Consider the following 56,929-nt stretch of genomic DNA (forward strand, 5'->3'; position numbering starts at 1 on the left):
ATCTGTTCGCGGAGCACGGCATCGAGGACATCACTCCACAGGAAGGCCAACGTGGCAGCCAGGTCTCGCTGATCGATGGTCAGAACGGTTACGCCACCGTGCAGGCGCTGATCGCGCGGGGCGTGATCGGCGACTACCGCGAGCCGGGGCTGATGCGCTTCGGCTTCACGCCGCTCTACTTGAGCTTCGAGGATGTCTGGCACGCCGCCCGGCATTTTCGCGAGGTGCTGGAAAGCGGCGAGTACCGCGATCCGCGCTTTTCCGTGCGTGGCGCGGTCACCTGATCACCATGAACGCCCTCGACAAGGACCAGGCCTACTCGCCGAGCCACTTCGCCACCAACGTGGAAGCCACCCTCGCTCGCCAGGCAGACGCCGGGCGAGCGCTGGTCGCGCGCCGCGCGCCCCTTGCGGGCCGCGCCACCGCCTCTCCAGCGACGCGCTTCAACCTGTTCGTGCCTGACGGCGACGGGCCGTGGACGCTGATGGTCTTCATCCACGGTGGCTACTGGCAGGAGCTGGACGCGACGGCGACGGACTTTCTCGCCCAGCGCTATCTGGCGCGCGGCATGGCCTTTGCCTCGATTGGCTACGACCTGGCGCCCGACGTCTTGATCGAGACGATGATCGAGCAGTGTGTGCAGGGCCTTGCGGCCGCTTTCCAGACCCTCAACGAGCATGGCGGTGCCTGGTCGATCAAGCTGGGCGGCCATAGCGCCGGTGCCCAGCTCGCCTACTGGGTCGCCCGCCGCACGCGTCTTCCGATCGACCGACTGCTGCTGATCAGCGGCGTGTTCGATCTCGCGCCGCTGGTGGACACCTACGTTAACGCCCCGCTTGACTTGAACGTGGAGCAGGCGCGCGCGCTCAGCCCGCTTCATGACGATCTCGCGGGGCTTCCCCCGTGCCGAGTGGTGATCGCCGAGAACGACCCGCCCGCCTTTCACCGCCAGGCCGACGCTTTTCTCGCCGCACTCGCAAAAGCGGATGTACATGCCGAACGCATCGAGCTGCCTGACTGCGACCATTTCGATGTGCTGGAGCGCTTCTAGGCCGCATCTATGCTGCGGCGTGATCATTCCGGTATCCAGCTCTGCCACCTCGATGCCCACCCGCGCCATTGGAAATGGCGCCGATGGTCGACAGGCCCGTTGAATGTTGAGAAGCTCATCAACGCTGCGAAGTCCCGGGTAGATTATCTACTCGACGATGCAAGCGTTAATGACTAGATTCACTTAAGTTACCTGAATGCCTTAACTTATCCTGAATAAAAGACTCAAGGTTCAGTTTAGATTGCCGATAACTCTTTGTTATCATTGAGGGGAGGCTACCGATGTTCCAACTGCCAATTAAAATAAAAACTGCAGGTCGATCTTACGGACGGGGCGTGCTGACTCAACTGAGCGATCAGATGGAGCGCGGCATGCTCTCCATCACGCTGGATGCCGATCTGCGTATTTCATCCGTCAACCAGGGCTTTGCGGACGCACTCGGCTACCGGCGCGAGCAGTTGCTGGGTAGGCCGATGTCGGAGATCGTGCCGGACTACGTCAAGGAGCTACCCTGCTTTCAAGACTTCCAACGAGCCATCACGACCTTCGAGCCGGTCAGCGACAACTACCGTTACCTGCGTGAAGATGGCGCCATGGTCTGGCTCAACCTCGTCTGGCTACCGATACGCAGTGCGGGTCGGCGGCTTTCCCATGTACAGGGCTATGGTCGCGAGGTGACCGAGATCGTAGAAGGCACCAAGGAGAGCGAGTCGTTCATTGCCGCACTCATACGCTCCACCGCCGTCATCCAGTTCAACCTCGATGGCACTATCATCACCGCCAACGAGCAGTTCCTCAAAGGGATGGGATACCGCCTCGACCAGATCATCGGCCGACACCATCGGATGTTCTGCACGCCGCAAGAGGCCGGCTCGCCGAACTATGTGGCGTTCTGGCAGACCTTGAACAACGGCGAGTTCGTGGCGGACCGCTTCAAACGCATCGATAGCCGCGGGGCCGAGGTGTGGCTCGAGGCCACCTACAACCCCGTCTACAATGCCGATGGTCACCTTTGGAAGGTGGTGAAATTCGCCAGCGTCATTACCGATCAGGTGGCGCGGGAGCGTCAGGTACGCGAAGGCGCTCACCTGGCCTTCGATGTATCACGTCAAACGGATGTCAGCGCCGAGAAAGGCGCGGCGGTGGTCAAGCAGACCGTCGAGACGATGCGCCAGATCGCCGCCCAGATGCAGGCTGCGACCGAAAGCGTCGAAGCGCTGGGCAGGCAGTCCCTCGAGATCAACGCCATCGTCGAGACCATCGGCAGCATCGCCGAGCAGACCAACCTGCTGGCGATCAACGCCGCCATCGAGGCAGCCCGAGCCGGTGAACAGGGACGCGGCTTTGCGGTAGTCGCCGATGCGGTCAGAAAGCTCGCGGCCAGCACCAGCGCCGCCACCGAGAAGATCACCAGCGTCGTCACGCAGAACCAGGCGCTCTCGCACGAGGTCAAGCGCCAGATGTTCGAGACCCGCGAAGAAGCCCAGCAGGGCCTTGAGGTAGCAGGCCAGGCGGGCAGCGTGATCGTGGAGATCCAGGACGGCGCCAAGCGCGTGGTCGACGCCGTCCAGCGCTTTTCGAGCGACCTGACCTAGCGCGCTCTAGCTGACCGGAATCATCACCACTTTCTGAAACGCCGGGCGCTCGGTCAACGTCTGGTACCAGCGCTCCAGATGGGTGCGCGGGTTCCAGGTAAGCCCGCAGTTCCACAGGTTGTAGATCAGCGGCGCCACGGCGATGTCGGCAAGGCCGAACGCCTCGCCGGAGAGCCAGGGTGTGGCACTCAGCGCGTCGTCGAGCATGGCGAAAAGCGCTTCGCAGTCCGCAGTACCGGCTTCGAGCTTGGCCTGGTCACGGGCGTGGGGCGGCGTGCGAACAAACCCCATCAGCATGACGCGGTGAGCGGGCGACAGGTGCGAGCTGCCCCAGTCCATCCACTTCTCGGCCTGGGCACGCTCGGCAGGGTCGTCGATCCAGAGACGGCTCTCGCCGTACTGGGCGGCCAGGTAGCGGACAATGGTATTGGACTCCCACAGCACACTCGCGGTGGCGTCGTCCTTCAAGACCGGCACCAGGCCGTTGGGGTTCATCGCCTTGAACTCGGGCGTATCGTTGACGCCGTGTTCAAGCCCGGCCTGAATCTGCTGGTAGGGAAGATCAAGCTCTTCGAGCACCCAGCGCACTTTCTTGAGATTGGTGGAGTTGTCGCGGCCCCAAAGCGTAATCATGGTGATCCTTGTGACGGGTTGATCGAGGCTAGCCAGTGTGGCGCGGCGGCCGTGGCGTGACAAGTCGTGCAGGCCTTGCCACGCCGGGCGCCTGCGTAATCACTTGTCCTGGTAGAAGGTCATCAGGCTCGAGAAATCGAGCCGGCCATGGCCGTTTGCCTTGTGCAGCGCGTAGAGCGCCCGCGCCGCGGAGCCCATCGGCACCGGCGCGGCGCTTTGCTGGCTGATATCCATGGCAAGATTCAGATCCTTGAGCATCAGTTCGGTCAGAAAGCCGCCCTGGTAGCCTTTCAAGGCCGGGGCGTTCTCCATGACCCCCGGGTAGGGGTTGTAGACATTCAGCGCCCAGTTGCCGCCGGAGCTCTGCTTCATGATCTCGGAAAGCACGGCGGGGTCGAGACCGTTTTTCACCCCCATGTTGATCGCCTCGCAGGTGCCGGCCATCAGAATCGCCAGCAGCATGTTGTTGCACGCCTTGGCCACCTGCCCCGCGCCACTTTCGCCGGCATGGAAGATGTTCTTGCCCATCACCTCGAGTACCGGTCTGGCCTTTTCGAACTGGGCTGACGTTCCGCCGACGATGAAGGTCAGCGTGCCCGCCTGGGCGCCCCCCACGCCGCCGGAGACCGGCGCGTCGATGAAGTCGATACCCTTCTCCTCGGCGGCGGCCGCCACCTTGCGCGCGGTCTCGGCATCGATGGTGGAGGAGTCGATGACCAGCGCGCCGGGGGCGATGACATCGAAAAGCGGCGCCTCGCCGTCCACGAAAAGTGCGCGTACGTGCTGGCCGGCGGGCAGCATGGAAATCACGACCCGAGCGTCTTTTGCGGCGTCCTGAGCCGAGGCGGCGACTTCGCAGCCGTGCTCCTTCGCGGTGGCGAGCGCCTGAACGCTTAGATCGAAAGCGCGCACATCGAAGCCCGCTTTCGAAAGGTTCGCCGCCATGGGGCCGCCCATGTTGCCAAGGCCGATGAATGCGATGGTGGTCATGATCGTTATCCTTGTTATGGGTGATGGGCTAATGGGGCCGCGCTAGCCGAGCGAGGCCAGCGGGCTCTGCTCCCAGGGGGAGGCCAGCAGCTCGTCGATGAAGTACTGCTCGACGGAGGCGACGTCCGGGTAGGTCCAGGCCGGGCTGCCGTCCTTGTCGACCAGCAGCGCGCGCACGCCTTCGGGAAACTCGCGGTGGCGACAGCACTGCACCGAAAGCGCAAGCTCCGAGCGAAACACCTCGGCCAGCGACATGTAGCGGGCCCGCTTGAGCTGCTCGTCGATCAGCGCGATCGACACCGGGCTTCCGTGGGCCAGGGTTTTCTGGGCGCGGCTGAACCAGGCGTCATCGCTTTCGACCGCCAGAATGGCGGCGACGGTCTGCTCGGTGGTGTCGTGATCCATCAGCTCGCGAATCAGCGCCATGGCGCCCCGTACCGGGGCTTCCTGCTCGGCGAAGTGCGCGCGGGCCGCTTGCTCGAGCTCTCTGAGCGCCCGGCTGACCACGCCGTGGGCGTCGATACTGCCCTGCTGGTTCCAGCGCGCCCCGGTAAGCGCGTTCACCAGCGCTTCGAACTGATCGCTTTTCAGGCAGCGATCGGCCAGGCCCAGATGCACGGCGTCCGTCGCGTTGACCGGGCTTCCGGTCATGGCCAGAAAGCGCCCGGTGCCGACCGGCAGGCGGTTGAGAAACCAGCTCGCGCCCACGTCCGGGTAGAGGCCGATGGTGACCTCGGGCATGGCGAGTCTCGAGATCTCGGTGACCACGCGGTGGCTCGAGGCGCTGAGCAGCCCCATGCCGCCGCCCATGACGATACCACTGCCCCAGCAGATCACCGGCTTGGGATAGGTGTGAAGGGTGAAATCGAGCCGGTACTCGTGGGTGAAGAAGCGCTCGGGAAAGTCGGAGCCGCCGTCCTCGGTAATCGAGCGGTAGAGGCTGACCACGTCGCCCCCGGCGCAGAACGCCTTCTCGCCGGTGCCCCGCAACAGCACCGCGACCACCTCGGGCTCTTCCTTCCAGCGCTCGAGCTGTGGCTGCATCGCCTCGATCATCTCGAGGGTGAGGGCGTTGAGCGAACGCTCGGCGTCGAGCCTGATCTCGCCGACGAGGTGGCCATCGCGTGTGGCGTGCTCGGTAAACACTACGCTACTCATTAGAGCATCCTTGTACCATTGAACGTTCCCTCACTATAGCTCGCCGGCGCCGTCGGCCAACACCCGCCGGGCGATGATCAGGCGCATGATCTCGTTGGTGCCTTCCAGGATGCGGTGTACCCGGGTATCGCGCACGAAGCGCTCCATCGGGTACTCCTTGATATAGCCGTTGCCGCCAAAAAGCTGCAGCGCCTCGTCGCACACCTTGAAGCCGATATCGGTGGCGAAACGCTTGGCCATGGCGCAGTAGGTCGGGGCATCCGGGTGTCCGGCGTCGAGTTTGGTCGCGGCTAGGCGCACCAATTGGCGCGCGGCGACGAGCTCGGTGGCCATGTCGGCCAGGCGAAACTGCAGCGCCTGGAATTCCGCCAGCGCCCGACCAAACTGCTTGCGCTCGCGCAGGTAGTCGCGTGCCTCGTCAAGTGCCCGCTGGGCGGTGCCGATCGAGCAGGTGGCGATATTGATGCGCCCGCCGTCGAGCCCCTTCATGGCGATCCTGAAGCCCTCACCTTCGCGACCCAGTAGATGATCGGCCGGCACGCGTACGTTCTCGAAGGTCACCATGCGCGTGGGCTGGCTGTTCCAGCCCATCTTCTCCTCCTTGCGCCCGTAGCTGATGCCGGCGGTGGCGGCGTCCACGGCAAAGGCGGAGACGCCGCCGGCGCCTTCGCCGCCGGTGCGCGCCATCACCACCAGAATATCGGTGCTGCCGGCGCCGGAGATGAACATCTTGCTGCCGCTCAACACGTAATCGGCGCCGTCGCGCCTGGCGGTGGTCTTGAGCGAGGCGGCGTCCGATCCGGCGCCGGGTTCGGTCAGGCAGTACGATCCCAGAAGCTCGCCGGTCGCAAGCGCCGCACCCCAGCGCTCGATCACCTCGGGCCGGGCGTGGCTTGCCAGCATCCAGGTGACCATGTTGTGAATGGTGAGATACGCCGTGGTCGAGGTGCAGCCCATGGAGAGCTGCTCGAAGATGAGGCTGGCATCAAGCCGTGAAAGGCCGAGTCCGCCGACACTCTCCGGCGCATAGAGCGAACAAAACCCGAGCTCGCCAGCCTTCTTGATCACATCGACCGGAAAGTGGGCGTCGCGATCCCACTCGGCGGCGTGAGGGGCCAGCTCCTTCTGGGCGAAGCTTCTGGCCATGTCGATGAAAGCGATCTGGTCATCGTTGGGCTCGAAATTCATGGCGGTTCTCCGTCCGAGCGGTGGTTGTTGTCGTCATGAAGAGCGCTTGAAAGCTTCATTGACGTTAACGTCAACTTATAATCTAAGCACGCCCGGCGCACCACGACCTTCGGCGTAGGTGCGCAAGCCAAAAGGGGGCTGTCGGAACGCCCTATTTGAAGTTCTTGCGATAAAGCGCTGTCAGCTCCCCCACAATGCCACTACGAAAGCTCAACACGCACACCACGAAAATCGCGCCCAGAATCACGCTCACCCAATTTCCCATGGGCGATTGGGCGAGCAGGTGCTGGAGGCTTACGACGAGCCCGGCCCCCGCGATCGGCCCCAGGAGCGTGCCTACCCCACCCAGCAGCGTCATCAGGATCACCTCGCCGGACATGTGCCAGTGGGCATCGGTGAGCGAGGCGAGCTGAAACACGATGGTCTTGGTGGAACCGGCAAGCCCGGCCAGCGCCGCCGAGAGCACGAACGCCACGAGCTTGTAGGCATCGACGTTGTAGCCAAGCGAAATGGCCCGCGGTTCGTTCTCGCGGATCGCCTTGAGCACCTGGCCGAAGGGCGAGTGCACGGTGCGTTGAATGAGCGCAAAACCGAGCACGAAGATCGCGAAGACGACGTAGTACATCGACAGGTGATTTCTCAAACTGATGATGCCGAACAGCTCGCCGCGCGGCACGCCGTGCAGGCCATCCTCGCCGCCGGTGAACGGCGCCTGTATAAAGAAAAAGAACATCAGCTGGGCCAGCGCCAGGGTCACCATGGCGAAATAGATCCCCTGGCGGCGAATCGACAGCACCCCGAACAGAGCACCCAAGAGCGTCGCGCAGAGCGTACCTGCCAGAATGCCGAGCTCCGGGGTAAGACCCGGGTAGCTTGCCAGCAAATATCCGGTCACGTAGCCGCCGGTGGCCAGAAACGCCGCGTGGCCAAAGGACAAGAGCCCGGCGTAGCCCAGCAGCAGGTTGAAGGCACAGGCGAACAGCGCAAAACAGAGAATCTTCATCAGAAAGACCGGGTAGGCCAGAAACGGCGCCACCAACCCAAGTGCCAAAAGCGCTGCGTACAAAAGCGCTCGACGCTGGCCGGCCCGGCGTTTTCTTTTTGCGACCACCCTTGGCGCGCTTAGCGTTGTGGAGTCCGACATGGCTATGCCTCCTTTCCAAAAAGCCCGGCCGGGCGCAGCATGAGCACCAGGATCATCACCAGAAAGATCACGGTATTGGCGGCCTCCGGGTAGTACACCTTGGTCAGCCCTTCGATGACGCCCATGCCGAGCCCGGTGAGAATGGCGCCCAGAATCGAACCCATACCGCCGATCACCACCACCGCGAAGACCACGATCAGAAGGCTCGACCCCATGGTCGGCGACACCGGATACAGCGGTGCTGCGAGCACCCCGGCAAAGGCAGCAAGCCCTACGCCGAAGCCGTAGGTGAGCGTGATCAGTAGCGGCACGTTGACGCCGAAGGCCTGCATCAGCTGGGAGTTCTCGGTGCCCGCGCGCAGGTAGGCGCCAAGGCGCGTACGCTCGATCATGAACCAGGTAAAAAGGCACATGGCGAGCGCTGCCACCAGCACCCAGGCACGGTAGGTGGGCAGGAACATGAAGCCCAGGTTCAAGCCGCCCTGAAGAATTTCCGGTGTAGCGTAGCGCGCCCCGGAAACGCCGAAGAAGTTGATCAGCGTGCCCTCGAAGATCAGCGCCAAGCCAAAGGTCAGCAAAAGCCCGTACAGGTGATCCAGATGCGCGATGCGGCGCAGCAGAAAGCGCTCGATGAGCATGCTGAGCCCGCCCACCGTGAGCGGCACCAGCACGAGCGCCAGCCAGTAGTTGATGCCGAGATAGTTGAACGCCAGAAGTGCCGCGAAGGCGCCGAGCATGTACTGGGCGCCGTGGGCGAAGTTGACGATTTTCAACAGTCCGAAGATCACCGCCAGCCCCAGACTCAAGAGCGCGTAGAAAGCGCCGTTGACCAGCCCCAGCGTCAGCTGACCCATGAACACCGCCATGGGCACGCCGAATATCATCGTCATTGCGATCTCTCCTTCCCCCGGGGCGACGCGGTCGCCGCCCCGTGCCTGATCAGTTTTGCACCAGCTTGCACTGGCTTTCGGAGAGCGGGCGGTAGGCCTGTTCTGCGGGAATGGTGCTGAGGATCTCGTACAGGTCCCACTCGCCGGTGGACTCCTCGGGCGTTTTCACCTGGGCCAGGTACATGTCGTGCACCATGCGGCCGTCTTCGCGAATGCGCCCGTTGCGGGCGAAGAAGTCGTTGATCGGCTGTGACGCCATCTGCGCGCGAACCGCTTGGGCGTCATCGGTACCGGCGGCCTGAACGGCCTCGAGATAGTGCATGGTGCTCGAGTAGATGCCCGCTTGCACCATGGTCGGCATGCTGCCTACTTCATCGAAGTAGCGCTGGGCCCACTCGCGGGCCTGATCGTCCATGTCCCAGTACCAGCCGGTGGTGAGCAGCAGGTTCTGGGTAGCCTCGAGCCCCAGGGCGTGCACGTCGTTCAAGAAGATCAGAAGCCCCGCCAGCTGCTGGCCGGACTGGGTGAGGCCGAACTGGCTGGCGGTGGTGATGGCGTTGACCGTGTCCGCACCGGCGTTGGCCAGCCCCACGATCTTCGCCCCGGAGCCTTGGGCCTGAAGAATGTAGGAAGAGAAGTCGCTGGTCGGGAACGGGTGGCGCACGCTACCGACGACCTCGCCGCCGCTCTCCTCGACCACGCGGGTCACGTCGGCTTCCAGCGCATGGCCGAAAGCGTAGTCCGCGGTAAGCAGGAACCAGCTGTCGCCGCCCTGCTCGACCACCGCCCGGGCGGTGCCGTTGGCCAGCGGGTAGGTGTCGTAGACCCAGTGGATATGGTTGGGTGTGCAGTGCTCGTTGGTCACGCTCGAGGCCGCCGACCCGGAGACGATGCCCAGCCGGTCGTTCTCCTCGAGCACCTTGGTCACGGCGATGGTGACCGACGAGGCGACCAGCCCCGCGACCATGTCGACGTTACGCTGGTCGATCCACTCGCGCACGGTGTTGGCACCGACATCGGCGCTGTTGCGATCGTCGGCACTAAACAGCACGATCGGCGCGCCGTTGACGCTGCCGCCGAAGTCCGCTACCGCCATTTCAAGTGCAGTCAACCCGCCCGGCCCCGCCAGATCGCGGTAGGTGCCGGACATGTCGGCCAGATAGCCGATACGCACCTCGCCATCGCTGATCTCGGCCTGGGCCGATGTCGTGGCGGCGGCCGCCGCGAATGCGATACTCGTTACCAGCGCTTTTCTGGGCATTGTCATCTTCTGCGTCATCATCCACTCCCGGCCATGGGCCTTTGTTGTTGTCGTATTGAGGGTATTGCGGCCTTACCTGTCGTTGTTCTCGGTCGCCAAGCGTTACACGCCGAGCAGCGAATGGAGGTGCTGGCGCCTGCCGGCCAGCTCCAACGCACTGATTTCCTCGATGATCTCGCCGTGCTCCATGACGAAGTGACGATCCGCTAGCGGTGCGGCGAAGCGAAAGTTCTGCTCGACCAGCACGATGGTCATGCCGCTTGCCTTGAGCTTGACCAGCACCTCGCCGAGCTTCTGGACGATGACCGGCGCCAGCCCCTCGGTGATCTCGTCGAGCAGCAGGATGCGCGCACCGGTGCGCAGAATGCGCGCCATGGCCAGCATCTGCTGCTCGCCGCCGGACAGCCGGGTGCCCTGGCTCTTACGCCGCTCATGAAGATTGGGAAACATCGCGTAGATGGCATCCAGGCTCATGCCGCCGGAGCTGACCGTGGGCGGCAGCAGCAGGTTTTCGTGAACGTCGAGGCTTGCAAAGATCCCCCGCTCCTCCGGACAGTAGCCCACGCCCAGCCGCGGCACGTGGTGCGGCTTCATGCCGAGTGTCTCTTTACCGCCGATGACGATCGACCCGCTGCGCCGGCCCACCATGTTCATGATCGCCTTGAGCGTGGTGCTGCGCCCGGCGCCGTTGCGACCCAGGAGCGTAACGAGTTCGCCCTCCTTGACGTTCATGTTCACGCCGTGAAGGATGTGCGACTCACCGTAGAAGGCGTGGAGATCGGTAATCTTGAGAATGTCCCGCGCGCGAGTCGCGCTCGAGGCCTCGCTTGTTTGACGAGTGGCCTCGCCGCTTTCGCTGATCATGCGCTCGCCCTCTCGCTGGGGGCTTCGTCATCGCCGATTTCGCTGCCCATGTACGCCTCGCGCACCCGCGGGTCCTGCGACACGCTTTTATAGTCGCCTTCTGCCAGCACCGCGCCGCGCGCCAGCACCGTGATGCGATCGCAGAGCCGGCTGACCACACTCAGGTTGTGCTCCACCATCAGCACCGTACGCCCTTTCGCTACGCGCTTGATCAGCGCCACGATTCGGTCGACGTCCTCGGCACCCATACCCTGGGTGGGCTCGTCGAGCAGCATCACGTCCGGGTCCAGCGCCAAGGTGGTGGCAAGCTCCAGCGCCCGTTTGCGCCCGTAGGGCATCTCGACGGTTAGCGTATCGGCGTACTCGGCAAGCCCCACTTCCTCGAGCAGCTCGAGCGCACGCGCGTTGAGCGGCGAAAGCGTTCTTTCCGACTTCCAGAAGTGAAACGAGGTGCCCAAGGGGCGTTGCAGCGCCACCCGCACGTTCTCGAGCGCACTCATGTGGGCGAACACCGCCGAAATCTGAAACGAGCGCACCAGCCCCAGCCGGGCGATCTGGTTCGCCTTGAGTGGGGTGATCGGCTTGCCGCGATAGAGAATCTCGCCCCGGGTGGGCGGCAGGAATTTGGTGAGCAGGTTGAATACGGTGGTCTTGCCGGCGCCGTTGGGACCGATCAGCGCGTGGATATGGCCCTCCTGCACTTGCAGATCGACCCCATCCACCGCCGTGAAACCGCGAAAGGTCTTGGTAAGGTTCCGGGTTTCCAGTACGGGTGGCGAGGCACTTGCGTCAACGCTCATGAGGACAGTCCTTGATGATCGAGAATTATTGTTATTCGGTATCGAGCCTGCCCATCGCGATAGGCGGGGCTTTCGTGGGAAAAGGTGGCAAGCCCTGTTGTCGATATTCTGGGCCGCACCTTTACCTTCACGTAAGGTACAGATGCAACCTAGCAACACGCCACCGCCACTGACAATTACAACTTTGGTCCAAGCAAGTATCGATAATCCGCTAACGAAATTATAAGCTTAGCTTTTACAATTGGTTAACCCATAACCCTCTCATCAAGACTCAGAAAGACTTTCTTTACGTTAACGTAAACTTGTTTTAGCCTCAGGTCAGATGACCGTAACACCGCCACGAGACATGTCCCATGAGCAAGACCTACTCGATCAGCGAGCTGGCCACCGAATTCGACGTCACCACGCGCAGCATCCGTTTCTACGAGGACCAGGAGCTTCTGCGGCCCGCGCGTCGTGGCCAGACCCGCATCTACAGCAGCAAGGATCGCGTGCGCTTGAAGCTCACCCTGCGCGGCAAGCGTCTGGGCCTTTCGCTTGCCGAGATTCGCGAGCTGTTCGAGCTGTGGGACGAAACCCGCAGCGGCAGCGAGAAGCAGCTCCAGCTCATGCTGGCCAAGATCGGCGAGCGCCGGGCGGCGCTGGAGCAGCAGATGAAGGACATCACCATGGTGCAGCTCGAGCTCGAAAGCGCCGAGATCCGCTGCCGCCAGGCGCTCGAGGAGCTCAACCAAAAGCGAAGTGACGAACAGCGCCCCCGAGCGTCGGGCTGACCATCCCGCCCTCGGCAGCGTGGCACCTTCACGAACCAACAATTCCACAAGATTCAGGTGATCGACGATGCACTCTCTCTACACGGAACTCGATTTCGGCCTCGATGAGGACATGAACATGCTGCGTCGGGAGGTGAACGCCTTCGCCACCCGCGAGATCGCCCCCCGCGCCGCCGAAATCGACCGGCAGAACGAATTCCCCGCTGATCTGTGGCAGAAGTTCGGCGAATTGGGGCTTCTGGGCATCACGGTTTCCGAGGAGGACGGCGGCAGCGGCATGGGCTATCTCGCCCACTGCATCGCCATGGAGGAGATTTCGCGTGCCAGCGCCTCGGTGGCGCTCTCCTATGGAGCGCACTCCAATCTTTGCGTGAACCAGATCAAGCGTAACGCTTCGCCCGAGCAGAAAGCGAGGTACCTGCCGAAACTGATCAGCGGCGAGCACGTGGGGGCGCTGGCCATGTCCGAGCCCGGCGCGGGGTCGGACGTCGTTTCGATGAAGCTTCGCGCCGAGAAGCGCGGCGACAGGTACGTGCTCAACGGCAACAAGATGTGGATCACCAACGGTCCGGACGCCGACGTACTGGTGGTCTACGCCAAGACCGACCCAGCGGCGGGCTCCAAGGGCATCACTACCTTCTTGATCGAAAAGGGCATGCCGGGCTTCTCGACCGCGCAGAAGCTCGACAAGCTGGGCATGCGCGGCTCGAACACCTGCGAGCTGGTGTTTCAGGAGTGCGAAGTGCCCGAAGAGAACGTGCTTGGCGAGGTCGGCAAGGGCGTGCGCGTGCTGATGAGCGGGCTCGATTACGAACGCACGGTGCTCGCCGCCGGGCCGATCGGCATCATGCAGGCGGCAATGGACGTAGTGGTGCCCTACATCCACGAGCGCCAGCAGTTCGGCCAATCCATCGGCGAGTTCCAGCTCGTTCAGGGCAAGGTGGCGGACATGTACACCACGCTCAACGCCTGCCGGGCGTACCTCTACACCGTGGCCCGCGCTTGCGACCGCGACCAGACCTCACGCAAGGACGCCGCCGGGGTGATTCTCTACTGCGCCGAAAAGGCAACGCAGATGGCGCTCGACGCCATTCAGCTGCTCGGCGGCAATGGCTACATCAACGAGTACCCTACCGGGCGGCTTCTGCGCGATGCCAAGCTCTACGAGATCGGCGCCGGTACCAGCGAGATTCGCCGCATGCTGATCGGCCGCGAATTGTTCAACGAAAGCCGCTGAGGAGGCGCGATGAGCACACTGACCAGCCAGATCAACCCGCGCAGCGAACAGTTTCAAGCCAACGACGCCGCGCTCAGAGCCGAGGTCGCCGCACTCCATGAGCTGACTGACGCCGTCTCGCAAGGCGGAGGAGCGAGTGCCCGCGAGCGCCACGAAAACCGCGGCAAGTTGTTTGTGCGCGACCGTATCGATCACCTGATCGACGAGGGCGCGCCCTTTCTCGAGTTCTCGGCGCTAGCCGCCCACGGGGTGTACGAAAGCGACGTGCCTGCCGCCGGCGTGGTAACCGGCATCGGCCGGGTCAAGGGCGTGGAGTGCGTGATCGTCGCCAACGACGCCACGGTTAAGGGCGGCACCTACTTCCCGGTGACGGTGAAAAAACACCTGCGCGCTCAGGAGATCGCCCGCAAGCATCGCCTGCCGTGCCTCTATCTGGTCGACTCCGGCGGCGCCTTTCTGCCCCACCAGGACGAGGTCTTCCCGGATCGCGACCACTTCGGGCGCATTTTCTACAACCAGGCCACGATGTCCGCCGAGGGTATCCCGCAGATCGCCGTGGTGATGGGCTCCTGTACCGCCGGCGGCGCCTACGTGCCGGCCATGGCGGACGAGTCGATTATCGTGCGTGAACAGGGCACCATCTTTCTGGGCGGCCCGCCTTTGGTAAAGGCGGCCACCGGCGAGAGCATCAGCGCCGAAGCGCTGGGCGGCGCCGATGTACACGCCAAGGTGAGCGGCGTGGCGGATCACTACGCCGAAAACGACATGCACGCGCTCCAGCTAGCGCGTCATTGTGTGGCGCGGCTCAACTGGCAAAAGCGCGGCAAGCTTGCCATGCAGCCCCCCGCCCCGCCAACACTCGACCCCGCGGAGCTTTACGGCATCGTCGGCACGGATTTGAAAAAGCCGTTCGACGTGCGCGAGGTGATCGGGCGTATCGTCGATGGCTCCGAGTTCGATGAGTTCAAGCGCTACTACGGCGATACGCTCGTCACCGGTTTTGCCCATATTCACGGTCACCCGGTAGGGATCGTCGCCAACAACGGGGTGCTGTTCTCAGAAAGCGCGGTGAAAGGCGCGCACTTCATCGAGCTGTGTACGAAGCGTGGGGTGCCGCTGGTGTTTCTGCAGAACATCACCGGCTTCATGGTCGGTTCGAAATACGAGCATGAGGGCATCGCCAAGCACGGCGCCAAGCTCGTCACCGCCGTCGCCTGCGCCAAGGTGCCCAAGTTCACCGTGCTGATCGGCGGAAGCTTCGGCGCCGGCAACTACGGTATGTGCGGGCGCGCTTATGACCCGAATCTTCTGTTCATGTGGCCCAACGCGCGCATCTCGGTGATGGGCGGCGAGCAGGCCGCCGGCGTGCTTGCTCAGGTCAAGCGCGAGCAGAACGAACGCGAAGGCCGGCGGTGGTCGGCGGAAGACGAAGAGGCGTTCAAGAAGCCCACTCGCGAGCAGTACGAGCGCCAGGGCCACCCTTTTTATGCCAGCGCCAGGCTCTGGGACGACGGCGTGATCGACCCGCTGCAGACCCGCGACGTACTGGGGCTTTCTCTGGCCGCCGCCATGAACGCCGAGATCGAAGAGACGCGCTTCGGCGTGTTCAGGATGTGATGCCATGAGTCATTTTACGAGCCAGTCGATACTGACGATCAACAATGGGGTGGCACGTTTAAGCCTGAACCGCCCGGCAGTGCACAACGCCTTCGACGATCACCTGATCGCCGAGCTGACCGAGCACTTGCGGGGGCTGATCGAGCCCATCGAGCGCCAGGAGGTGCGGGTACTGGTGTTCGCCTCCGAGGGCAAAAGTTTCTCGGCGGGGGCGGATCTCAACTGGATGAAGCGCATGGTCGACTACGGCCATGAGGAGAACCTTGCGGATTCGCGCAAGCTTTCTGATCTGATGCACCGTCTCGATACCCTGCCCTGCCCCACGCTTTGTCGCGTTCAGGGCGCGGCCTTCGGCGGCGCGGTGGGTCTGGCCGCCTGCTGTGATGTGGTCGTGGCCTCGAGTAGCGCGAAATTCTGCCTATCGGAAGTCAGGATCGGACTGTCTCCAGCGGTCATCAGTCCTTACGTGCAGCGCGCCATCGGCACCCGGCAGATGCGCCGCTATGCGCTGAGCGCAGAGGTGATCGACGCCGACACGGCTCAGGCGCTTGGGCTCGTTCATCAGGTGGTCGAATCCGACGCACTGGACGAGGCGATCAAGGCGATGACTCAGACGCTTTTGAAGGGCTCGCCTCAAGCTCAGCGGGCAACCAAGGAACTGCTCGCCGAAGTGGGCCAATCGCCGGACTCCGACGCCACCCGCGAGCGCACCTGCCAGACCATTGCCACGCTTCGCGCAAGCGACGAGGGCCAGGAGGGACTTGCGAGCTTTTTCGACAAGCGTTTGCCTGTCTGGGCAGTGCAGGATGATACCGATCACGCCGGGGAGCGCTCATGAACGACACCACCCGCAAGTTCGATACGCTATTGATCGCCAACCGCGGCGAAATCGCCTGCCGAGTGATGCGCACCGCCCGACGTCTGGGCATCAAAACCGTCGCGGTCTACTCCGACGCTGACCAGAATGCGCGTCACGTGCGTGAGGCCGACGAAGCCGTGCGTCTGGGCCCGGCGCCGGCCCGCGAGAGCTACCTGAATATCGAGGCGGTGATCGAGGCAGCCAGGCGAAGCGGCAGCGGCGCTGTCCACCCGGGCTACGGCTTTCTCTCCGAGAATGGCCGCTTCGTCGAGGCGCTGGAGGCCGCGGGCATTACCTTCATCGGCCCACCGGCCTCGGCGATCGCCGCCATGGGCGACAAGGCCGCGGCCAAGTCGCGCATGGCAGAAGCGGGCGTGCCGCTGGTGCCGGGCTACCACGGCGACGATCAGAGCGACGGCGTGCTGCGCGAGCAGGCCAACCGCATCGGTTACCCGGTGATGCTCAAGGCCAGTGCCGGCGGCGGCGGCAAGGGCATGCGCATCGTCGAGCGCGAGGCGGATTTCCAGGCCGCGCTAGAGAGCTGCCGGCGCGAGTCCCGGGCCTCCTTCGGTGATGACCGCATGCTGATCGAGAAGTATCTGGTCAGGCCCCGCCACGTCGAAGTACAGGTGTTCTGCGACCGCTTTGGCGCAGGCGTCTATCTCTTCGAGCGCGACTGCAGCGTACAGCGCCGCCATCAGAAGGTGCTGGAAGAAGCCCCCGCGCCTCACATGACGGAAGAACTTCGCGCCGCCATGGGTGAGGCCGCCGTGCGTGCCGCGAAGGAGATCGGCTACGTCGGCGCCGGCACCGTCGAGTTCCTGCTAGATACCGACGGCGCCTTCTACTTCATGGAGATGAACACCCGCCTGCAGGTGGAGCACCCGGTCACCGAAATGGTCACCGGACTCGATCTGGTCGAATGGCAGCTCAAGGTGGCCATGAACGAGCCGTTGCCCTGCACGCAGGGCGAGCTCACCCTGAACGGCCACAGCTTCGAGGCGCGCCTCTACGCCGAGGACCCGGCGAACGAATTTCTACCCGCCACCGGCACCCTTACCCGCTTCGCGCTGGATCTCGATGGCGCAGGTCTCGTCGCCGAGAGGGTGCGTCTGGACAGCGGCGTGGAAGCAGGCGATGCGGTGTCGATGCACTACGACCCGATGCTCGCCAAGCTGATCACCCACGGCTCGGATCGTGACGCAGCGCTTGCCACGCTGAACCGGGCGCTGGCCGCGCTCGATGTGCAGGGCGTGGTGACTAACCGCGCCTTTCTTCAGCGTCTGGCCGGTCACCCGGCGTTCAAGGCCGCAAAGCTCGATACCGGCTTCATAGAGCGCCATCATGAGACGCTCTTTGCCGAGCCGGCGCCGCCTCTTGATGCCTACGCCCGCGCGGCGCTGGTGGCGCTCGAGACGCTGTCGAAAAATGTTGCCCAGGCAGCATCGCCCTGGGCGCGCGCCGACGGTTTTCGCCTCAACGCCCCGCACAGGGTGCGCATTGCGCTGGCTGATGAACGCGAGGGCAGCGAGGCGGTGGTGGTCGACGCCACCCGCCGCCTCGCTCAAACCGGCTGGACGCTGCGCGTTCACAACGCGTGCTTCGAAGGCTCGCTCGCCTCGCTCACCGGCGACGCGGTGGCCATCACCCTGGACGGCCACCGCCGCCGCTACCAGGCCCAGCTCGACGGCGATACCCTGGTGCTGGCCGAGCCCAAAGGCGAAACACGCCTTCGCTGGCAGCGTCTGGACGCGCTGAATCACGCCGGGCGCGAGGCCGAGGCGAGCTTTACCGCGCCCATGCACGGCACCGTGGTAGCGCTTCTGGTCGAGCCCGGCGCGCCGGTGGAAAAAGGCACGCCCCTGATGGTGATGGAGGCGATGAAGATGGAACACACGCTCAGCGCGCCCGTCGACGGCATCGTCGAGCAGTTTCGCTTCGCCGCCGGCGACAGCGTCGTCCAGGGCGACGTGCTGCTGGCGTTCACCCCCGCTGAACAGGAGGCTGCACCATGACACTGCCCCAACGCGTACGTCTGGTCGAAATGGCCCCGCGGGACGGGCTGCAGAACGAGCCCGGTGAGGTGGTGGCTACGGACATCAAGATCGAGCTGATCGAGCGCTTGGCCCGGGCGGGACTCACCCACATCGAGGCGACAAGCTTCGTCTCGCCCAAGTGGGTGCCGCAAATGGGTGACGCCCGAGAGGTGATGGCGGGCCTTCAGCGCGCGCCGAACGTGACCTACTCGGCGCTGACCCCGAACCTGAAAGGGCTCGAGAACGCGCTGGAAGCCCGGGTGAGCCAGGTCGCGGTGTTCGCCGCCGCTTCTGAAGCGTTCTCGAAAAAGAACATCAACTGCTCGATCGACGAGTCGCTTGCGCGCTTCGAGCCGATGATGGCCCGCGCCTTTGATGCCAAGGTGCGCGTGCGCGGCTACGTCTCCTGTGTGCTGGGCTGTCCTTACGAGGGCGAGATCACCCCGCGCCAGGTCGCCCGGGTGGCAAAAGCGTTATATGAGATGGGCTGTTTCGAGGTGTCGCTTGGCGACACCATCGGCGTGGGCACGCCACTGGCGGCCCGGCGGATGATCGACGAGGTTGCGCGCGTGGTGCCCGTCGAGCACCTGGCAGCGCACTTTCACGACACCTACGGCATGGCGATCGCCAACCTTTTTGCCGTGCTCGAACAGGGCGTGGCGGTAATCGATGCTTCGACCGGGGGTCTCGGCGGCTGCCCTTATGCCAAGGGGGCCTCCGGCAATGTGGCAATGGAGGACGTGCTCTACCTGCTCGAGGGACTGGGTATCGAGACCGGCGTGGACCTGGCCGCGGTGGTCGAGACCGGCGAGTGGATCAGTGGGAAACTTGGCCGCGAAAGCGCCTCCCGCGTCGCCAGGGCGATGAGCGCGCGCTGAATTATCAATACATCAACCTGTGAATCCGACAACAACAATCAGGAGAGACACCATGGTGCCGAAGATGCCCACGCTTCCCAGTTACACCAGCAGCGTCGCCGACAAGCCGCTGCTGGGCATGACCATCGGCGACAAGTTCGACCAGATCGCCGCCCAGTACCCGGATAACGATGCGCTGATCGTGCTGCATCAGAACGTGCACTGGAGCTATCGCCAGTTTCACGAGGAGGTCAATCGCTGCGCCCGGGCGCTACTGGCTTTGGGGGTTCAGCGCGGCGACCGAGTCGGCATCTGGGCACCCAACTGCAGCGAGTGGGCGCTGACCCAGTTTGCCACCGCCAAGATCGGCGCGATTCTGGTCAACATCAACCCGGCCTACCGCACCAGCGAGCTGGACTACGCGCTGAATCAGTCCGGCGCGCGCTTTCTGATCTGTGCCGACCGCTTCAAGAGCGCCGATTACCGCGCCATGCTCAATGAACTCGCCCCGGAGCTTCAACGCTGCGAGCCGGGCGAGCTTCGCTCGCAGCGTCTTTCAAAGCTCGAGTGCGTGGTGAATCTGAGCGATGAGCGCCACCCGGGCATGTGGCGCTGGCAGGACATGCTCGGTGAGGCGGACCGGGTCGAACAGAGCACGCTCGATACGCTTCAGGCCACACTTCAATTCGACGACCCGATCAACATCCAGTACACCTCCGGCACCACCGGCTTTCCCAAGGGCGCGACGCTTTCGCATCACAACATTCTCAACAACGGCTTCTTCGTCGCCGAGAGCATGGGGTTCACCTCAAGAGACCGGCTGGTGATTCCGGTGCCGCTTTACCACTGCTTCGGTATGGTGATGGGCAACCTGGGCTGCATGACCCATGGTGCTGCGATGATCTACCCCAGCGAAGGTTTCGATGCCGGTCAGGTGCTCAAGGCGGTGCACGAACAGCGCGCCACGGCGCTTTATGGCGTGCCCACCATGTTTCTCGCCGAGCTCGAACACGCGGAGTTCGCTGCAACTGACTTTTCAATGCTTCGCACCGGCATCATGGCGGGCTCGATCTGCCCGGCGGCGGTGATGAAGCAGGTGATCGAGAAGATGAACATGAAAGGCGTGCAGATCGCCTACGGCATGACCGAAACGAGCCCCGTCTCCGCCCAGACCGGCGCCGATGACAGCATCGATAAGCGCGTCTCCACCGTGGGCCGTACCCAGCCGCACCTGGAGAGCAAGATCATCGACCCGGGAAGCGGCGCCGTGCTGCCGCGGGGTGAGATCGGCGAGCTCTGCACCCGCGGCTACAGCGTGATGCTCAAGTACTGGAACAACGAGCAGGCAACGAGTGATGCCATCGACAGCGCCGGCTGGATGCACACCGGCGACCTTGCGACCATGGACGACGAGGGGTATCTGCAAATCGTCGGGCGCATCAAGGATATGGTGATTCGCGGCGGCGAGAACGTCTACCCCAAGGAGGTCGAGGAGTTTCTCTATACCCATCCGGCCGTGGCCGATGTGCAGGTGACCGGCGTGCCGGACGAGAAGTACGGCGAGGAGCTGATTGCCTGGGTGCGGCTCACCGCCGATGCGGGGGAAATCACCGGCGAAGACCTGCGCGCGTTCTGCAAGGACAAGATCACCCACTTCAAGATCCCGCGCTATTTCAAGTTCGTCGACGAATTCCCGATGACGGTGACCGGCAAGATCCAGAAGTTCAGAATGCGCGAGATTTCCACCGAAGAGCTGGGGCTCGATCGAGCAACGCTATCGTGAGCCTCTCGCGCGGGCTCGCCGATCACTACCACCAAGCGCTTCGCGACGAAGAGGTGCTCGCGCAGATCAAGCGCCACTATCCGGGCGGCGCCACCTCCTACCAGCTGGCCCCGCTCGATCAACTGCATATCGGCGGGCTCGCGGCGTCCAACCGGCTGTTCGATCACCTCGACCCTATCGAGCACCCGTATGTGCTGGATATCGGCGCGGGGCTTGGCGGGCTCGTGCGCCTGGGCGCCTCGCGGGGCTTCACGATGACGGGGCTGGATATCACTCATCGTTTCGGTGCACTGAGCGAGGGCATCAAACGCCTCTGTACGCCGCACCATGACTACGCAGTGGTCACCGGCGACGCCCGCCACCTGCCCTTTCGACGCCATAGCTTCGATGCGGTGATCTTCCAGCACAGCCTGATGAACATGCCGGAACCACGGGCCGTGCTCGAACAGGCGTACCGCGTACTGCGCCCCGGCGGCAAGCTGATACTGCACGAGCTGACCCGAGGCGATGGCGTGTCACTGCGCTACCCGGTTCCCTGGGCAACCTGCGCCGAGCACTCGCACCTGCTGTCGCTCGAGACGCTTTTAACACAGCTGAAGGTTTGTGGGTTCGATCAGTTGCAAGTGGAGAACCTGAGCGACGCGGCCCGCGCATGGCGTGCCCGCCAGCGCGATAAGGAGCGCGACGTATCGGCGCCGGTGCTGTCGCCCCACTGGGTATTCGGCGAGCGCTTCAAGGCAATGAGCGAGAACTTGCTCGAAAACTTGACCCGTCGCGCGATTGAAGTGGTCGAAATCCGCGGGCGTTGCTAATCTTGAGGGGGACTTGGCTTTTACAAAGGACATAACAATGCCAACACAGCGCTTGGCAAGCACCCTTCTCTGCGGCGTGCTCGGCAGCACGGTATCGTTTTGCAGCCTGGCCAATGATTCAATCTACCTGAGCACCGAGCTACCCACCTTGGCCTACACGACCCCGGAAAGCGAGATGATGGCGCTCGACAACGGCGTAGTGATCGAGGGCAGCAACCTCAACAGCGTGGATAGCTACACCTCCGGCTTTCGCCTCACCGCCGGCTTCACTCCCTGGCGCACCACTCAGTTCGATATCGGCGCCGAGATCGCCTATCGCGAAAGCGAGGAAGTCTTCACCTCTTCGAGCGTGACCCCGCTCATCCAGGACACCTTGAGCCTCGGTGGCGCGCTGGTCGCCGGACTCCGGATGGGCGCCTTCAGCGTCTATGCGAAGTCCGGCCTTACCGAGTGGCGTGGGCAGAGCGACACCACCGGCAGCGAAGGCGGCACCGCCATGCTGCAAGGTTTCGGCGCCACTGTGACCGTCAAGCGCCTGGTCAGCCGACTGGAGTACGAGCGCATCGACAACCCCATGCTCAGTCATTTGAATCAGCTGAACGCTTCGATTCATATGCCGTTCTAGCCTCTGGTTCCATCGCTTCCAACGGCGCGGTCCATAGCGGTACGTCCTCCTTCTGCGGCTCGCCCTCCTGCTCGTTCATGGCTTTGCTCAGCGCCTCTTCCAGACGCCTAAACAGCTCCCCGTAGCGGCGGCTGAAGCGCTGGCCGCCTTCGATCTCCTTCCAGGCTTCGAACAGCTCGGCGTCATGCAAATCTTCTTTCTGCACGAACGACCAGGCCAACTGCTTGGCGCGCAGCGGATGAGTGCCCAGCGCGGTGAGCGCGTGGCTGCCGAGCTCCAGCGCCGAGTGGTAGGTTTCGCTGACCACATCGTCCGCGCCGGCCTCGCGCAGGCGATAGCCATGGCCGCGATCGAAGGCCCGGGCCAGCACCCAGACGTTGGGGTGAAAGCGCTTGACGTGCTGCACCATCTGCACCGCACGCTCCAGATCGTCGATCGCCACCACCAGCAGCCGCGCCTTGTCGATACCGGCGCGGTCGAGTAGATCCGAGCGGCTGGCATCGCCGAAGAAGCTCTTGATGTTGATGCGCCGGGCGTTCTCGATCTGGCTGAGTTCGAGATCCAGCGCCACCAGCGGCACATCGTTGGCGCGCAGCAGCCGACAGACGATCTGACCGAAGCGCCCGGCACCGGCGACGATCACCGGCGACTGTTCGTCGAACTCGTCCGCCTCGCGGGTCTGCTTGTTCGCCCGGTAGCGCGGCAGTACCACTTTGTCGAAGACGATGAACAGAAGCGGCGTCACGAACATGGAGAAAGCGACCACCAGGCTCAAGAGCTCGCCGAGCTCCGCGCCAATCACGCTGTTCTGGCGGCTGTAGGTCAAGAGCACGAAACCGAACTCGCCAGCCTGCGCCAGACTGAGCGTCAGAAGCCAGCCGTTACTGCCGCGGATGCCAAAGGCGAAGGCGAGCGCGATCAGCACCGCCGCCTTGACGGCAATCACACCGAGTCCCAGCACTACGACTACCCACCACTCGCTGGCCAGCACGTCGAAATTGATGCCGGCTCCCACGGTCATGAAAAAAAGCCCCAGCAAGAGTCCCTTGAAGGGCTCGATATTGGCCTCGAGCTCGTGCTTGAACTCGCTGTTGGCAAGCACCACGCCTGCCAGAAAGGCGCCGAGCGCCGGCGACAGGTTGACCAGGCTCATCAGCGCGGCGATGCCGATCACCAGCATCAGGGCAGCGGCGGTGAACACCTCGCGTAGCCCCGAGCCCACCACGAAGCGAAACAGCCACGGCCCGAGAAAGTAGCCTGCACCGATCACAAGTCCGATGGCGCCGACCACCACCAGTGCGTGAGCCCAACCGGGCATGCTCGAGACCAGATCGACGTCGTGGCCCGATTGGCCCGCCCCCGCATCGATGCCGGAGATCGCCAGCAGCGGAATCAGCGCCAGAATGGGAATCACCGCCATGTCCTGGAACAATAAAATGGAAAAGGCACTGCGCCCGCCCTCGGTGCCGGTCAGGCCTTTCTCGTTCAGGGTCTGCAGCACGATGGCGGTAGACGAAAGCGCAAGAATCAGCCCTACCACGAGCGAGGTCTGCCAGGCCAAACCCAGAATCCAGCCGATCAGCCCGCCAGCGGCGGCACTGAGCGCCACCTGCAGCCCGCCCAGGCCCAGAAGGCGCACCCGCATCGCCCAGAGGCTCCTGGGGTCGAGCTCCATGCCCACCAGAAACAGCATCATCACCACGCCGAACTCGGCGAAGTGCTGGATGGTGTCGGTTTCGTGACCCACCAGCCCGAGGGTGGGACCGATCACCACGCCGGCGACCAGGTAACCCAGCACCGAACCGAGCCCGAAGCGCTTGGCGAGCGGTACGGCGATGACTGCTGCCAGCAGGTAGATGAAGGCCTGAATGAAGTAGTGAGTCATGGACGTCCTCGGGTCGCGTTTCGTCAGTGAGAGCAGGGTGATCGACGCCACTATTGACAGCGAATAGCAATAAATTATGTACTAGTACGCTAGTACAGTCCTGAAGAACAGTCCTGAAGAGGCGCACTGCGCATGGCGACACGAGCCCCCGAACCGACACGGGATGAGGAGTACAGAGAGGCGCTGGTACACTATCTGCTCGCGGTGGACTCGCCCGCCGGCATGGACAGCGCTTTGGATAGCCTGCTAACGCCCTCAGAGTATCAGGAAATCAGTAAACGGCTACAGATTTTCAAGCTTTTGAGCGAAGGCGTGGCGCAGCGCAAGATCGCCGAGACCCTGGGCGTGGGCATCGCCACGGTCTCTCGCGGCGCCCGTGCGTTCAACCCCCACTCGACCCACAAGGATCTCTCATGAGCGCCGGCCCCCAGCCTTTTACCCTGCCGCGCAAGCCTCACTACGTCACGCTTGCCGCCGACTGCGATTTCTTCGCGCTGTTCCAGAAGATCGAGCGCGCCTTCGACAACTGCTACATGCTGGAGTCGCTCGGTGAAGACAGCCACATGGCCCGCCACTCGATCATCGGCTTCGACCCGGAGTACCTGCTCTACGCCAACGGGCAGACCCTCTCCATCGAGCATCGCGATGGTGGCGCCGAGCATCACCAAAGCGCCAATCCCTACGAGCTTCTGCGATCCTTGATGCCCCAGAACATCATCTCGCGCAAGTACGCAGGCGGGCTTTCCGGCTATCTGGGTTACGACGCCATGCAGTACTTCGAGCCGTCGCTGTCGCTCAAGGCGAGCGACGACTTCGACACCTTCCGCTTCGGGCTCTACAAGGATGGGCTGATTCTCGACAAGATGACCGGCGAGGTCACCTATTTCTACTATGACCACAGCCGCTTCGAGTACCTGCAGGGGCTGATCGAATCACCCGAGCTCGCCCCCGGCGCGCTCAAGATCACCGCCCTCGGCGACACCATGACTCGCGAGCAGCACGCCCAGGCCGTGGCCAAGGTGAAACAGGATATCGTCGACGGCAAGGTGTTCCAGTGTGAGGTGGGCTTCAAGAAGCGCTTTCGCATCGAAGGCGATACCCTGGCGCTCTACGGGGAGCTGCGACGCATCAATCCCTCGCCGCAGATGTACTACGTGAAGTTCGGCGGACAGCGCCTGATCGGCGCAAGCCCGGAGCTTCTGTTTCGTCTGCGTCAGGGCGAGATGGAGACCTTTCCGCTCGCCGGCACCACCACCCGGGGCAAGACGCCTCAAGAAGACACCCGGCTTGCTCGGGCGCTTCTGAACGATCCGAAAGAGATCGCCGAACACAACATGATCGTCGATCTGCACCGCAACGACATCGGCCGGGTGGCGCGCTTCGGGACCGTCAAGGTGAGAAGCCTGATGGACATCAAGCGCTTCAGCCACGTGCAGCACATCTCCAGCGAAATCGTTGGCATCATCGACCAGAACGAGGACATGTTCACGGCACTCGCCAGCAACTTCCCCGCCGGCACGCTGACCGGCGCGCCCAAGATCGAGGCAATGAAGATCATCGACGCGCTTGAAACCGATGGGCGTGGGCCCTACGGCGGCGCGGTGGGCCAGTTCTCCTTCAACGGCGACTGCACCTTCGCGATTCCGATTCGTACCGTGTTCGTCAACGGCGAGAACGCCTACGTGCAGACCTGCGGCGGCAACGTGTTCGATTCCAACGCCGAGGACGAGTACGAGGAGATCCGCCGCAAGTTTGCCGGCACGCGCAAGGCGCTGGCCCCCTTCATGGATACGGAGCGCCCTGCATGAAAGTGCTGATCATCGACAACTACGACTCCTTCACCTACAACCTCTACCAGTTCATCGGCGAGATTCTGAGCGCCGAGCAACATCGCGGGGCGCTTTCGAACTTCGAGATTCTGGTCAAGCGCAACGACGAGCTTGCTTTCAACGAGATAGAGGCGCTCGCGGCGGACCGCATCATCATCTCGCCGGGGCCGGGCTCGCCGAGTGACCCGCGCTACTTCGGCGTCTGCGCCGAGGTGATCGAGAAGCTCGGCCCCACCACGCCGCTTCTGGGTGTTTGCCTGGGAATGCAGGGCATCGTTCACGTGTTCGGCGGCCAGGTGATCAAGGCGCCGCTGCCGATGCACGGCAAGATCAGCCCGATCAATCACGGCGGCGAATCAGTATTCAGGAACGTGCCGGACCAGCTCGAAGTGATGCGCTACCACTCACTGATCGCCGATGCGGCTTCACTTCCCGAATGTCTCGAGGTCACTGCCACGGTGGGCGGGCTGGCGGCTGCGAGCTTTGCCGAGCGCGAGCGCTGGCAGGCCGCCGGCGAGTTCGAGCTGATGGGCGTGAAGCACCGCGACTATCCGATCCATGGCATCCAGTTCCACCCGGAGTCCTTCGCCACCGAAGGTGGTCGCGAATTGATCAGTAACTTCCTGCTCGCCTGAGCAAGCCTCCCACCTGCGAAAAAGGCCGGACGCCCTGGGCATCCGGCCTTTCAAGATTGAGCTGAAGCCGCTCTAGCGCTTTGGTTCATCGCTACCTGGCATGAACGAAGGCGGGTCGCTGGCGGGAAAGGTCTCTTCCACCGACTCGTCGACCTGGCTCTCGGTCAAGGAAAGCTCCTCGGCGGAGTAGACCGCGTAGTGCTCGTTGAGCACCCACCCGTCATCGCCGGGGGCCAGGTGGTGGCGCTCGATCCAGACCCGGCTTTCGTCCGGGCGCTGCACCTCGACCTTGGTGGCGGCACTGGCGTCGATCACCCTGCCGAACAGCGTTCCATCCTGCGCGTGAATCAATGCATCCTGAAGTTCGGGCTTCGCCATCGATAGACCCTCCATCCGTTGGTGTCACGTTATGGACACCGCGCCAGGCCCTCGGGTTCAGCCACCACCGTCACCGCCGACTAGCGCTTGCCCCGCACACGGGGCGGCTTGCCGGAAGCGCCGCGCCCCTTGTTGGCGCCCTTGCCAGCAGGTTTACTCGCGCCCTTGCTGGCGGGTTTCCCAGAGCCCTTGCCGCCGGGCTTAGCAGCGCGTTTGCCTGCTGAGGCGGGCTTGCCCGCCCCTTTATCCTTGCCACCCGGGCCGGAAGCCCCGGCCCTGCCGCGCCCGGCCGGTTTGGCCTTGCTCACCGCGCCGCCTCTCCCCTTGGACACTGGCCCGGCGCGGCCGGTTGCACCGCGCGGCTTGGCCTTGGGTTTGGGCTTTTGCGCTGGCGGCGGCGCGCCGTCGGAGGTTTCAGTGAGCCGAACGATGGTGTCGATCTCTTTCGGCGTCAAATCGCGCCAGTCACCCAGCGCCAGCCCCTTGAGCGAGACGTTCATGATCCGCGTGCGCACAAGCTCCACCACCTCGAACCCGAAGTACTCGCACATGCGCCGAATCTGGCGGTTGAGCCCCTGCACCAAGGTGATGTTGAAGGCAAAGCGCGATACCCGCTCCACCTTGCACTTCTTCGTCACCTGACCCAGGATCGGCACCCCATTCTGCATGCCTTCGATGAAGTCGTCGGTCACCGGTTTGTCGACGGTGACGACGTACTCCTTCTCGTGCTGGTTGTTGGCGCGCAGGATCTTGTTGACCAGATCGCCGTTGTTGGTCAGAAAGATCAGCCCCTGGGAGTCCTTGTCCAGACGCCCGATGGGAAAGATGCGCACGCCGTGGCCGACGAAATCGACAATGTTGGCCTTTTCGTTCGACTCGGTGGTGCTGACGATGCCCACGGGCTTGTTGAGCGCGATCAGCACCAGGTCCTCTTCCTCCTGGGGCTCGATCTCCTGGCCGTTGACCTTGACCCGATCGCCGGGCACGACCTGGTCCCCGGTACTCGCGCGGCGCCCGTTGATCCAGACGTTGCCCTGCTCCACGAAGCGGTCCGCCTCGCGACGCGAGCAGAGTCCGCTTTCGCTGATGTACTTGTTGATCCGGGTCGATTTTCCAAAAGACATAGAGCGCTACTGGCCTGGGTGAAGAAGTTGACGTGAAAAAAACGGTTAAAACGAGGAGCCGGGCTCTGCAAGAAAGCGCCGCTCCTCGTCGCTCGAGGCCCGCCCGAGAATGACGTTACGGTGCGGGTAACGCCCGAAGCGGTCGATGATCACCTTGTGCCGGCGCTCGAAACCGAGGTTTCGCTCGAGTCCTGGCTGGTCGAAAAGTCGCTCGGCCTGAGCGTGGATAAGCGCTGATTCGCTGTGCATGTAGGGCATGTAGAGAAAGGCGCGCCGCTCGGGCGACAGCGCTCGATCCGCATTTGCCCGCACCGCTTCTTGCGCGAGCCCAAGGGCCAGCGGGTCCGCGGCGAAAGCCGCGGGCGTGTCACGGTAGATGTTGCGCGAGAATTGATCGAGCACGATGATCTCCGCCAGTCGGCCCTCGGGCGTTTCACGGAAATCGACGCACTCACAGGCGAACGCCCGGGCGTGCAGCGTGCCAAAGCGCTCCTCGATGACGCGGTCGAGCATCGGGTCTTTCTTGAACCACTGGGCGGGTGTGAGTTCGTCGAACCAGAACGCCAGCACCTTTTGCATCTCGTTCATCGCGCTCTCCTCGTCAACCAGTGTTCCTGAGCCCGGTGGCGATTCCCGCCATGGTGACCATCAGCGCCCGCGATAGATCGGCGCTGATCGCGCCGTCGGCGTCGCGGTTACGCTGCAGAAGTTCCGCCTGCAAGCCGTGCAGCGGGTCGATGTAGGGGTTACGAACATCGATCGCCTGACGAATCAGCGGCGTGTTCTCCAGAAGCGCCTGCTGCTCGAGGATGTCCAGCACCGCGACCTCGAGGCGCTCGTAGCGCTCGCGCAGCCTCTTGCCCAGCGCCTTGAGCGAAGGCTCGTCGACCAGCCGGTGCTCGTAGTAGGCGGCGATCGCCACATCCGCCTTGGCCAGCAGCATCTCGAGCATGTCGAGGTAGGTGCCGAAGAACGGCCACTGGCTGCGCATCTCCTGGAGTACCTCGCGCCCACCGGGCTGCTCGAGACGATTGGCGAAAGCCTCGCCGCTGCCGAGCCAGGCCGGCAGCATCAGTCGGATCTGGGTCCAGGCGAAGATCCAGGGAATGGCGCGTAGGGTTTCGACCCCGCCGTCCTGACGCCGTTTGGTCGGCCTCGAGCCGAGCGGTAGCCGACCCAGGGCGCCCTCCGGTGTCACCGCACGGAAGTAGGGTACGAAATCGGGGTTCTCGCGCACCACGCCAACGTAACCTGCGTGGGCGACGCGCGCCAGCGCGTCCATCTCCTCGCGCCACTGCGCCTCCGGTGCCGGCGGCGGCAGCAGCGTCGCCTCGAGCACCGCGCAGGTGTAGATCTCCATGGATCGCAGGGCAATGTCCGGCTGACCGAACTTGAAGCGGATCATCTCGCCCTGCTCGGTCACTCGCAGACTTCCGTTCACCGAGCCCGGCGGCTGGGAGAGAATCGCCGCGTGAGCCGGGCCGCCACCGCGACCGACGGTACCGCCGCGGCCGTGGAACAGGGTCAAGTCGACCCCATGACGCTTGCACACCTCGACCAGCGACTCCTGAGCGCGATACTGGGCCCAGGCGGCGGCGAGCTGGCCGGCATCCTTGGCGGAATCCGAGTAGCCGATCATCACCTCCTGGCGATCCTTGATCAGCGCGCGGTAGCCCGGTAGCTGCAACAGCTTGTCGATGGCGCTCGCAGCGTTATCCAGGTCGTTCAAGGTTTCGAACAGCGGTGCGATGGGCAGCGTCTGGCCGCCGATCTCTTTCATCAGCAGCGCCACGGTCAGAACGTCGGAGGGCTCGGCGGCCATCGAGATGATGTAGGTGCCGAGCGCTTCGGCGTGTTCGCTGGCGACGACCTTGAAGGTGTCGATCACCTCGCGGGACTCCGCCGAACACTCCCAGCGCCGAGGGATCAACGGGCGGTGGGAGGTGAGTTCCTCGAGCAGGAAGTCTTGCCGGGTCGCCTCATCCCACTGATCGTAATGGCCGATCCCGAGGGCACTGGTGAGCTCTTCCATCAGCTGCGTATGGCGGCTGGCTTCCTGGCGCAGGTCGAGCTTGGTGAGCGTGACGCCGAACACCGCCACCCGGCGCAGGGTATCGAGCAGCGCGCCGTTGGCGATGGTATCGAGGCCGACGTCGCACAGCGAACGGTAGCAGGCCAGAAGCGGCGCGAAGAGCTGGTCGCGGGTCTCGATGATCGGCCCGCCATCGAAGTTGCGTCCGTCGAGTTCGGCCTTGGCCCAGTCGCGGGTCGCCTCCACTTTGGCGAGCAAACGCTTCAAGAGCTCGCGGTAGGGTTCGGCCACGTCGCCCACTTCCGCCTTGAGGGCACTGTTCGCCTTCCACATGGAAAGCTCGGTCTTGAGCTGCTCGAGATCGCGAAGGTAAAGATCCGCCGCCATCCAGCGCCCGAGCAGCAGCACCTCGCGAGTCACCCGCGCGGTGACGTTGGGGTTGCCGTCACGATCGCCGCCCATCCAGGAGGCGTAGCGGATCGGTGCGGCGTCCAGCGGCAGGCGCTCGCCGGCGGTATCGAGCAGCAAATTGTCGAGATCGCGATGGAAGTCCGGCACGGCCTGCCACAGCGAGTTCTCGATCACCGCAAATCCCCACTTGGCCTCGTCGACCGGGGTCGGGCGCTCGTGGCGAATCTCGTCGGTATGCCAGGCCTGGCTGATCAGCTCGTTCAGGCGTCCGTGGGCGCGCTCGGCGCGCTCGGGATACTCCTCGGAGCCTTCGATGGCGGTGAGACACTCGTCGATGGCGTCGTACTTCTGGATCAGCGTACGCCGGATGACTTCCGTCGGGTGAGCGGTGAGGACCAGCTCCACGCGCATGGTGGAGAGCGTCTCGACCAGCGAGCGCGGCGAGTTGCCGGCCTGACGGGCGCGCTCGAGCAGCTCGCCGAGGACGGGCTGAGTGCCCGGCTTGTAGTCCTCGACGCGGCGAAAGCGCGCCCGGTAGTGCTGCTCGGCGATATTGGCCAGATTCAGGAACTGGTTAAAGGCGCGGGTGACCGGCAGCAGATCGCTTTCCGGCAGTTTGCGCAGGTATTCGATCAGCTCGCGCTGCTGCAGCGTGTCGCCCTGGCGCCCGCGTTTGGCGTGGGCACGAATGGTTTCGATCTTGTCGACGAACCCCTGGCCAAGGTCGTCGGCAATGGTGCGCCCCAGGCTATCGCCCAGAATACGTACGTTGTCGCGCAGTGACTCGTGTAGATCGTGACTCATTGATCTGGCCTCCTTGCAGACTGTCTGCCTGTCGTGTCGCGTTTTATTACTCTTGTTTCTGGCGCCTTTACCGCAGGGCTCGGCCAGCGTCAGCATGGGTCATCGTTCGTCGGCCTTGGCGGTCTGCCAGTGGCGCTCCATCTCATCGAGACCGGCCTCGCCGAACCTGCGTCCATCGCGGGCAAGCGCCTGTTCCACATGGCGAAAACGGCGCTCGAACTTGGCGTTGGTGTACCGCAGGCTGGCTTCCGGGTCGGCCTCGAGTCGACGGGCAAGATTGGTGACGGCGAAGAGCAGATCACCCACCTCTTCGCGAGCGTGTTCGATGTCGCTGCGACCCAGGGCCTCTTCGACCTCGGCGAGCTCTTCGCGAATCTTGTCGATGACCCCGTTGGTGTCCGGCCAATCGAAGCCGACCCGAGCGGCGCGCTTGGCGAGCTTCTGGGCACGGCTTAGCGCCGGCAGCGCCAGCGGCACGTCGTCGAGCACCGAAGGAGGTGCCGCCGAACGATCCGCACGCTCGTCCTCTTTCAGGCTCTCCCAACGGCTTTTCACCTGATGCTCGCGAACGCTGGTCGCCTCGATGCCGGGCGGGCGACGCGAGGCGAGCGTGCCGTCGGGAAACACGTGCGGGTGGCGGCGCAACATCTTGCGCACCAGCGTATTGACCACGTCATCGAAGTCGAAGCGCCCTTCCTCGGCGCCGAACTGAGCGTAGTACACCACCTGGAAGAGCAGATCGCCCAGCTCTCCGGGAAGCTCATCGAAAGCGCCGCGCTCGATGGCGTCGGCGACCTCGTAGGCCTCCTCGAGGGTGTGGGGCACGATGCTGTGCCAATCCTGCTGGACGTCCCAGGGGCAGCCCTGCTGCGGGTCGCGCAGCACGCGCATCAGCGCGAGCAGGTCGCTTACGTCGTGGCGCATTAGTGGCCTCCCTTGCGCGCGCGCTTTTCCGGGTCGGCGTCGCGCAGCCGGCGCACTTCGGTGACGTTGGGCAACTGCTGGATGCGCGAGAAAAGCCGCCCCAGGGTCTCGAGCCCGTCCACTTCGAGGGTGATGCGAAGCCTTGCGATGCTCTCGTCGGTATCGGTCAACGTATTGACCGCCAATACGTTGACCTTCTCGTTGCCTAGAAGCCCAGTCACGTCGCGCAGAAGCCCGGAGCGATCCCAGGCCTGGATCTCGATGGTCACCGGGTAGCGGGTGTGGGCGCGCTCGCCCCACTCCACCTCGATGATCCGCTGAGGCTCGTCCATGCGCAGTTGGAGCACGTTCGAGCACTCCTGGCGGTGAACCGTGACCCCCCGCCCCTGGGTGATGAAGCCGATGATCGGCTCGCCGGGTACCGGGTTGCAGCAGTTGGCCATGCTGGTCTTCAAGTTGCCAACGCCCAGCACGGTGATGTCGCTCTGGATCGCCTTGCTCGACTGGCGGCGCGGCTTGGCCAGAAGCCGCTCGAGCTGCTCCTGGTCGTCACTCTCGCCGAACAGCTGCTGGGCCTGGTGAAGCACCTGACCGATCCGCAAGTCGCCCGCGCCGAGGGCGGCGTACATGTCCTCGGCATTCTGGTAGTTGACCGTCTCGGCGAGTTTCTGGATATCGAGCCCATCGACGTCGAGGCGTTTCATCTCGCGCTCGAACAGCGCCCGGCCCTCTTCGAGATTCTGATCCCGCGCCTGGTGCTTGAACCAGGCCTGGATCTTGGCTCGGGCGCGAGAGGTACGCACGTACCCCAGGCTCGGATTGAGCCAGTCGCGGCTCGGCCCGCCCTTGGTAGCGGTCAGGATCTCGACCTGCTGGCCGGTCTTGAGCTTGTAGCTCAAGGGGACGATGCGCCCGTCGATCTTGGCACCCCGGCAGCGGTGGCCGATCTCGGTGTGTACCCGGTAGGCGAAGTCGATCGGCGTGGCGACGCGCGGAAGGTCGATCACGTGGCCATCCGGGGTGAAGACGTATATGCGATCCGGGGCGACATCGCTTGCCAATCCCTCGCGCAGATCGCCAAAGCCGCCAACCTCGTCCTGCCACTCGAGCACCTGCCTGAGCCAGGCGATCTTCTCTTCGTAGCTTCTGCTCTTGGCGTTGGTGTCATGGCCCTTGTAGCGCCAGTGGGCGCACACGCCAAGCTCCGCCTCGTCGTGCATGGCGAAGGTGCGAATCTGGATCTCGAGAACCTTGTTCTCGGGGCCAACCACCGCCGTGTGAAGTGACTGGTAGCCATTTTTCTTGGGGTTGGCGATGTAGTCGTCGAACTCGTTGGGCACGTGGTGCCAGCGCGAATGGACGATACCCAGCACCGTGTAGCAGTCGGTCACCGCAGGGACCAGGATGCGCACCGCGCGCACGTCGTGCACCTGGGAGAAATCGATGCGCTTGCGCTTCATCTTGCGCCAGATCGAGTAGATGTGCTTGGCACGGCCCTTGACGTCGAAGCGGTGGATGTTCTGGGCGCGCATCAAGGACTCGAGAGTACCCACCACGTCCTGGATGTAGCGGTCGCGGTCAAGGCGCTTTTCGGCCAGGAGCTTGGCGATGGTCTTGTAGTCGGCTTCGTGCAGATAGCGAAACGACAGATCCTCGAGCTCCCACTTGATCTGGCCGATGCCCAGGCGATGGGCGAGCGGCGCGTAGATGTCGGCGACCTCGCGGGCGACCTGCAGGCACTTGTCCCGCGGGGCGTCCTTGACCTGCCTGAGCGCGCAGGTGCGCTCGGCGATCTTGATCAACGCCACGCGCACGTCGCCCACCATGTTGACCAGCATCTTGCGCAGGTTCTCCTGCTGGTTGTGCTGGTTCATGCCGTGATTGGCGATCAGCGGATAGCTGATGGCGGCCATCTGCAGCACGCCGTCGATGAGCGTGGCGACTTCCGCACCGAAGCGCTTGGTGATGGTCTCGAGGCTGACCAGCTCCTCGCGCACGGCCCGGTAGAGCACCGCCGCCTCGAGCGCGGCCTGGTCGAGCTTAAGGTCGGCGAGGATGTCCGCCATTTCGAGGCCCATGCGAAAGTTGGAGCCCGGTGACAGCCACACGCGATGGGTCTGCGGCGCCTGGCGTTCGAGCACTTCGGCGAGCTCGCAGGCCTCGAGCAGTCGCTCGGGCTCGGGCAAGCGCACGTTTTCCTGAAGGCGCGCCATCCACTGCTGTATATCCACCTTTCCGCCTTGCGTCAGCGGCTGGTCCTCACGCACTTTCACCATGGCAATGACTCATCCTTTCAACTAACGGCGCTTTAGCCCGAATGCTTGAGTGTAGCGCCAACCTCGCTCAGCCGGCATGTTCGAACAGTAACAGCGTCTCGACGTGAGCGGTATGCACGAACATGTCCGCTACCGCCGCGTAGCGCACCCGGTACCCCGCGTTCACCAGAAGGGCTGCATCCCGGGCAAGGGTTGCCGGGTCGCAAGAAATGTAGGCAACCTGCTTCACCGGGCGCTCGCCGAGTGCCCGACAGACCGCTTCGGCGCCGTCGCGCGGCGGATCGAGCACCACGCAACATGGCTCGTCCAGGCCTTCGAAGAGCGCCCTCACCCGCGCCGCGTCGCTCAGATCCGCCTGTTCGGCGGCAAGCGAGACGCCGTTGCGCTCGGCGTTGTCCGCCATGCGCGCCACCATGACGGGGCTGCCCTCCACCGCCTGTACATGCGCGCCTTTGAGCGCCAGCGGCACGCTGAAATTGCCGATGCCGGCGAACAGATCCATCACCTTCGGCGCGGGCGTGGCCGCGAGTGTCGGGGCGAGCCAGCCGAGCACCCGCTCGACCATGCGCTGATTGGCCTCGGCATTGACCTGCAAAAAATCGCCGGGGGCGAAGCCCAGACGAACGCTGGAGTGAGCAAACTCGAGCGGATCCTCGAGCACGGGAGGCTCGACGTACCACTCGAGCGTGCGCTCCTCGCGCCCGACGAAGGCACCGACCCGCACGCCCTGCTCCTTCGCGAATGCTCGCCACGCCGCAGCATCGCCGGCATGTGCCTTGAGCTGGCGCACCAGTACCACCGACGCGCCGTCTGGCTTGATCACTTCCAGATGGCCGACGAGTCTCGGTGCCTCGAGTCGGCCCAGCAGCGCCTTGAGCGGGGTCAAGAGAGCGCTGAGTTCCGGCACCAGCACGTGACACTGCGCGATGTCGATCAGGTGATGGCTGCCTTGAGCACGAAACCCTAACAATACGTTGCCGCCTGCGTCGAGCTTGACGCCCAGGCGGGCGCGGCGGCGATAGTGCGCCGGCGCCCCGGCGATGAGCTCGATATCGCCCAGAGCGACGCCTTGGCGCGCCAGCAGCTCCCTGACCACGGTCTGCTTGTGGGCACGCTGGGCCGCGACGTTCATGTGCTGCAAGTCGCACCCGCCGCAGCGCTCGAAATAGGGGCACGGCGGCATGACGCGCGTCTCGGCATCGGTCAGGCGACGCTTGACGTGCGCTTCGTCGAAGCGCTTGCGCGTGGTGTGCACCGCGACCTCGACACGCTCCCCTGTCAGTGCCTTCTCGACGAAGACGGTCTTGCCTGCGGCATCGTGGGCGATGCCGCGCCCATCGTGGGCGAGCCGCTCGATGGTCAGCAGCGCATCGTCGGCTTGGCGCTTTGGCGTCTCCGGTTTGCGCGTCAGGCCGGACTTTCCCGACGAGGGGCGCGGGGGGCGTTTCTTACCCAGCATGAGCGATCAATCCTGCGGCGCGTAGATATTAGTGGAAAGGTAGCGATCGCCCCGGTCGCAGACGATGAACACGATCACCGCGTTCTCCACCCGTTCGGCGATACGCAGGGCGCCCGCCAGGCCTCCGCCGGAAGAGACGCCGGCGAGGATACCCTCTTCGCGCGCCAGGCGGCGCATGTGGTGCTCCGCCTCCTGCTGCCCGATATCGAGCACGGTATCGACGCGGGGGGCTTCGAAGATGGCCGGCAGGTACGCCTCGGGCCAGCGGCGAATGCCGGGGATGCTCGCCCCGTCCGCCGGCTGCAGGCCAACGATCTCGATGCCGGCGTTCTGCTCCTTGAGGTAGCGCGACACGCCCATGATGGTGCCGGTGGTGCCCATGGAGCTGACGAAATGGGTGATCTCGCCGCCGGTCTGCTCCCAGAGCTCGGGGCCGGTGGTGCGGTAGTGGGCCAGCGGGTTGTCCGGGTTGGCGAACTGATCGAGCGGCTTGCCTTCGCCGCGGGCGATCATGGCATCGGCGATGTCGCGCGCTTCCTCCATGCCACCCTCCTTGCTGGCCGACACGAGCCGGGCGCCGTAGGCGGCCATCGCCTGCTTGCGCTCGCTCGAGGCATTTTCCGGCATTACCAGCACCATCTGGTAGCCCTTGAGCGCGGCGGCCATGGCGAGTGCGATACCGGTATTGCCCGAGGTCGCCTCGATCAGGGTGTCACCCGGGGCGATCTCGCCGCGTGCCTCGGCTTCGTTGAGCATCGACAGCGCCGGGCGATCCTTCACCGAGCCGGCGGGATTATTGCCTTCGAGCTTGGCGAGCAGGGTATTGTTGCGACCGGCGGTGATACGCTTCAAGCGCACCAGAGGCGTGTGGCCGATCACATCTTCTAGCGAGGGATAGTGCATCGTGCATTCCTTATCGTCACCGTTATGTTGCATTATATCGGGGCTGTCTGTGACTGGACAGGCACCCCGTGAAATCAATGAGTTTTCAACATGTCCCTGCACACTCGTCTGCTGCTTGCCCTGCTGGGAATACCGCTTCTGGTCTACGCGGCCATGGCGGTGTTTCTGGTCGTCCAGAGCGACGCCACCCAGCAGGAGGTCTTCAAGGAGCGTCTTATAAGCGCCGGCGAAGTGCTCGCCCCCGGCCTCAATGACGCCATGATCGACAGCGACGCGATGCGCCTGGAGCGCCTTGCTCGCCAGCTGATGGAGCATCAGAACCTGCGCTCGGTATCCTTGTTCGACGCCCAGGGAAATCGAGTCCTGGTGCTGGGCCGGCCGCTTCTGGCCGCGCCACGCCTGAACGTGCCCAGCACCACCCGGGTGAGCAGTCATCAAGACACATTGCGCCTGCAGATGCCGCTGGCGGCCTTTCACGGTAACGAGGGCAACAGCGCCCGCTGGCTCGAAGCCGAGGTCAACGCCCGTGCGCTGCCCCAGGAGCGCTACAAGCTGATCGCGACGCTGAGCCTGGGCGCCGTGCTCCTGAGTCTTGTTCTGCTCTCCGTGGCGCTGTCGATCAGCCGCTACGTCACTTCGCCGCTCAAGCGCGCCAACCAGGCCCTCTACCGACTTTCCCACGGCGACTACCGGCAAAAGCTGAACGTGCATGACGCCAGCGAGTTCGACGAGCTGGGCCAGAACATCAACATCCTTGCCGACCATCTTCAACACGCCCAGCGCGACATGCAGAGCCAGATCGAGCAGGCGACCCGCGAGCTCTACGAATCGATGGAGACCATCGAAGAACAGAACATCCAGCTCGACATGGCGCATCGCAGTGCCGTGAAGGCCAACGCGGTGAAGTCGGAGTTTCTGGCCAATATGAGCCATGAGATTCGCACCCCGCTCAACGGCATCATCGGTTTTTGCCGCCTGCTCGGACGCTCTTCGCTCAACGCCCGTCAGCAGGGGTGGCTAAACCACGTTCATCGTGCCTGCGACAATCTCTTGATGCTGGTCAACGATGTGCTGGATTTCTCGAAACTCGAGGCCGACCAGTTGGTGCTCGAGGAGGTCGAGCTCGATATCGCCGTGCTGGTCGACGAAGTGGTGGGACTTTACGCGCCGGAGGCCCAGCGCAAGGAGCTCCACCTGCTCGCACTGGTCTACGACGACGTGCCGACGCCCTTGTGCGGCGACCCGCTGCGCATCCAGCAGATCCTCAACAACCTCATCAGCAATGCCTTGAAGTTCACCTGCGAGGGCGAAGTGGTGGTGCGGGTCACGCTCGACCGCGAACAGGGCCAGCACGTGGTGCTCAACGTCAGCGTCACCGATACCGGCATTGGTTTGAGCGAGAAGCAGCAGGAGGGTCTTTTCGACGCCTTTACCCAGGCCCAGCCAAGCCACTCGCGAGAATTTGGCGGCAGCGGCCTGGGGCTGAGCATCTGCCGCCAGCTCGTCCACCGCATGGGCGGCGAGATTGGCGTGGAGAGCAAGCCCGGACGCGGAGCATGCTTCTCGTTCACCTTGCCGATGCTGGCGCACGGCGCCGGCGCACGCACCCAGGAACTCGACCTGAACCAGGCGGTGGTGCGCTTGCACGAACCACATCGCCTTAGCCGCTACGCGCTGGAAAACTGGCTGACCGGCTGGGGCGCCAAGCCCGTTTCCTTCATCGACGCCGGGAAGGAAGAACTTCTGATCCTGAGCCTGGGACCCCTCGATTTCGTCGGCGAGCGACGTGATTACTGGCAGACCGTGATCGAGCAGGTCGAGTGTCCCACCCTGATCCTGGCAATGAGCCCGAGCTTCGATTTGCCGGACTGGCCGTTGCCTCGCGGTGGCGAGATCGTCTGCAAGCCTTTCACCCGTCAGCAGATGATCAAGTCGCTCACCACACTGCTGGGGCCCCGCGATGCTCTTCCAGCCCCGCCGGCGCCCTCCACGGGCACCCTCACCCAGACCCTCGAGATACTGATCGTCGACGACAACGTCTCCAATCGCGAGCTCTTGAAGGCGCTGCTGGACACCGAGCGGGTCAAGGTGACGCTTGCGGCCAGCGGTCGCGAAGCGCTGGCCCACGCCAGAGGGGTCTGTTTCGACCTGGTACTAATGGACATTCGCATGCCGGGAATGGATGGTGTGCAGACCAGCCGCGCGCTGCGCCGGCTAAGCGATGATTGGGCGCGCTGTCCGATCATCGCGGTGACCGCCCACGTGCCCCATCAGCAGCGCCAGCGCTGGCTCGCCCAAGGCCTCGACGACGTGCTGGTCAAGCCGTTGGACGAAAGCGCCTTGAATGCGCTGTTCGAGCGCTTTCTAGGCGTCAAGCTCGAGGGCATCGGCCGCGAGGCGCCGGCACTTGCGACGACTCTTCCCGTTACCCTACCCCCTGCGGCGATCGACCTCGAGCTTGGCAAGCGGCTGGCGGGGGGGAGCGAGCAGTTCGCCATCGCCCAGCTTCTGCGCTTGATTGAAAGCCTGCCGGAAGCCCGCGAGCAGATTCGGCAAACCCTGGAGCAGGAGGATCTCAAGCAGTTGCTGGAAGCGGTGCATCACTTGAACGGCGCCTGCCGCTACTGCGGCGCGCCGGCGCTGGCCAGCGCGACCGATGCGCTGGAAGGTGTGCTGCACCGTCAGCGCGAAGCACCGAACATGGCGCTCTTGAGAGAGCGTACGCAAGCGGTGTTAAGCGCGATGGACGAACTCGTCGACAAGGGCGGGGTGCTCGACTAGTCCTCGAGCACCACGAAGGCCACGGCGTACTCCGCTTCATCACTGAGCGTGACGTGGGCGGTGCGGGCGCCGCGCTGGCGAAAGAGGCGTAGCGCCTCATCGTCGAGCACGAGCTCGGGCTTGCCGAGGGCGTCGTTGAGCACCTGAATGTCGCGCCACTGCATGCCGGCACGAAGCCCCAGCCCCAGTGCCTTGACGAACGCCTCCTTGGCGGCGAAACGCTTGGCCAGATAGGCTGCCGGGCGACCCTTGTCGACCCAGTGCACGTACTCGCGCTCACCGAGAATGCGGCGAGCAAAGCGTTCGCCGTGACGCGCCATCGCCGTCTCGAAGCGTGCCACCCGGGCGATGTCCGAGCCGATCCCCAGGATCATCGTTCAGTGTCCGCAGCAGTGGCCCTGATGGGCGTGATCATGATCGTGCTCGAGCTCGTGGCTGTCGAGTGCCGCCATCAGCCCCGCCTCCTGGCCGGCGACGATGAGCCGTTTCATCTCGGCCACCGCCTCCTTGAGACCGACGAACAGCGCGCGGGCGATGATTGCATGGCCGATATTGAGCTCGTTGACCCCGGGCAGCGCGGCAACGGCTTCGGCGTTGTGATAGTGAAGCCCGTGGCCGGCGTTGACCACCAGGCCCAGGTTCGTGGCATGGACCGCGGCGCGGCTCAGGCGGGCATACTCGTCGTTGGCCGCTTGAGAGCCCGGGCGCGCCTCGGCGAAGGCACCGGTGTGCAGTTCGATGGTCGGCGCCCCGGCGCGGTGGGCGGCGTCGATCTGCTCGATCTCCGGGTCGATGAACAGCGACACGTCGCAGTCCGCCTTCGCCAGTCGCTCGCAGGCGGCCTTGACCTGATCGAAGCTTCCTATCACGTCGAGACCGCCCTCGGTGGTCAGCTCCTCGCGCTTTTCCGGCACCAGGCAGACGTGGGCCGGCGCGACCTCCTCGGCCAGCGCCAGCATCTCTTCGGTCACCGCCATCTCAAGGTTCATGCGCGTATTGAGCACTTCAGCCAGCAGGCGAACGTCCCGTGGCTGGATGTGCCTCCGATCCTCTCGCAGATGCACGGTGATGCCATCGGCGCCGGCCTCTTCGGCCAGCAGCGCCGCCTGGACCGGGTCCGGGTAGCGCGTACCGCGCGCCTGCCTGAGCGTGGCGATGTGATCGATGTTGACGCCGAGTAGAATCCGCGGGGGGTGCATAGCGTTCTCCGATGAAGTGGTGGTCACGAACGTGGGGGGGACAGCGCGCGGCGGCGCGCCAGATCGAGCATCAGCTCGCGCGAACGCAGCGCCCGATGCCCCAGATGGGGGGCAAGCGCGGCGCGCATCACCGCCTTGAGCGCGGAGGCCAGGCCCTCGGGCTCCCAGTCGCCTTGGTTGAGATAGCGCAACGCCCGTCCTTCGATGCCGCGCTCGGCGGGCACGAAGGCGCGACTCTCGGCATCGAAACGGTAGCGCTCCTGCGGGTCGAGCGCCCCCCCTGCCGGGGTACAAAAGCGCGGCGCCGCGCCCAGCGTATCGAGCAGCGCCCACTCGAAGCGGCGCAGCGCCAGCGCGCGGCGGCTGGGTGTCGGCAGCGCCTCGAGCAGCGCCCCGTAGAAAGCGAACACCTCCTGGGCGGGTAACTCCAGCGGCAGAAGGCGCGTAGCGATCTCGTTGGCGTAGAGCCCGCACAGCAGCCCCTCGCCGACCAGCAGCGCGGTCTGCCCGCGCGACTCCATCAAGGTCAGCCGCTTCAACTCGCGCTCGCCGCGCCAGGCGACGAACAAGGGAGTAAACGGCTGCAGGCGCTGGCGAGATTTCGAGCCGGGCCGCTGGCCGCCGTGGGCGACAGCGCGGATGCGGCCTTGCTCGAGGGTGAGCAGATCCACCAGCGCGCTGGTCTCGCGGTAAGGGCGCCGGTGGAGCAGAAACGCGGGCTCGGCCATGGTACGACTCAATCGAGGTCGTAACCCAGGCTCTTGAGTGCGCGCTCATCATCGGACCAGCCGCGCTTGACCTTGACCCACAGGTTGAGCATGACCTTGGTGCCGAGAGTGCGCTCCATATCCAGGCGCGCCTCGCGGCCAATGCTCTTGATGCGCTCGCCGTTCTCGCCGATCAGGATTACCTTCTGGCCCTGGCGCTCGACCAGGATCAGGGCGCTGATGTGGGTGACGCGCTCGGTCTCGCGAAACTCCTCGATCTCCACGGTCATCTGGTAGGGAAGCTCGTCGCCGAGCTGGCGCATGACCTTTTCGCGCACCAGTTCCGCCGCCATGAAACGCAGGCTCTTGTCGGTGATCTGGTCTTCCGGAAAGTAGTGGATGCCCTCGGGCAGGTACTTGGCGACCTCGGCTTCCAGCGCGTCGACCTGGGTGCCGTGCTTGGCGGAGATGGGAATCACCGCAGCGAACTCACGCCGCGCGCCCACTTCCGAAAGCCAGGGCAACAGCGTTGCCTTGTCCTGCAGGCGATCCACCTTGTTGACCGCCAGGATCACCGGCGCCTCGACGTGCTCGAGGCGCGACAGCACCGCCTGATCCTCGTCGGTCCAGCGGGTGCGATCGACGATGAACACCACGCAGTCGACATCGCGCAGCGCTTGGCTGGCAGCCTGGTTCATGAAGCGATTGATCGCCTTGTTGCGATCCTTGGACATGATGTGCATGCCCGGGGTATCCACATAGATAAACTGGGTCTCGTCGAGGGTCTTGATGCCCATGACCTGGTGGCGGGTGGTCTGAGGGCGCCGCGAGGTGATGGAAACCTTCTGCCCCAGAATGCGATTCATGAGGGTCGATTTGCCTACGTTGGGCCGCCCAACGATGGCCACGAAGCCGCAGGTTTGACTCATGATGGCTTGTCTCCGGGTGTCTTTTCGAGATGACCAAGCGCCTCTTCGGCGGCTTGCTGTTCGGCGTGGCGCCGGCTGGGGCCCTTACCGGTCGTATGCTCGCTCAAGAGCTCGATATAGCACTCGACGGTAAAGGTCTGAGCGTGGGCTTCGCCTTTGACCGACACCACCTCATAACGAGGCAGCGCCGCCTGGCGCGACTGCAAGAACTCCTGCAGCCGGGTCTTGGGGTCTTTCTGGGTATCCTGCAGCGAGGTGCTGTCGAGGCGCTCGGCGTACCAGGCGAGTACCCGTTCGCGCACGGCATCCATGCCTGCATCCAGGTAGATGGCGCCGATCACCGCTTCGACCGCATCGGCGAGGATCGACTCGCGGCGATGGCCGCCGCTTTTCATCTCGCCGGAGCCCAGGCGCAGGCATTCGCCGAAAGCCATTTCGCGGGCGAGTTCCGCCAGGGTCTGGCCTTTCACCAGTCGCGCACGCAGCCGGGAAAGCTGCCCTTCGCGGGCCTGGGGAAAGCGCTGGAAGAGCGCCTCGGCGATGACGAAGTTGACGATCGAGTCGCCCAAAAACTCTAGGCGCTCGTTGTTGCGCCCACCGAAGCTTCGGTGGGTCATGGCCAGCTCCAGAAGCGACTCGTCGCCAAAGGTGTAGCCGATCCGTCGGCAAAAAGCGTTCAGGGAATTACTCACGATGCTCCTACGTCTGCGACGTTAAACAAGGGTGCCGGGGCGGCGACAAGGTCGATACGGCTCATTCGATGCGCCGGACGCTGGAGAAGCTTGGCAGGCCGCCATCCCAGTGCATCCAGACGGCGAAGGCGCGACCGACGATGTTCTCCTCGGGCACGAAGCCCCAGTAGCGACTGTCGTTGGACTGGTCACGATTGTCGCCCATCATGAAATACTCGCCCTCCGGCACCACGACCTCGCCCATCTGCGGGCCGGGGTCGCGGGGATTGTTGTAGATGGCGTGGCGAACCGAGCCCAGCCGTTCTTCCAATAATAGCTGCTGGGGAGAGCCTGCGGGGCCCTCTTCGATCAAGGTCTTGGCGACGGGTTCGCCGTTGACGTAGAGCTGCTTGCCCTCGTAGCGAATGCGATCGCCAGGCAGCCCCACCACGCGCTTGATGAAGTTGACCGAGGGCTCGTCGGGGAAACGGAAGACCATCACCTCGCCGCGCTCGGGCTCGTCCACCTCGAATACCTTGGTATGCACCACCGGCAGGCGCAGCCCGTAGGCGAACTTGTTGACCAGGATGAAGTCGCCCACCTCCAGGGTCGGGCGCATCGAGCCCGAAGGGATCTGGAACGGCTCCACGATGAAGCTTCTGACCACCAGCACCACCAGCAGCACCGGGAACAGCGAGCGCGAGTAGTCGATGGGCCACGGCTCCTTCTCGAGCTTCTCCCGGGTGGCGGCGTCCAGGCCGTCGTGGGAGGCCGCTTCGGCGCTCGCCACGCGCTTTTGGCGCCGCGGGCGAAACCAGAGGGCATCCAGCAGATAGATGATCCCGGTGACGATGACGGCCAGTACCAGCAGTAGTGAAAAATCCATGAGGGTGTCGTCTTCCTAGTCGTTGACCTTGAGCACGGCGAGGAAGGCATCCTGGGGAATCTCGACGCGCCCCACCTGCTTCATCCGTTTCTTGCCGGCCTTCTGCTTTTCCAAGAGTTTCTTCTTGCGGCTGACGTCGCCGCCGTAGCACTTGGCCGTGACGTTCTTGCGCAGCGCCTTGACCGTCGAACGGGCCACCACCTGGCCGCCGATGGCCGCCTGGATCGCCACGTCGAACATCTGGCGCGGAATCAGCTCCTTCATCTTCTCGACCAGCAGCCGCCCGCGGGAGTGAGCGTGGTCGCGGTGGATGATGACCGCCAGGGCGTCCACCTTGTCGCCGTTAATCAACACGTCCAGGCGTACCAGCTTGGAGGTCTGGAAGCGCTCGAAATTGTACTCCAGGGACGCGTAGCCCTTGGAGATCGACTTCAGCCGGTCGAAGAAGTCCATCACCACTTCCGACATGGGCAGCTCGTAGGTGAGCTGGATCTGGTTGCCGAGGAACTGCATGTCGAGCTGGGTGCCGCGGCGCTGCTCGCACTCGGCGATAACGTTGCCGACGAACTCCTGGGGCACCAGGATGCTGGCGCGCACGATGGGCTCGCGCATCTCGTCGACGTCCGCCATATCGGGCAGCTTCGAGGGGTTGGAGACATAGCGGGTCTCGCCGTTCTTCATGGCGAGTTCGTAGACTACCGTCGGCGCGGTGGTCAGCAGATCCAGGTCGTATTCGCGCTCGAGGCGCTCCTGGATGATTTCCATGTGCAGCGTGCCGAGAAAGCCGACGCGAAAGCCGAAGCCCAATGCATCGGAGTTTTCCGGCTCGTACTCGAGGGAGGCGTCGTTGAGCGCCAGCTTCTCGAGAGCGTCACGGAAGTCCTCGTAGTCGTCGGCACTGACCGGGAACATGCCCGCGTAGACCTGGGGCTTGACCTTCTGAAAGCCCGGCAGGCGTGCGACGTCCGGCGTCTTGGTGTGGGTGATGGTATCCCCCACCGGCGCCCCGTGGATCTCCTTGATGCCGGCGACGACAAAGCCCACCTCGCCGGCACGCAGGATCCCGGTCTCCTTGCGCAGCGGCGTGAAGATGCCGACTTCCGAGGTTCCCCAATCGCGCCCGGTGGACTTGATGCGGATCTTGTCGCCCTTTTTGAGCGTGCCGTCGAACAGCCGCACCAGCGACACCACGCCGAGGTAGTTGTCGAACCAGGAATCGATGATCAGCGCCTGCAGCGGTGCGTCGGGATCGCCCTTGGGCGGCGGGATGTCGCGCACCAACCGCTCGAGCAGCCCGTCGATGCCGATGCCGCTTTTCGCCGAGACCTGGCAGGCGTCGGTGGCATCGAGCCCGATGATCTCTTCGACCTCTTGGGCGACGCGGTCCGGGTCGGCCTGGGGCAGGTCTATCTTGTTGAGTACCGGCAATACCTCGAGCCCCTGCTCGATGGCGGTATAGCAGTTGGCCACCGACTGCGCCTCGACCCCCTGGGCGGCATCGACGACCAATAGCGCCCCTTCACAGGCGTAGAGCGAGCGCGACACTTCGTAGGAGAAGTCGACGTGGCCCGGGGTATCGATGAAGTTGAGCTGGTAGACCTGGCCATTGGCGGCGGTGTAGTCCAGCGTCACCGACTGCGCCTTGATGGTGATGCCGCGCTCGCGCTCGATGTCCATCGAGTCAAGCACCTGCTCCTTGAGTTCGCGCTCGGTCAGACCGCCACAGGTCTGGATCAGGCGATCGGACAGGGTCGACTTGCCGTGATCGATGTGCGCGATGATGGAAAAATTTCTTATATGCTTGATCTTGCTATCGTTTTCTTGGGTCATTAGCCGTATGAATCCGGTATGGGGTCGCAACTACGAGTGATTGATCGGACGGCTCGGCGCGTCGCACTAAAAGGTTTGCGGCATTGTACCGTTAGCAAGACGCGGGTGCTATGTTCATCGCTGGCAGCCCCCGACAGCACAACGCCCGGGCGAGCCCGGGCGTTGCACGATACGCGTGGGTCGCTTGCAGCCTACTCCAGGCGCAGCGCCACGAACAACGAGCGGCCATCGCGGTAGAGCCGCACGGGAATGGCGCGATCGCTCGGCAGTTCTTCGACGATGCTCATCAGCTCGTCGGCGGAGGAGACACTCTTGTGATCGACACTGACCAGGATGTCGCCGGGTAAAAGGCCCGCCTCGGCGGCGACGCTGCCAGCTTCGACCTGATGCACCTCGACACCGCCGCTGATGCCGAGGCGCTCCTTGAGCTCGCCGTCCAGCTCACCGACACTCACGCCCAGGCGCACCTGTTCGTTGCTGCCCTGGGAGCCGTCCTGTTCGGCGTCCGGCCAGCTGCCGAGTTCGACGGTCTCCTCGATCTGCTGACCATCGCGCATCACGGTGAGCGACACGTCGCTGCCCGGGGCGACACGTCCGATCAAACGCGGCAGCGTACTGGAACGGTCCACCTCTTCGCCATTGACGCCGGTGATCACGTCGCCGGCCTGCAAGCCTCCCTGGGCTGCGGGACCGTCCGGGTCGAGATCGGCGATGAGTGCACCGATGGCGTCCTGCATGCCGAAGGACTCTGCCAGGTCGCGGGATACCGGCTGGATCATCACGCCGAGCCAGCCGCGGTTCACGTGACCATCCTCGCGCAGTTGATCGGCCACGTTCATGGCGACGTTGATCGGAATGGCGAAAGAGAGCCCCATGAAACCGCCACTGCGGGTAAAGATCTGCGAATTGATGCCGACCACTTCGCCGTCGAGGTTGAACAGCGGGCCGCCGGAGTTGCCGGGGTTGATCGCCACGTCGGTCTGGATGAACGGCACGTAGGCATCGCGCGGCAGCGTGCGGTTGATGGCACTGACGATGCCAGCGGTCACGGAGTGATCGAAACCGAAGGGCGAGCCGATGGCCGCGACCCACTCCCCGACCTTGAGTTCGTCGGAGTTGCCCAGGTTGAGCACCGGCAGGTTGTTGGCGTCGATCTTCAAGAGCGCAACGTCGGTCTGGGGGTCGCTGCCGACGAGCTCCGCTGCAAGCTCGCGGCGATCGTTGAGGCGCACGAGAATCTCATCGGCATCCTGTACCACGTGGGCGTTGGTCATGACGTAGCCATCGGCGCTGATCACGAACCCTGATCCCAAGGACTGACGCTCCTCACTGTGGTTCGGCGCGTCTCCGTGCGGTGAAGGGAAGCTGTCGCCGAAGAAGTGACGAAAGATCTCGGGAATCTCCTGTCCACCGAAGCCCCGCATGTCCGGGCCGCTGCGCTGGATCGTTCGGCTCGTCGAGATATTCACCACCCCGGGGGCGGCATCCTCGACGAGCGCGGTAAAGTCGGGAAGATTTTGAGCATGGGCGCTTTGGCCCAGCACCAACAGCGTCATCATGCATAGCCAGAGCGAGTAGGAAACAACCGAACGCTTCATGCGAAAGCTCCTAGTCAAGCAAGTACCAAGCGAAGGGAGGGGAAACACGGCTTTCAAAGCCGTGCGACACATCAAAGACCGATATCGAAAAGAAGCGTTCCATTTGCCTGCGAACTAGCTTTACCTTGGAACGAGAAGCGCGGGGCGAGAAGACGCATGACATGGCGGGCAGCCCTCGCGTGCTCAGGAAGGGGGAGCGCCGAGTTCGATGGACTGCACGATGCGACGCACCTGTGCAGCGGGCAGCTCGCCGATCCCTACCAATTGCCAGGGCTCGTCATCGAACTCGACGAGCTCGATGGCAACCGACGATACCCCCAGCGTATAGACTCCCGAAACCAATGGCTGATCGGCGACGGGCGTGGCGAAAACACTGATCGACGCCAGCCCGTCGCTGTAAAACCGCTGGGGGAGCGGATCGTCTCCGGTAATCAACGCCGGCTGGGCAACGAACCCATCGGGTAGCCAGTTGACGTCCAGCGCAGCATCGACCTCCTCCCTTCCCTCTTCATCGACGAGCGGGCCATCGTAGAGCTCGGGTGACTGCAGCTGGGTCATCTGGAACGTCTCGATCACCCGCTCCTGAGCATCCCTGAGTTCGTGCTTGAGCAGCAACCCCGTCTCCTCGTCCACCCACCAGGTATGCATATAGCGATTCTCGTCGAAAGGATCGAAGCGCAATCGCGAGGCGACCCGCCCGGCGATGCGCTCCTCGTTCTCGATGGTGACGGCATAGAACTGCTCGACGTGCAGAGCCCAAGCTTCGGGAGAGGCGCGTTCATCCGGCGAGGAATCGGGAACAAACCAGGCGAGCCTGCCCGCCTGGGAGCGACGCTCGACGCTGATGGAGGGCCCATCGAGATGCTGGACCACCTGCTGACGTACGCCGTCGTTGATGCGATGGGAGAGTGCCAGCGTACGCACGCCAAGACTATCGATGGAGACCGCTCGCGCCTGGTACTCGTAGCATTGGCTGGCCAGCATGCTGCGCACCAGCCATCGTTCGACGTCGTCTTGAGGTGCTTGAACGAGTTCGGGACGCGAGCAGACTGGATTGGGAGAGGCCTGCGACGATATGTCGTCGGCAAGGGCGGGCAGCGCCAACAATCCAAGCGAGGCAACGCTCGCACCGATCAGCAGGCGCCGCGCCTGGAAAACTCGTTCACCGCTCACACGCATGTCATCCCATCGACCAAGGAAGGTGTCATCGATTGTCGATCAACGCTGCCCGAGCGGTTCAACCGCCGACGACGAACGCAGAAGCGGCATCCAGCTATCCCCGCTACCACCCGCGGCGCCTTGAGCATGCTGCTCGAGGTAGGTCTGCAGCAGGCGAATCTGATCGCTGTCCATGGCGCTGGTCGGCGCCGAAAAGGTCTGGGCGGCGGTAGTAGCCGCTGGCGCGCCGGGAACGGACTCGCTGACGTTCATGAAACCACTGCGCCCCGTCTGGCCGTTAATGCGAAACGCAGTAGGCTCGAACATCGGCATATCGGCCTGGCTTGCCGAAAGACCGACTGGCTGCACTTGAGCACCGCTATCCACGGAGGTCGAGGCAAGATCGCTACTGCCTTGCGAGGCCTGACGAGGTGAACCGTCGCTGTTCAGGAACTGGACGCCGGTAATCACCATCAGTGATACCGCCGCCGCGACACCGGCCCCGCGGGCGAAGGAAACCCGCGTATGGCGCTGGGTGCTGGCCGCGGCAGGCGCATCCGCCAACGGGGCAGGCTCATCCTGAAGTCGAGCGAGAATGCCAGCGGAGAGATCGACACTGACATCGACCGAGCGCTCGCGCTGCATCATGCTGCGTGCGAGATGATAACGCCGCCAGGTGTCGGCCGAATCGCTCTCGCCGGGTAGCGCTTTCAACACTCGGCGCAGCTCGAGCTCATCGCTCTCGCCATCCATCAACGCCGAAAGTGATTCTCGTGTATTCAAACTCATACTTCACACCCTCACGCTAAATTTGGAAAACGTCTATAGCCGCTCTGGAACGTATCGGCTAGCGCATTTTCTCGGGCCAAGGCTTGGATTTCGCGAGTTCCCGATGGCTTCTTTTCAAGCTCGAAATCAGGGAGCCCCTCAATACGCTCGACGTTTCAATACTGGTCAATCTGGTCAAGCTCTATGACGCCATTAGCGAGCGACAGTTCACAAAAAAAATCAAATCGATGCCTTGCCGGCATCGCCTTCACTCTTCGCGACTGTTGCGCGCCGTGCTGATCAACGGACGAATATGTTCGTCGACCGCCTCGCGCGCCCGGAAGATGCGCGAGCGCACCGTACCCACCGGGCACTGCATGACCTGAGCGATATCCTCGTAAGCCAGCCCGTCGAGTTCGCGCAGGGTAATGGCGGTACGCAGGTCGTCGGGAAGCTTCTCGATCGCTTCAAACACCGCAGCCTCGAGCTGGTCTCGCGCGAAAGCCGCCTCGGGGGACTCGCTGTCCGCCAGCCGGCCGCTCTGGTCGAGTACCTCGGCATCGACGATATCGAGATCGCTTCCCGGTGGACGACGACCGCGCGATACCAGGTGGTTCTTGGCCGTATTGATGGCGATACGGTACATCCAAGTATAGAACGCGCTTTCGGCGCGAAACTTCCCCAGCGCGCGGTACGCCTTGATGAACGCTTCCTGCGCGACATCCTGTACTTCGCCGTGATCATGAACGTAGCGTCCGATCAGGCCAATGATCTTGTGCTGGTACTTCTTGACCAGCAGGTCGAAGGCACGGGTATCGCCTTTCTGGGCACGTTCGACGAGCTGCTGGTCCGTTTCACGAGTGCCCATTCACACGCCCCTCCAGCTCGAACGATCTATGTCGAGCCCTACTTCCTCTCGCCCCCCTGAGCGGGCTTTAACAGCATGCAGCATAGCGTCCCTTGGGCAATGATTAATGAAAACAATAATTAATGGACAAACCGATAAAATGGACTCGCTCGCCCTGCATAACCTTCGCGTCGATATGAACGCTTTGACTATGCGTAGTGTTGCGCGTTATGCCAAAGGCATCAAGCCTCTTGCCTCTGCATGACAAAAACGTGAGGCTGACACCCGCACACCCCGTCGAGTTCCCTGACAATTGATTTTTGATGCCTTAACGCGCCATAGTAGTGCGCCATTTGCCCACCGCTTTACCTACAGGTAGCCGCATGTCAGATCAAGAGGTTAACAATCTCAACGTCCTCGCCCAGGACGTGCTCACCACTCCGGACGCCCTGAAGACCGCCATTCCGCTGACCGACAAGGCAGAGGCCACGGTGATCGAAGGTCGCCGGGTCATCCAGAACATCCTCGACGGCAGCGACCCGCGGCTCTTGATGGTGGTCGGCCCCTGCTCGATCCACGACGTCGACGCCGCCCTCGACTACGCCCGCCGGCTGCGCAAGCTCGCCGACGAGGTCAGCGACTCGCTTTACATCGTCATGCGGGTCTACTTCGAGAAGCCGCGTACCACCGTCGGCTGGAAGGGCCTGATCAATGACCCGCACTTGAACGGCTCCTTCGAGATCGACGAGGGCTTGCACATCGCCCGCAAGCTCCTGGTGGAACTGGCCGAAATGGGACTGCCGCTAGCCACCGAAGCACTTGACCCGATCTCGCCGCAGTACCTGCAGGACTGCATCAGCTGGTCGGCGATCGGCGCACGGACCACCGAGTCGCAGACCCACCGCGAGATGGCCTCCGGTCTCTCCTGTCCGGTCGGCTTCAAGAACGGCACCGACGGCAGCCTGGACGTGGCGGTCAACGCGCTGGAATCCGTCGCCAACCCGCACAACTTTCTCGGCATCAACTACGCCGGCCAGGTCGCGATCATCCGCACCCGCGGCAACGCCTACGGCCACGTGGTGCTGCGCGGCGGCAACGGCAAGCCCAACTACGACAGCGTGAGCGTGGCGCTGGCCGAGAAGGAGCTGGCCAAGGCCAAGCTCTCCGCCAACATCATGATCGACTGCTCCCACGCCAACTCCAACAAGGATGCCAGCCTGCAGCCGCTGGTACTGGAGAACGTCACCCACCAGATCCTCGATGGCAACACGTCGATCATCGGTCTGATGGTCGAGTCGAACCTGGGCTGGGGCAACCAGAAGCTCACCGACGACCCGAGCAAGCTCGCCTACGGCGTATCAATCACCGATGCCTGCATCGACTGGGACACCACGGTCGAGACGTTCAGAAAGATGAACCAGAAGCTCGCCCCGGTACTGGCCAGCCGCTGATCACGCAAGACGCGAAAGCCCCCGACGGCATGGCCGTCGGGGGCTTTTTCGTGCGGTCGCGGCGCGTTAGCCGATCTCGCGCTTGAACGGTGGCAGCGCATCGAGCAGCGCCTGACCGTAGCGCCGGGTAATGACGCGCTTGTCCAGCAGCGTGATCACTCCGCTGTCGCTCTCCTTGCGAATCAGCCGCCCGCAGGCCTGGACCAGCTTGATCGAGGCATCCGGCACGCTGATGCGCATGAAGGCATTACCGCCCTGGCTCTCGATCCATTCGGCGAGCGTGGCACCAACCGGGTCGTCGGGTACCGCGAAAGGCAGCCGGGTGATCACCACGTGGGTAAGATAGCGCCCGGGCAGGTCGATGCCCTCGGCAAAGCTCGCCAGCCCGAAGATCACGCTGCCCTCGTCGCGATCCACCGCCGAGCGGTGGCGCTCGATCAGCTCGCGCTTGGGCAGCGCATCCTGGGCGAGCACGCGCCCCTTGAACGAGGCCGGCAGAGCGCGCTCGACGGCGCGCAGCTGGGCACGCGAGGAAAACAGCACCAGCGCCGCCTCCTTCGCGCCCAGGCTCTGCACGCACTCGACGATCGCCCGCTCGTGGGCCTCGCGATCGCTCGGATCGGTGGCCAGCGCCGGCACGCGGAGCACCGCGTTGGCGTAGTCGAAGGGGCTCGGCAGCGCCTGGTAGCGATAGCGCCCGGCAAGGCCCGCCCGCTCCTGCAGCCGCTCGAAACGCCCGAGTGCGGTGAGCGTCGCCGAGGTAACCACCGCGCCGTGGCAGCGCCCCCACAGGTGCTTGGCGAGCGTATGTGCGGCGGAGACGGGGCTTGCGGAAAACTCGATCTCCGGTTCGCCCGCGACTTGGCTCAGGGTGATCCAGCGGGCACAGGGCGGCGCGTTCGGCGCATCCTGCTCGCTCATGCTCTGCCATAGCGCGTGAGCCTCCAGGCTTCGCCCGTGGAGCAGCGCCACCAGCGGCAGCCAGCTCTCTGCCTGCTCGCGCTCGAGCCCGGTCTGCTTATCCGGGTCCAGCGTCTCGCGCAGGATGTCGGCGATACTCTCGAGCGTGCGCGAAAGCGTCGCGAACAGCGTCACCAGCTGCCCGGCCTGCTCGCCGAGCGCCTCGGGTATCTGGCCTTTCTCGAAGCGGAACTGATGGCCGTTCTCGTCATCGCTCAGACCACGCTCGCGGCCGGCCAGTTGATGCCCCAGGCTGAACACGTCACCCAGTACGGGCTCGAGCGCGTGAACGAGCTCAGGAAGCCCGGCCAGAAGCCGTGCGATGGTGGGCTGGCCGCCCAGGCCGGTATTGAGATCGCTCAGGCTCGACTTCAGCGTTCTGAGCCAGCGCAGGCAGCCATGCACGGCGAAGCGGTGGGCGAAGTGGGAGAGCGCCTTGTCCGGCAGGTGGTGCCCTTCGTCGAAGACGAAGATGCACTCGGCAGGATCGGGCAGGATGGCCCCACCCCCGAGCGCCAGGTCCGCAAGCACCAGATCGTGGTTGGCGACGATGACATCGGCGCTTTCGAGCTCGCGGCGCGAGCGAAAGAAGGCACAGGCGCCGAAATGGCCGCAGCGCCGCCCGGTGCATTGGCGATGATCCACGGTGAGTCGCCGCCAGTGGGCATCGTCGATCGACTCGGGCCAGTTGTCACGGTCCCCTTCCCACTTGCCGCTGCCGTAGGCCTCGGCCAGATCGGTGGCCAGCAACGTGAAGTCGCTGCCCTGCTCGGCCAGCGACTGCTCGAACAGCGAAAGCGTGGGATTGGGCTCGACGCCCTCGAGCGCCTGGTCGAGCCTTGCGACGCAGACGTAGCGCCCGCGCCCCTTGGCCAGCGCGTAGCTGAACGCCAAGCCACTGTGGCTGGCCAGGGCCGGGAGATCCTGATGGAGCACCTGCTCCTGGAGCGCGACGGTGGCCGTCGAGACGATCAGACGCTTGCCTCGCGCCTTGGCGACGGGCAGCGCCGAGATCAGGTAGGCCAGGGTCTTGCCGGTGCCGGTTCCCGCCTCTAGCACGCAGACGTGGCGATCGCTCGTGCGCTTGCCTTCGTTATCGACCTCGATCTCGCCCAGCGTGCGGGCGATCTCCGCGATCATCAGGCGCTGACCGTAGCGCGGGGTCAGCGAGAGCCCCTCGACGACGTTGCGATACGCCTGCTGGATACTCGCCTTGAGCTCGGTGTCCAGCATTGCGGTTACAGCAAGCCTTCCGGCGGATGCTCGCAGGGCAGCTTGTCGCCGATGTAGCGCTCGATCTCGGGCAGCGAGAAGGCGTCCTCTTCACCCACGAAGCTGATCGACACTCCCTTGGCGCCGGCGCGGCCGGTACGACCGATGCGGTGGACGTAGTCCTCCGGGTCTTCCGGCAGGGTGTAGTTGATCACGTGGCTCACGTCTTCGATATGAATGCCACGGCCCGCCACGTCGGTGGCGACCAGCACCTGCACGCTGCCCTCGCGAAACGCTTCGAGGGTCTGGATGCGCTGGGCCTGGGGCACGTCACCGGAGAGCATCGCCACGTTGATGCCGGCGTTGCGCAGCGCGCCATCGAGCTTGCGGACGAGATCGCGCCGGTTGCCGAAGACCATGACCCGCTCGAAGCTCTCCTGCTCGAGAAGCTTCACCAGCAGGCGCTGCTTGTCCTCGTCGGAAACGAGGAAGACGCGCTGGTCGATGTCGGCCTGGTTCTCCACGGTCACCTCGATCTCCACATGGGCGGGGTTTTCCGTCCACTGGCTGGCGAGGTTCAGGATGTCATCGGTGAAGGTGGCCGAGAACAGAAACGTCTGACGCTGCTCCTTTTTCGGCGTGTAGCGGATGATCCGCTTGACGTCCGGAATGAAGCCCATCGAGAGCATGCGATCCGCCTCGTCGAGTACCAGCACTTCCACTTCGGAGAGATCGATGTCGCGCTTCTGGTGGAAATCCAGCAGCCGACCCGGGGTCGCCACCAGAAGATCGATCTTGCCGGCCAGGCTTTCGCGCTGCTTCTGGTACTCCATGCCGCCGACCACGCTTGCCACCTCGAGATCGGTGAAGCGGGCGAGCGCCTTGGCGTCCTTCTCGATCTGCAGCGCGAGCTCGCGCGTAGGCGCGATGATCAGCGCCCGAGGGGCGCCGGGTTTTTGGCCTTCCGGCGCCGGCTCTTCGAGAAAGTAGGCCAGAGCAGACATCAAAAAGGCCGCGGTCTTGCCGGTGCCGGTCTGCGCCTTGCCGACGATGTCGCCGCCGAGCAGGGTCTGGCGCAGGGCCTCGGCCTGGATAGGCGTGCAGTACTCGAATCCCAATGCATGGATGGCACGCATCAAGGGGAGCGGCAAATCGAAGTCATGAAAACGCCACTTGCCGGCCACGGCAGGCACCTGAAACTGGCGGAGGTCCCAGCCGGATTGACGGCGACGCGGCTTGCGCCGACGGCGTTTGGGCTTGCGGTTCTGGGCCGATGCTGTGGTCTGTTCCGACTCGCTCATAGGCTTGGTATCTGTCCATTACGGTGGATGTTAGGCATCACGTCGCGCGTAGTGTATCACAGGGCTTGGCGATTAGAGCGCGTGCCTTGCTGTGTTCGCCCCCCGCTTGCCTGTTAGAATAGCGGCCAAACGAAATGAAGGAGCGCGACATGACGCGTAAGAAAAAGACTCGCTCGCTGGCGGACAAGGTCACCATTCGCACCGGGCGACGCAAGGATTACAAAAAGTGGCGCAAGGAAAACCCCGACCAGGTCGTCTCTTCTCGGCGCTTCGTGGCCAAGAAGCAGCAGCAGCGCAAGCTTCAGGCGGTGCGCAAGCTGGCCCGCCAGCAAGAGGGTCAGCCTATCGAGATCCATCCGGGCAAGGACGACACCTGATGCGGCTGGTCTCGTTCAACATCAATGGCCTGCGCGCCCGCCTGCACCAACTGCAGACGCTGATCGACACCCAGGCGCCGGACGTCATCGGGCTGCAGGAGACCAAGGTTCAGAACAGCGAGTTCCCGCTTGCCGACGTCGAGGCGATGGGCTATCACGTCGTCTATCACGGTCAGAAGGGCCACTACGGCGTGGCAATGCTCACCCGTCAGGCGCCGGCCTCTGTCTGCTACGGATTTCCCGATGACGACGACGATGCTCAGCGGCGGCTGATCGGCGTGACGCTGAAAGCCGAGGATGGCGAGATGCTGACCGTCTACAACGGCTACTTCCCCCAAGGCGATAACGTCGCGCATCCGGTCAAGTTCCCGCACAAGGAGCGTTTCTACCAGCAGCTGGGGCGCCTGCTCGAAAGCCACCGGCCCGACGAACGCCTGGCGGTGATGGGAGATTTCAACATCTCGCCGGAGGATCAGGACATCGGTATCGGTGAGTCCGCGCGCAAGCGCTGGCTGCGCGAAGGCAAGGCGAGCTTCCAGCCCATCGAGCGCGAGTGGCTTACGGGCATCAAGGCCTGGGGCCTCGAGGACAGCTACCGGCTTTGCCACCCTGAGGATGCCGAGCGTTTCAGCTGGTTCGACTACCGCTCCAAGGGCTTTGATCGCGAACCCAGGCGGGGGCTTCGCATCGACTACATCCTGGTGACAAGGCCACTTGCCGAGCTCGCCACCGGTGCCGGTATCGACTACGACCTGCGCGCCATGGAACGCCCTTCCGACCACGCGCCGACCTGGAGCGACTTCTCGCTCATCCTCGCCCCGTGATCACACCGCTAGCGTAGGTTGGCGAGCCACCCCTCGACCTCTTCGTCGCCGAGTGCGCGCGCCTCTTCCCAGGCCTGTTCCGCGCGGGCGTCTTCGCCCCAGGCGTAGGCCAGTTGACCGAGACGTCGCCAGTCATCGCGCTCACCGGTGAGCTCGGCCAGCGCCAGCCAGGCACCGAGCGCCTGATCGACGTCCCGGGCCTGGTACCAGGCCTGGGCCAGGCGGCGAAGGGTCGTCTCGTCGCGCGCGAGCCGCTCGCTTGCCAGCGCCTGCTCCAGATGCTCGGCGGCGCGGGCCGGCGTGCCGCCGGCCAGGTGCAGCGCCACAAGCGTCTCGAAATCCTCGTCGCTTTCGAAAATACCGAGCTGCCAGGCCATCTCCCAGAGAGCGGCGGCCATGCCGGCCTGCCCGGCCTGCTGGGCGAGCCCCGCTGCCTGGCGCCATTGATCGCGCGGGCTCTCCTCTCCCAGGTCCCGGAGCAGCCAGTCCAGCGCCCCTGCCCCGTCACCTGCTTCGCGCATCACGCTCAAGGCGAGCGCCTGCTGGCCCTCGGTGAGCCCTCCCTGCTCCACCAGCGGCGCCAGCCGATCGGCGGCG

General features: G+C 64.0%; 51 protein-coding genes (2 of these 51 only partly in view). 19 read left to right on the forward strand and 32 right to left on the reverse strand.

All coding sequences use genetic code 11. The features are described 5' to 3' along the window. The 3 genes from kynU to GEV37_RS13200 form a co-directional block, all read left to right on the forward strand. Positions 1-284, forward strand: the 3' end of a protein-coding gene (gene kynU, locus GEV37_RS13190) for a kynureninase (RefSeq protein ID WP_227390719.1). The gene continues 961 nt to the left of window position 1, outside the view; the window shows 284 of its 1,245 coding nt (coding positions 962-1,245); its start codon lies beyond the left edge, outside the window; it ends in the stop codon at positions 282-284. A 5-nt stretch (positions 285-289) separates the two neighbouring features. Further along, positions 290-1,051 carry an alpha/beta hydrolase gene (locus GEV37_RS13195; protein WP_227390720.1) on the forward strand — a complete coding sequence of 254 codons (762 nt, stop codon included), beginning with the start codon at positions 290-292 and terminating at the stop codon, positions 1,049-1,051. Between the two features lie 335 nt (positions 1,052-1,386). Next, entirely contained in the window at positions 1,387-2,646 is a 1,260-nt protein-coding gene (locus tag GEV37_RS13200) for a methyl-accepting chemotaxis protein (protein ID WP_227390721.1), read from the forward strand. Between the two features lie 6 nt (positions 2,647-2,652). Here the strand turns inward: GEV37_RS13200 and GEV37_RS13205 are convergent, their stop codons facing one another. The 9 genes from GEV37_RS13205 to GEV37_RS13245 all read right to left on the reverse strand — a co-directional run bounded on the left by GEV37_RS13205 (position 2,653) and on the right by GEV37_RS13245 (position 11,574). Next, positions 2,653-3,279, reverse strand: coding sequence for a glutathione S-transferase family protein (locus tag GEV37_RS13205; RefSeq protein WP_227390722.1), 627 nt, complete (start codon positions 3,277-3,279; stop codon positions 2,653-2,655). A gap of 99 nt (positions 3,280-3,378) precedes the next feature. Then, complete coding sequence (gene mmsB, locus GEV37_RS13210) at positions 3,379-4,269, reverse strand: 3-hydroxyisobutyrate dehydrogenase (protein WP_227390723.1); 891 nt, start codon at positions 4,267-4,269, stop codon at positions 3,379-3,381. Between the two features lie 42 nt (positions 4,270-4,311). After that, positions 4,312-5,427 (reverse strand): enoyl-CoA hydratase/isomerase family protein, encoded by a 1,116-nt coding sequence (locus GEV37_RS13215; RefSeq protein WP_227390724.1) that lies wholly within the window; start codon positions 5,425-5,427, stop codon positions 4,312-4,314. Positions 5,428-5,460: 33 nt separating this feature from the next. Beyond that, entirely contained in the window at positions 5,461-6,615 is a 1,155-nt protein-coding gene (locus GEV37_RS13220; protein ID WP_227390725.1) for an acyl-CoA dehydrogenase family protein, read from the reverse strand. A gap of 151 nt (positions 6,616-6,766) precedes the next feature. Continuing rightward, positions 6,767-7,759 carry a branched-chain amino acid ABC transporter permease gene (locus GEV37_RS13225; protein ID WP_227390726.1) on the reverse strand — a complete coding sequence of 331 codons (993 nt, stop codon included), beginning with the start codon at positions 7,757-7,759 and terminating at the stop codon, positions 6,767-6,769. Between the two features lie 2 nt (positions 7,760-7,761). Continuing rightward, the gene (locus tag GEV37_RS13230; RefSeq protein ID WP_227390727.1) at positions 7,762-8,649 is read right to left on the reverse strand and encodes a branched-chain amino acid ABC transporter permease; all 888 of its coding nucleotides are present in this window, start codon (positions 8,647-8,649) and stop codon (positions 7,762-7,764) included. A gap of 49 nt (positions 8,650-8,698) precedes the next feature. Continuing rightward, on the reverse strand, positions 8,699-9,928 hold the full coding sequence (locus GEV37_RS13235; protein ID WP_386110500.1) for an ABC transporter substrate-binding protein: 1,230 nt from the start codon (positions 9,926-9,928) through the stop codon (positions 8,699-8,701). A gap of 84 nt (positions 9,929-10,012) precedes the next feature. Continuing rightward, complete coding sequence (locus GEV37_RS13240) at positions 10,013-10,774, reverse strand: ABC transporter ATP-binding protein (protein WP_227390728.1); 762 nt, start codon at positions 10,772-10,774, stop codon at positions 10,013-10,015. Further along, entirely contained in the window at positions 10,771-11,574 is an 804-nt protein-coding gene (locus GEV37_RS13245) for an ABC transporter ATP-binding protein (protein WP_227390729.1), read from the reverse strand. Before GEV37_RS13245 ends, GEV37_RS13240 begins: the two co-directional genes overlap by 4 nt. A gap of 353 nt (positions 11,575-11,927) precedes the next feature. Here GEV37_RS13245 and GEV37_RS13250 point away from each other — a divergent pair, with 353 nt between their 5' ends. The 9 genes from GEV37_RS13250 (at position 11,928) to GEV37_RS13290 (ending at position 22,173) form a co-directional block, all read left to right on the forward strand. Further along, positions 11,928-12,347, forward strand: a complete 420-nt coding sequence (locus GEV37_RS13250) for a MerR family transcriptional regulator (protein ID WP_227390730.1) — start codon at positions 11,928-11,930, stop codon at positions 12,345-12,347. 67 nt (positions 12,348-12,414) lie between these two features. Further along, the gene (locus GEV37_RS13255) at positions 12,415-13,584 is read left to right on the forward strand and encodes an isovaleryl-CoA dehydrogenase (protein ID WP_227390731.1); all 1,170 of its coding nucleotides are present in this window, start codon (positions 12,415-12,417) and stop codon (positions 13,582-13,584) included. Between the two features lie 9 nt (positions 13,585-13,593). After that, a complete protein-coding gene (locus GEV37_RS13260) occupies positions 13,594-15,201 on the forward strand; it encodes a carboxyl transferase domain-containing protein (protein WP_227390732.1) in 1,608 nt (535 codons plus the stop codon). Positions 15,202-15,205: 4 nt separating this feature from the next. Then, a complete protein-coding gene (locus GEV37_RS13265) occupies positions 15,206-16,039 on the forward strand; it encodes an enoyl-CoA hydratase/isomerase family protein (RefSeq protein ID WP_227390733.1) in 834 nt (277 codons plus the stop codon). Beyond that, positions 16,036-18,075, forward strand: coding sequence for an acetyl/propionyl/methylcrotonyl-CoA carboxylase subunit alpha (locus tag GEV37_RS13270; RefSeq protein ID WP_227390734.1), 2,040 nt, complete (start codon positions 16,036-16,038; stop codon positions 18,073-18,075). The genes GEV37_RS13265 and GEV37_RS13270 overlap by 4 nt, the downstream gene beginning before the upstream one ends. Further along, positions 18,072-18,974 carry a hydroxymethylglutaryl-CoA lyase gene (locus GEV37_RS13275; protein WP_227390735.1) on the forward strand — a complete coding sequence of 301 codons (903 nt, stop codon included), beginning with the start codon at positions 18,072-18,074 and terminating at the stop codon, positions 18,972-18,974. The genes GEV37_RS13270 and GEV37_RS13275 overlap by 4 nt, the downstream gene beginning before the upstream one ends. Positions 18,975-19,026: 52 nt before the next feature. Further along, positions 19,027-20,736 (forward strand): AMP-binding protein, encoded by a 1,710-nt coding sequence (locus GEV37_RS13280; protein ID WP_227390736.1) that lies wholly within the window; start codon positions 19,027-19,029, stop codon positions 20,734-20,736. Next, complete coding sequence (locus GEV37_RS13285; RefSeq protein ID WP_227390737.1) at positions 20,733-21,548, forward strand: class I SAM-dependent methyltransferase; 816 nt, start codon at positions 20,733-20,735, stop codon at positions 21,546-21,548. Before GEV37_RS13280 ends, GEV37_RS13285 begins: the two co-directional genes overlap by 4 nt. 37 nt (positions 21,549-21,585) lie before the next feature. Further along, a complete protein-coding gene (locus GEV37_RS13290) occupies positions 21,586-22,173 on the forward strand; it encodes a hypothetical protein (protein WP_227390738.1) in 588 nt (195 codons plus the stop codon). Here GEV37_RS13290 and GEV37_RS13295 read toward each other — a convergent pair. Continuing rightward, positions 22,127-24,058, reverse strand: a complete 1,932-nt coding sequence (locus GEV37_RS13295; protein ID WP_227390739.1) for a monovalent cation:proton antiporter-2 (CPA2) family protein — start codon at positions 24,056-24,058, stop codon at positions 22,127-22,129. The two genes, GEV37_RS13290 and GEV37_RS13295, sit on opposite strands and share 47 nt — an antisense overlap. Before the next feature lie 132 nt (positions 24,059-24,190). Here GEV37_RS13295 and GEV37_RS13300 point away from each other — a divergent pair, with 132 nt between their 5' ends. The 3 genes from GEV37_RS13300 to GEV37_RS13310 are packed head-to-tail and all read left to right on the forward strand — an operon-like array spanning position 24,191 to position 26,522. Next, complete coding sequence (locus GEV37_RS13300) at positions 24,191-24,475, forward strand: Trp family transcriptional regulator (protein ID WP_227390740.1); 285 nt, start codon at positions 24,191-24,193, stop codon at positions 24,473-24,475. Continuing rightward, positions 24,472-25,866, forward strand: coding sequence for an anthranilate synthase component I family protein (locus tag GEV37_RS13305; RefSeq protein WP_227390741.1), 1,395 nt, complete (start codon positions 24,472-24,474; stop codon positions 25,864-25,866). The genes GEV37_RS13300 and GEV37_RS13305 overlap by 4 nt, the downstream gene beginning before the upstream one ends. After that, positions 25,863-26,522 carry an anthranilate synthase component II gene (locus GEV37_RS13310; protein ID WP_227390742.1) on the forward strand — a complete coding sequence of 220 codons (660 nt, stop codon included), beginning with the start codon at positions 25,863-25,865 and terminating at the stop codon, positions 26,520-26,522. The genes GEV37_RS13305 and GEV37_RS13310 overlap by 4 nt, the downstream gene beginning before the upstream one ends. A 72-nt stretch (positions 26,523-26,594) precedes the next feature. Here GEV37_RS13310 and GEV37_RS13315 read toward each other — a convergent pair whose 3' ends face one another. From GEV37_RS13315 to cysM, 8 genes are all read right to left on the reverse strand, one after another. Next, positions 26,595-26,900 (reverse strand): hypothetical protein, encoded by a 306-nt coding sequence (locus GEV37_RS13315; RefSeq protein ID WP_227390743.1) that lies wholly within the window; start codon positions 26,898-26,900, stop codon positions 26,595-26,597. Between the two features lie 80 nt (positions 26,901-26,980). Continuing rightward, positions 26,981-28,024 (reverse strand): 23S rRNA pseudouridine(2604) synthase RluF, encoded by a 1,044-nt coding sequence (rluF, locus tag GEV37_RS13320; RefSeq protein WP_227390744.1) that lies wholly within the window; start codon positions 28,022-28,024, stop codon positions 26,981-26,983. A gap of 45 nt (positions 28,025-28,069) precedes the next feature. Next, positions 28,070-28,612 (reverse strand): DUF924 family protein, encoded by a 543-nt coding sequence (locus tag GEV37_RS13325; RefSeq protein ID WP_227390745.1) that lies wholly within the window; start codon positions 28,610-28,612, stop codon positions 28,070-28,072. 13 nt (positions 28,613-28,625) lie between these two features. Then, on the reverse strand, positions 28,626-31,271 hold the full coding sequence (ppc, locus tag GEV37_RS13330) for a phosphoenolpyruvate carboxylase (RefSeq protein WP_227390746.1): 2,646 nt from the start codon (positions 31,269-31,271) through the stop codon (positions 28,626-28,628). A 99-nt stretch (positions 31,272-31,370) separates the two neighbouring features. Then, the gene (gene mazG, locus GEV37_RS13335) at positions 31,371-32,195 is read right to left on the reverse strand and encodes a nucleoside triphosphate pyrophosphohydrolase (RefSeq protein WP_227390747.1); all 825 of its coding nucleotides are present in this window, start codon (positions 32,193-32,195) and stop codon (positions 31,371-31,373) included. Next, positions 32,195-34,471 carry a GTP diphosphokinase gene (gene relA, locus GEV37_RS13340; RefSeq protein ID WP_227390748.1) on the reverse strand — a complete coding sequence of 759 codons (2,277 nt, stop codon included), beginning with the start codon at positions 34,469-34,471 and terminating at the stop codon, positions 32,195-32,197. Before relA ends, mazG begins: the two co-directional genes overlap by 1 nt. A gap of 67 nt (positions 34,472-34,538) precedes the next feature. Beyond that, positions 34,539-35,930: a TRAM domain-containing protein gene (locus GEV37_RS13345; RefSeq protein WP_227390749.1), complete on the reverse strand. Its 1,392-nt coding sequence runs from the start codon at positions 35,928-35,930 to the stop codon at positions 34,539-34,541. A 6-nt stretch (positions 35,931-35,936) separates the two neighbouring features. After that, a complete protein-coding gene (gene cysM, locus GEV37_RS13350) occupies positions 35,937-36,833 on the reverse strand; it encodes a cysteine synthase CysM (RefSeq protein WP_227390750.1) in 897 nt (298 codons plus the stop codon). A gap of 90 nt (positions 36,834-36,923) precedes the next feature. Here cysM and GEV37_RS13355 point away from each other — a divergent pair, with 90 nt between their 5' ends. Then, on the forward strand, positions 36,924-39,614 hold the full coding sequence (locus GEV37_RS13355; protein WP_227390751.1) for an ATP-binding protein: 2,691 nt from the start codon (positions 36,924-36,926) through the stop codon (positions 39,612-39,614). On the opposite strand, the gene acpS is transcribed toward GEV37_RS13355, so the two are convergent. The 11 genes from acpS to rpoE form a co-directional block, all read right to left on the reverse strand. Next, positions 39,611-39,988, reverse strand: a complete 378-nt coding sequence (acpS, locus tag GEV37_RS13360) for a holo-ACP synthase (RefSeq protein ID WP_227390752.1) — start codon at positions 39,986-39,988, stop codon at positions 39,611-39,613. The genes GEV37_RS13355 and acpS overlap by 4 nt on opposite strands. Positions 39,989-39,991: 3 nt before the next feature. Further along, the gene (gene pdxJ, locus GEV37_RS13365; protein ID WP_227390753.1) at positions 39,992-40,813 is read right to left on the reverse strand and encodes a pyridoxine 5'-phosphate synthase; all 822 of its coding nucleotides are present in this window, start codon (positions 40,811-40,813) and stop codon (positions 39,992-39,994) included. 23 nt (positions 40,814-40,836) lie between these two features. Then, entirely contained in the window at positions 40,837-41,541 is a 705-nt protein-coding gene (gene recO, locus GEV37_RS13370; RefSeq protein WP_227390754.1) for a DNA repair protein RecO, read from the reverse strand. Positions 41,542-41,549: 8 nt separating this feature from the next. Next, a complete protein-coding gene (gene era / locus GEV37_RS13375) occupies positions 41,550-42,449 on the reverse strand; it encodes a GTPase Era (RefSeq protein ID WP_227390755.1) in 900 nt (299 codons plus the stop codon). After that, positions 42,446-43,141: a ribonuclease III gene (gene rnc, locus GEV37_RS13380; RefSeq protein ID WP_227390756.1), complete on the reverse strand. Its 696-nt coding sequence runs from the start codon at positions 43,139-43,141 to the stop codon at positions 42,446-42,448. The genes era and rnc overlap by 4 nt, the downstream gene beginning before the upstream one ends. A 61-nt stretch (positions 43,142-43,202) precedes the next feature. Next, positions 43,203-44,006 carry a signal peptidase I gene (gene lepB, locus GEV37_RS13385; RefSeq protein WP_227390757.1) on the reverse strand — a complete coding sequence of 268 codons (804 nt, stop codon included), beginning with the start codon at positions 44,004-44,006 and terminating at the stop codon, positions 43,203-43,205. A gap of 15 nt (positions 44,007-44,021) precedes the next feature. Then, positions 44,022-45,836: a translation elongation factor 4 gene (gene lepA / locus GEV37_RS13390; protein ID WP_227390758.1), complete on the reverse strand. Its 1,815-nt coding sequence runs from the start codon at positions 45,834-45,836 to the stop codon at positions 44,022-44,024. Positions 45,837-46,027: 191 nt separating this feature from the next. Then, positions 46,028-47,434: a DegQ family serine endoprotease gene (locus tag GEV37_RS13395; protein ID WP_227390759.1), complete on the reverse strand. Its 1,407-nt coding sequence runs from the start codon at positions 47,432-47,434 to the stop codon at positions 46,028-46,030. Between the two features lie 183 nt (positions 47,435-47,617). Next, entirely contained in the window at positions 47,618-48,607 is a 990-nt protein-coding gene (locus GEV37_RS13400) for a MucB/RseB C-terminal domain-containing protein (RefSeq protein ID WP_386110482.1), read from the reverse strand. Between the two features lie 45 nt (positions 48,608-48,652). Beyond that, positions 48,653-49,381 (reverse strand): sigma-E factor negative regulatory protein, encoded by a 729-nt coding sequence (locus tag GEV37_RS13405; protein ID WP_227390761.1) that lies wholly within the window; start codon positions 49,379-49,381, stop codon positions 48,653-48,655. Positions 49,382-49,628: 247 nt separating this feature from the next. Beyond that, positions 49,629-50,228: an RNA polymerase sigma factor RpoE gene (rpoE, locus tag GEV37_RS13410; protein WP_227390762.1), complete on the reverse strand. Its 600-nt coding sequence runs from the start codon at positions 50,226-50,228 to the stop codon at positions 49,629-49,631. 362 nt (positions 50,229-50,590) lie between these two features. Here rpoE and GEV37_RS13415 point away from each other — a divergent pair, with 362 nt between their 5' ends. Continuing rightward, positions 50,591-51,658, forward strand: a complete 1,068-nt coding sequence (locus GEV37_RS13415) for a 3-deoxy-7-phosphoheptulonate synthase (RefSeq protein WP_227390763.1) — start codon at positions 50,591-50,593, stop codon at positions 51,656-51,658. A gap of 66 nt (positions 51,659-51,724) precedes the next feature. On the opposite strand, the gene dinG is transcribed toward GEV37_RS13415, so the two are convergent. Then, positions 51,725-53,851 carry an ATP-dependent DNA helicase DinG gene (gene dinG, locus GEV37_RS13420; RefSeq protein WP_227390764.1) on the reverse strand — a complete coding sequence of 709 codons (2,127 nt, stop codon included), beginning with the start codon at positions 53,849-53,851 and terminating at the stop codon, positions 51,725-51,727. 5 nt (positions 53,852-53,856) lie between these two features. Beyond that, complete coding sequence (rhlB, locus tag GEV37_RS13425) at positions 53,857-55,131, reverse strand: ATP-dependent RNA helicase RhlB (protein WP_227390765.1); 1,275 nt, start codon at positions 55,129-55,131, stop codon at positions 53,857-53,859. A gap of 149 nt (positions 55,132-55,280) precedes the next feature. Here rhlB and GEV37_RS13430 point away from each other — a divergent pair, with 149 nt between their 5' ends. Together GEV37_RS13430 and xthA are read left to right on the forward strand one after the other, a co-directional pair. After that, positions 55,281-55,508: a hypothetical protein gene (locus tag GEV37_RS13430; protein WP_227390766.1), complete on the forward strand. Its 228-nt coding sequence runs from the start codon at positions 55,281-55,283 to the stop codon at positions 55,506-55,508. After that, positions 55,508-56,332 carry an exodeoxyribonuclease III gene (gene xthA / locus GEV37_RS13435; RefSeq protein WP_227390767.1) on the forward strand — a complete coding sequence of 275 codons (825 nt, stop codon included), beginning with the start codon at positions 55,508-55,510 and terminating at the stop codon, positions 56,330-56,332. Before GEV37_RS13430 ends, xthA begins: the two co-directional genes overlap by 1 nt. Positions 56,333-56,340: 8 nt before the next feature. Here xthA and GEV37_RS13440 read toward each other — a convergent pair whose 3' ends face one another. Continuing rightward, positions 56,341-56,929, reverse strand: the 3' portion of a protein-coding gene (locus tag GEV37_RS13440) for a hypothetical protein (protein WP_227390768.1). It continues 485 nt past the right edge of the window; the window shows 589 of its 1,074 coding nt (coding positions 486-1,074); its start codon lies off the right edge, out of view; the stop codon is at positions 56,341-56,343.

The sequence above is a fragment of the Vreelandella malpeensis genome, assembly GCF_020622355.1.
GTDB classification, from domain to species: domain Bacteria; phylum Pseudomonadota; class Gammaproteobacteria; order Pseudomonadales; family Halomonadaceae; genus Vreelandella; species Vreelandella malpeensis.

Excerpts from the sequence above, each read along its gene's own strand:
- GEV37_RS13195 (WP_227390720.1), top strand. The coding sequence starts at position 290 with ATGAACGCCCTCGACAAGGACCAGGCCTACTCGCCGAGCCACTTCGCC.
- GEV37_RS13205 (WP_227390722.1), bottom strand. The coding sequence starts at position 3,279 with ATGATTACGCTTTGGGGCCGCGACAACTCCACCAATCTCAAGAAAGTG.
- mmsB (WP_227390723.1), bottom strand. The coding sequence starts at position 4,269 with ATGACCACCATCGCATTCATCGGCCTTGGCAACATGGGCGGCCCCATG.
- GEV37_RS13215 (WP_227390724.1), bottom strand. The coding sequence starts at position 5,427 with ATGAGTAGCGTAGTGTTTACCGAGCACGCCACACGCGATGGCCACCTC.
- GEV37_RS13220 (WP_227390725.1), bottom strand. The coding sequence starts at position 6,615 with ATGAATTTCGAGCCCAACGATGACCAGATCGCTTTCATCGACATGGCC.
- GEV37_RS13225 (WP_227390726.1), bottom strand. The coding sequence starts at position 7,759 with ATGTCGGACTCCACAACGCTAAGCGCGCCAAGGGTGGTCGCAAAAAGA.
- GEV37_RS13230 (WP_227390727.1), bottom strand. The coding sequence starts at position 8,649 with ATGACGATGATATTCGGCGTGCCCATGGCGGTGTTCATGGGTCAGCTG.
- GEV37_RS13235 (WP_386110500.1), bottom strand. The coding sequence starts at position 9,928 with ATGACGCAGAAGATGACAATGCCCAGAAAAGCGCTGGTAACGAGTATC.
- GEV37_RS13240 (WP_227390728.1), bottom strand. The coding sequence starts at position 10,774 with ATGATCAGCGAAAGCGGCGAGGCCACTCGTCAAACAAGCGAGGCCTCG.
- GEV37_RS13245 (WP_227390729.1), bottom strand. The coding sequence starts at position 11,574 with ATGAGCGTTGACGCAAGTGCCTCGCCACCCGTACTGGAAACCCGGAAC.
- GEV37_RS13250 (WP_227390730.1), top strand. The coding sequence starts at position 11,928 with ATGAGCAAGACCTACTCGATCAGCGAGCTGGCCACCGAATTCGACGTC.
- GEV37_RS13255 (WP_227390731.1), top strand. The coding sequence starts at position 12,415 with ATGCACTCTCTCTACACGGAACTCGATTTCGGCCTCGATGAGGACATG.
- GEV37_RS13260 (WP_227390732.1), top strand. The coding sequence starts at position 13,594 with ATGAGCACACTGACCAGCCAGATCAACCCGCGCAGCGAACAGTTTCAA.
- GEV37_RS13265 (WP_227390733.1), top strand. The coding sequence starts at position 15,206 with ATGAGTCATTTTACGAGCCAGTCGATACTGACGATCAACAATGGGGTG.
- GEV37_RS13270 (WP_227390734.1), top strand. The coding sequence starts at position 16,036 with ATGAACGACACCACCCGCAAGTTCGATACGCTATTGATCGCCAACCGC.
- GEV37_RS13275 (WP_227390735.1), top strand. The coding sequence starts at position 18,072 with ATGACACTGCCCCAACGCGTACGTCTGGTCGAAATGGCCCCGCGGGAC.
- GEV37_RS13280 (WP_227390736.1), top strand. The coding sequence starts at position 19,027 with ATGGTGCCGAAGATGCCCACGCTTCCCAGTTACACCAGCAGCGTCGCC.
- GEV37_RS13290 (WP_227390738.1), top strand. The coding sequence starts at position 21,586 with ATGCCAACACAGCGCTTGGCAAGCACCCTTCTCTGCGGCGTGCTCGGC.
- GEV37_RS13295 (WP_227390739.1), bottom strand. The coding sequence starts at position 24,058 with ATGACTCACTACTTCATTCAGGCCTTCATCTACCTGCTGGCAGCAGTC.
- GEV37_RS13300 (WP_227390740.1), top strand. The coding sequence starts at position 24,191 with ATGGCGACACGAGCCCCCGAACCGACACGGGATGAGGAGTACAGAGAG.
- GEV37_RS13305 (WP_227390741.1), top strand. The coding sequence starts at position 24,472 with ATGAGCGCCGGCCCCCAGCCTTTTACCCTGCCGCGCAAGCCTCACTAC.
- GEV37_RS13310 (WP_227390742.1), top strand. The coding sequence starts at position 25,863 with ATGAAAGTGCTGATCATCGACAACTACGACTCCTTCACCTACAACCTC.
- GEV37_RS13315 (WP_227390743.1), bottom strand. The coding sequence starts at position 26,900 with ATGGCGAAGCCCGAACTTCAGGATGCATTGATTCACGCGCAGGATGGA.
- rluF (WP_227390744.1), bottom strand. The coding sequence starts at position 28,024 with ATGTCTTTTGGAAAATCGACCCGGATCAACAAGTACATCAGCGAAAGC.
- GEV37_RS13325 (WP_227390745.1), bottom strand. The coding sequence starts at position 28,612 with ATGAACGAGATGCAAAAGGTGCTGGCGTTCTGGTTCGACGAACTCACA.
- ppc (WP_227390746.1), bottom strand. The coding sequence starts at position 31,271 with ATGAGTCACGATCTACACGAGTCACTGCGCGACAACGTACGTATTCTG.
- mazG (WP_227390747.1), bottom strand. The coding sequence starts at position 32,195 with ATGCGCCACGACGTAAGCGACCTGCTCGCGCTGATGCGCGTGCTGCGC.
- relA (WP_227390748.1), bottom strand. The coding sequence starts at position 34,471 with ATGGTGAAAGTGCGTGAGGACCAGCCGCTGACGCAAGGCGGAAAGGTG.
- GEV37_RS13345 (WP_227390749.1), bottom strand. The coding sequence starts at position 35,930 with ATGCTGGGTAAGAAACGCCCCCCGCGCCCCTCGTCGGGAAAGTCCGGC.
- cysM (WP_227390750.1), bottom strand. The coding sequence starts at position 36,833 with ATGCACTATCCCTCGCTAGAAGATGTGATCGGCCACACGCCTCTGGTG.
- GEV37_RS13355 (WP_227390751.1), top strand. The coding sequence starts at position 36,924 with ATGTCCCTGCACACTCGTCTGCTGCTTGCCCTGCTGGGAATACCGCTT.
- acpS (WP_227390752.1), bottom strand. The coding sequence starts at position 39,988 with ATGATCCTGGGGATCGGCTCGGACATCGCCCGGGTGGCACGCTTCGAG.
- pdxJ (WP_227390753.1), bottom strand. The coding sequence starts at position 40,813 with ATGCACCCCCCGCGGATTCTACTCGGCGTCAACATCGATCACATCGCC.
- recO (WP_227390754.1), bottom strand. The coding sequence starts at position 41,541 with ATGGCCGAGCCCGCGTTTCTGCTCCACCGGCGCCCTTACCGCGAGACC.
- era (WP_227390755.1), bottom strand. The coding sequence starts at position 42,449 with ATGAGTCAAACCTGCGGCTTCGTGGCCATCGTTGGGCGGCCCAACGTA.
- lepB (WP_227390757.1), bottom strand. The coding sequence starts at position 44,006 with ATGGATTTTTCACTACTGCTGGTACTGGCCGTCATCGTCACCGGGATC.
- lepA (WP_227390758.1), bottom strand. The coding sequence starts at position 45,836 with ATGACCCAAGAAAACGATAGCAAGATCAAGCATATAAGAAATTTTTCC.
- GEV37_RS13395 (WP_227390759.1), bottom strand. The coding sequence starts at position 47,434 with ATGAAGCGTTCGGTTGTTTCCTACTCGCTCTGGCTATGCATGATGACG.
- GEV37_RS13405 (WP_227390761.1), bottom strand. The coding sequence starts at position 49,381 with ATGAGTTTGAATACACGAGAATCACTTTCGGCGTTGATGGATGGCGAG.
- rpoE (WP_227390762.1), bottom strand. The coding sequence starts at position 50,228 with ATGGGCACTCGTGAAACGGACCAGCAGCTCGTCGAACGTGCCCAGAAA.
- GEV37_RS13415 (WP_227390763.1), top strand. The coding sequence starts at position 50,591 with ATGTCAGATCAAGAGGTTAACAATCTCAACGTCCTCGCCCAGGACGTG.
- dinG (WP_227390764.1), bottom strand. The coding sequence starts at position 53,851 with ATGCTGGACACCGAGCTCAAGGCGAGTATCCAGCAGGCGTATCGCAAC.
- rhlB (WP_227390765.1), bottom strand. The coding sequence starts at position 55,131 with ATGAGCGAGTCGGAACAGACCACAGCATCGGCCCAGAACCGCAAGCCC.
- GEV37_RS13430 (WP_227390766.1), top strand. The coding sequence starts at position 55,281 with ATGACGCGTAAGAAAAAGACTCGCTCGCTGGCGGACAAGGTCACCATT.
- xthA (WP_227390767.1), top strand. The coding sequence starts at position 55,508 with ATGCGGCTGGTCTCGTTCAACATCAATGGCCTGCGCGCCCGCCTGCAC.